Genomic DNA, 57,671 nt, shown 5'->3' with positions numbered 1-57,671 from the left:
ACATCAGAAGATCAACAAGTATTCAACGAAGCAATGCGAGGATTTGTAGGCGTAAAATATACCCCGCAGGAAGTGTCTACGCAATTGGTAAACGGTACCAACTACCGTTTCAGATGCGATGCTTCCATGTCCGGACCTCAGCCAATGAACTGGGAAGCGATTGTGGAAATCTATGCTCCTATCGAAGGCCAGCCGCATGTAGTTTCTATTCAGAGAATCTAACGGCATCAGCTTAATCATGGTAAACCGGGAGTATACTTCCGGTTTTTTCTTTATCCGATCCGGACACTCGTCATGCTCAGCGAGCCGCCGATCAGTTCGTCATTGAATAAAGACAGGCTTTCGGACTGTGCTTTCAGTCCCAGTGTATAAATCAACGGTAAATAATGGTCTGGGGTAGGGACCGCATACTGCAGGGCAGTACCTTGCTTATGATAATCGATGATGGGCCGGAAATTCCCGTCCAGCAGCCATCGGTTGGTTTTTTCACGCGCTTCAATGGCCCAGTCCCAGCCCGCGCCGGACGTATTGATGTTCCGCCAGTCGATCAGCCGCAGGTTATGCACGATATTGCCGCTGCCCACGATTAATACCCCTTTTTCACGGAGCTTACTCAGCCGCCTGGCCAGATCAAAATGGTACTGCGGAGGTTTCGTATAATCGATGCTCATCTGGATCACAGGGATATCCGCATCCGGATACAGATGTTTAATCACCGACCAGGCACCGTGATCGAGACCCCAGCTGTGGTCTTCTTCAACGGAAACCGGAGCTAATAAAGCCGCCGTTTCTGCTGCCAGCTCAGGACTGCCCGGAGCAGGATATTCCACATCAAACAAGGACTGGGGAAACCCTCCGAAATCATGGATGGTCCGTGGCATATTCATTGCCGTTACTCTGGTTCCGTCCGTAAACCAATGGGCAGAGATACATAAGATGGCATTCGGCCTAGGAATTTCAGTAGCCGCTTTCCGGAAGCCCTGGACAAAAACGTTTTCTTCAATCGCATTCATCGGCGAACCGTGCCCCAGAAAAAGAACGGGCATCTTCTGCGTAGGATTGAAATGATCACTGATATTCTGAAGATCGTTGAGGTTCATATGGTTCCCATTTAGAAAAACAAAAGGTCCAAGGCATTTAAGAAATCCCTGAACCTTTTAAAATTAGGTTTGGAAAATTACGCCTGCTTTACAAACTGTAATTCTCCGGCGATTTTTACTTCTTCGCTTACCATTACACCGCCCGCTTCAAGCGCTGCATTCCAGCTAAGTCCGAAATCTTTTCTGTTGATTTTCCCTTCAAAAGAGAATCCTGCCTTCGTATTTCCCCAAGGATCAACATTGATTCCTCCGAAATCCACATCAAGCACCACCGGTTTTGTAATCCCGTTGATGGTAAGATTACCCGTTACTTCGTTGTTCAGGGCAGTAGATTCGAAAGTGATGGTAGGGTGGGCTTCCGTGTTGAAAAACTCCGCAGACTTTAAGTGGTTATCACGGTCTGTATTATTTGTAGAAATAGAATCCGTCTGGATGGTTGCCGTTGTTTTAGCATTGGCGAAAGTATCGTCTTCCGCTTCAATTTCCGCTGTGAAATCAGTAAAATTTCCTTTGATATTGGAAATCATCATGTGTTTTACTTTAAACGTAATTTCACTGTGCGCAGGGTCTAAATTCCATTTTGTTGCCATTGTATTAATATTTTTGTTGTTAATTATAATGCAAATGTATGCCTGATTGTTCCTTCAAACCATTGACGTAGGATAAGAAATCATATTTATCATCTCTTTTGTTTTCGGAAGCTGTTTCCCGCTATCCACTGTATCTTTTTTGTCGCGGCCTCCGCTTTGCTCCACCCGCAACAAAAAAGGATGCCGTTCCTATCGGGGCTAGGGGTGCGGTCCAGGATTAGCAATTATCAATCATTACCTGTTACCAATCATTCAAGTTACGTAATATTTCCCTTCCTGCTACAGTCTTTCTTTATGGGCGTTTTGATTTAACGTTTTCTTAACGATTGATATTTATTTCTTATTTTTGGAGGATTCAATTTTATACGATGAAACTATATAAATTATCTTTATGGATGGTGGTTTTGGGAAGCAACGCATTTGCTCAGACCCAGAAATTCACGATGGCAGAGGCAGTAAACGGATTGAGAACCAACCTGGCCGTTAAAAATATTTCCCAGTTTTCATGGTCTGCGGACGGAAAATCATACATTCAGGGGGTAAAAGGCGGTTATCTGATCACCGATCTGAAAACCAACAGGCAGGATACCTTGGTGTCTTTAAACCAACTGAATAGAAACCTGGCAGACAATAAATTCAAAGCCGTTCCGCCGATGAAATTCACCGGAACGAATCAGGGATATTTCAATTCGAACGGCAAAATGGTGTGGATGGAAAAATCAGGCAGCGATTGGAAAGCCAGAACGACCGTGGCTGTAGATGAAAATGCGGAGAATATGAAAGTATTCGGCGACAACAGGACCTTTGCATTTACTGTAAAGAATAATTTGTACGTAAACAGGAACGGAAAAACCATCGCAGTGACCAACGATTCCAACGAAAATATCCTGAACGGGGCGGCGAATGTTCACCGGAACGAATTCGGGATCGATACCGGAATCTTCCCGGCCCCGAATTCTGAAAGCTTGGCCTTTTACCGGATGGATCAGAGCATGGTTGCCGATTATCCGATCATCGACTGGTCCGTAACGCCGGCGGTTAACCACAACATCAAGTATCCGATGGCTGGTAAAACCTCGCACCAGGTAACGCTGGGCGTTTTCAACATCAAAAGCCAGAAGATCACCTTCCTGAATACCGAAGGGGAGAAAGACCAGTACCTGACGGCCGTTACCTGGAGCCCGGATTCAAGATACATTTTTGTCGGTGTCCTGAACAGAGGCCAGAACCATCTTAAAATGAACCAGTATGATGCCGCTACCGGAAACCTGATAAAAACCTTGTTTGAAGAAACCAGCGATAAATATGTGGAACCTCAGCATCCGCTCACCTTCTTCCCGAATTCCAATACGGATTTTATCTGGCAGAGCCAGAGAACGGGATACAACCATCTGTTTCACTACAGTTTAGAGAAAGGCCTGGTGGCCCAGATTACTAAAGGCGACTGGCTGGTGAATGAGATCTTAGGATTTAATGAAAAGAAAAAAGAAATCTATTTTACCTCTACCAAAGAGACGCCGCTTGAAAAACACCTTTACAGAATCAATTGGGTCAACTTCAAGATGCAAAGGCTGGACAAGGCCGAAGGCGTTCATTCCGGAGTGCTGAGCAGTGACGGGAATTACCTGTACGATGTATACAGCAATGCCGATACTCCGAGAGTAGCCAATATCATCAACACCAATACGCTGAAGACAAGCAATATCCTGATTTCGGAAAACCCGTTGAAAAATTACCAGCGTCCCGAAATTAAGAACATAAACCTGAAAGCAGACGACGGTACCCCTTTATACGGAAAAATCATCCTTCCGACCAATTTCGATCCTAATAAAAAATATCCGGTAATTGTGTACCTGTACAACGGGCCGCACCTGCAATTGATTACCAATACCTTCCCCGCATCCGGAAACCTTTGGTACGAATACATGGCGCAGAACGGATATATTATTTTTACCATGGACGGAAGAGGATCGGCCAACCGCGGCCTGAAATTTGAGCAGGCGGTTTTCAGAAACCTGGGAACCAACGAAATGAACGACCAGATGAAAGGGGTAGAGTACCTGAAGTCTTTGCCTTATGTAGATGCCGACAGAATGGGAATCCACGGGTGGAGCTTCGGAGGATTTATGACCACCAGCTTTATGCTACGCAAGCCCGATGTTTTCAAAGTGGGCGTTGCAGGAGGTCCGGTGATCGACTGGAGCATGTACGAGATCATGTACGGCGAAAGATATATGGATACACCACAGGAAAACCCACAGGGTTATGCGACGGCAAATCTTCTGGATAAAGTACAGAATCTGAAAGGGAAATTCCTGATGATCCATGGCGCACAGGATGATGTGGTAGTGTGGCAGCATTCCGTTAAATTCATCAAGTCCGCAGTAGACAACGGGATTCAGATGGATTATTTCGTTTATCCCGGCCATCCGCACAACGTAATCGGAAAGGACCGCGTACACCTGATGCAGAAAGTAACGGATTATTTTGATCAGTACCTGAAAAAATAAGTCCGGAATCTGATGAATTTCATAAAAACGAACAGGGTGCACTTTCATACGTTTGATTCGTTGAGGTTTCTGTCTTTTTTATTTGTTTTCCTGCACCATTCCCCAATTTCCCCAAATAGCTGGTTACACTATTTTTCTACGGAAGGGGGGATTGGTGTTTCTTTTTTCTTTGTGCTTAGCGGATTTCTCATCACCTACATTCTGATCATTGAGAAAATTAAACATCAAGGAAAAGTCCCGTTAAAGAAGTTTTTTAAAAGAAGAATATTAAGAATCTGGCCTTTGTATTATGCGATGGTCCTTTTTGCCATGGTTACACCATTGATTCTGAATTTCCTTAATCTTCCGTATTCTGATAAAGGGTATCACCCCAATTGGGTCCTGACGCTTACCTTTCTCGAAAATTATAAAGGTATGTTCGAACATCGGCTTCCGAATATTTCACCTCTCACGGTGATCTGGTCGCTTTGTGTTGAAGAACATTTCTACATCTTCTGGGGTCTGGTTTTTTATTTTATTTCCCTGAAGAATATTCCGAAGCTGTTGATAAGTTGTATCGTTTTTTCATTTATTATGCAGACGGTCTATGAAAAATACGGCATGAACACGGCTGATCTTTTTACCAACATCCATTATTTTGCTTTCGGAGCTGTTCCGGCTTATTTTTTTGTATTCAGGAATGATCTTATTGAAAAACTTGGACGCATTCAGGCGGTTTACAAATATATGTATGCCTTATTGGTGCTGGCGTTCATTTTAATAATAGCGAATACGACGTTCATTTCCGATCTGAAAATATCTTCCCTGTTGCTCAGTATTTTATTTTCGATATTGATCTTATTTACTTTAAGCAAGAAAAACCCGTTTAAGATTACCGATAAAAACATTTTAGCGTGGCTCGGAAAACACACGTACGGGCTGTATATGTTCCATACGATCTGCCTCGTCCTGTTTTCCAGAATTGGAATTTATGTGAAGCTGGATTGGATAATGATTACTTTATTGTCATTTATTTCTTCCATACTGATTTCCATACTGTCCTACCATCTCTTTGAAAAACAGTTTCTAAAGTTTAAATAACCTAGATTCAATTATTTAATATTTAAGTAATGTAATCGGGAAAAACTTCTGTCCTCCAGCATCTTTCTTCCTTTTAACCCGTATTCTGCTTCGGGTCCACATAAATAAATATTTTCCTTCTTCCATTCTTAACAAACATCAATGTTTCTCATGTTCCGTTGCCGTACCTTTGTACCATAAAATCAACAATATGGAATTAGGAATAGGAATGTTTGGCGATTTGTCATTCGACCAGACCACCGGAAAATATAGGGATGCAGGCATTAAGATCCGTGAAATCCTGGAGCAGGTAAAATTCATGGATGAAGTGGGGATCGATGTTTTTGCTATGGGCGAGCATCACCGTCCCGATTATGCCGTTTCATCACCGGAAATTGTTTTGGCCGCAGCGGCAAGCATCACGAAAAACATCAAATTAGCCAGCGGAGTTACCGTATTAAGTTCTTCCGAGCCGGTAAAAGTCTATGAAGATTTCGCAACGCTGGATTTAATTTCTGACGGGCGTGCCGAGATTTACGTAGGCCGTGGAAGCTTCATCGAGTCTTTTCCGCTGTACGGATATTCATTAAATGATTACGAAGAGCTTTTCAATGAAAAACTAGACCTTTTGCTGAAAATAAATGCAGAGAAAAATGTAACCTGGAAGGGGAAGCTCCGTGCACCGATGCAGAACCAGACCGTTTACCCGAGGGCAAAAAATGACGGAAAACTACCGATCTGGAGAGCTGTGGGCGGAACGCCGCAGTCGGTACTTCAGGCTGCCGAGCTGGGAATGCCTCTGGTAGTAGCAATCATCGGAGGAATGCCGGTACAGTTCAGGAACCTGATCGAATTTTACAAGCAGGAATATAAGAAAGCAGGCCACGATGTATCCCGGATGCAGATCGCGATCCATTCGCATACGTTTGTCAGCGATGATCCTGCCGTGATCGACGGGTATTTCCATACCTACAAAGCACAGATGGACCGGATCGGTTCTTCCAGAGGCTGGGCTCCCTTCTCAAAAATGCAGTATGAAGGCGGAAGAAGCAAAGACGGAGCACTGTTCATCGGAAGTCCGAAAGAAGTAGCTGATAAAATCGCCTACATGAAAGAAATTTTCGGCATCACCCGGTTTATCGGGCACATGGATGTCGGGGATCCGGCACATGACATCATGATGAGATCCATCGAACTCTTCGGTAAGGAAATAAAACCTTTAATACAGCATCTATAAACAGAACCTCCGCTGAAATTCAGCGGAGGTTTTATTTTATAGGCTGTCAAATCTGTCTTTCTGCTCATTCAGAAACGTTGCCAGTTTTTGCCGGACATTCCGTATGTATCGGGAAATGCACCGGTCTTTATTTTTGTTCCGGAAGTTTCCGAAAGATGTTGATCAATATCGAAAACCACTATGGTATTCAGGAAAAAGTTTTTGGTTCTGAAACCGATCACGCCACGCCAAGGGATGAACGTCGATTTGAAGAGACTCTTCATTTCAATTCCCTGATGGTCAATTTTCAGATAAGAGGAATTGGGAATCAGGTTGATGATAAAAACAAGAAGGCATAATCCAAAGAAGACCACCGTAAAAACAGCAAAAGACGTATTGGTTTCCCACAGTGAAATACCCAGGCACACAAAACCGGTACTGATGATAAAAAGTAAAATGCTTTTGCCTTTTCCGGGTTTTAAAATAATCGGTGAATTTTTCATAGGCCTTTAAACGATTTCAATTAAGCTTCCGTGTTCCTCATCCTTTGTAATATTGAGGGCCACCGGGATTTTTTCTTTCAGTTCCTCCACATGGGAGATGATGCCGACGATCCGGTTTTCTTTCCGGAGATTCATCAGGGTTTCAAAAACAATATTGACCGATTCCGAATCCTGGGTTCCGAAACCTTCATCAATGAAAAAGAAGTTTTTCTCTGCACTCGCATTGCTTTGAACGCTCTCCGCCAATGCCAGCGCGAGGCTTAAAGAAACCTGGAAAGCCTGGCCTCCGGACAATGTTTTTACGCTCCGGCTCCGGCCTTCATTCAGGTAATCAACAATTTCAAAATCATTGGAATCATTCAGCTGCAGGCTGAGCTGGTTCCGGGTCATCCGGTGAAAACGGATGTTGGCATGGTCGCAGAGCTGACGGAGGTAAATGGAAGATACATACTGCACAAATCCGGCCCCTTTAAAAAGACTGGTCATGATCTTCAGATTATCTGCCCGTTTCTGAAGCTGCGCCAGTTCTTTTAAAAGGTCTTCTTTTTTCTTAAATTCCTTTTCCAGCCTTTCAATTTCGGTAAGGGCTTTTACAACCGCGTCATTGGCCGTCTTTAATTCCTGTTCCTTTGTTTTAAACTGATCTTCAGCTGCTGAGAACTCCTCTTCATTAAAAGCGAAATCTTTCAGCTTATGTTCCAGTTCAAGAATGCTGTTTTTCAGGGTTTCAAACCGGATCCTGAACTGCTGAATGACCGCCCTAGCTTCCGGAACATTGATTTTCTGTAAAAGAATCTGTTGAATCTCTTCGATCTTCTCAAACTGATGTTCTGCCAGGGCTGTTTCAATCAGGTTTTTATTCAAGGAAATTTCCTGTTCCAATGCGGAAATTCTTTTTTCCGATTCATCGGCCATGGTTTTTTGCCGGGCCAGAGCAGGGGAAATCTCTTTTTCTTCCGAAGCGAATTGCAGGTAAAGCTGTTCCGTTTCAAGATTTGATTTTGAAAGTTGGGAATGGATCTCTTCGACACCTGCCATTTCCTGCTCCCGGTAATCCGTCCACCGCAGCATTTTCAGATTGGCTTCATTGGTCAGGATCTGCTCTTCTTTTTTTGCTTCGTCAATCCTGAATTTTTCAAGAGCCTTGTTGTATTGGTCCAGATGGGTCCTTTCTTTTTCCAGGTCTTTCTGTTGGGAAGCAATCAGTACATTCAGTTCCTCCATCTTTTTGTCAATGGCGAAAGATTCCTGTCTTTTTTCTTCAAACGCTTGCTGGCTTTCTGCATTAAATTCTTTCCAAATGAAGCTTTTCAGATGTTGATCAATAGTAATCCGAACCTGTTTTACGCTTTCCTCTTCCAGGTTCAGCTGTTCCTCGAAAATGCTCTTCCGGTCAAGGATTTTCTCAATTTCCGCCAATTGCCTCTGCCTGTTTTCCTGTCGGGTGGCAAGATCCAGGATTTTCTTTTGAATCTCTTCGAGTTCGGCATTTACATCATCAAATTCCACAATATGCGGATGTTCCAGAGCACCGCAGAGCGGACAGGATTCGCCGTCATGCAGTGTACCCGCAAAATGGGCCAGTTTCTGCTGCACTTCAAGCTGGCTGCGTCTTTCGGAAAAAGATTTTTTCCGGTTTTCCAATGCTTCGTATTCAGTTTGAAAATCATTTTTAAAAGTTTCAGTATTGAGATTAAAGGATTTCAGCTCATCGGAAACCCTTTTGATTTCTGCCTTTTTAGCCTCTGTTTTTTCAATCTGCTTTTGCAAAGCCTCTTCCAATTTCTTTTTCTCCAGGAACCAATTGCCGACCAAGACCAGAACATTTGAATCTAATTTCCGGGATCTTAAAACTTCGGATTCTTTCTGAAGCGTTTCTATATTCTGCCGGATCAGCTTCTGTCGTGCTTCCACCTTCTGTACTTCGTCATCTCCTTTCTGCGTTCTTGCTTTTAACATCTTGATTTCTTCCGAAAACTTAAGCATCTGCAGGATCAGCAGCAGGTCATTTTCCCGGATCCTCGATTGAGGCAGCACTTCATATTGCGGCTGAAGCACGGAAAGTTTATCTTGTACCTGCCTATAGCGGATTCCCGTTTCCTGCCATATTTTAAGCTGCTGTTCTTTAAGGCTTTTCTGTTCCGAAATTTCTTTTTCAAGCTTATTTTTTTCATTGAGCAAAGGCATAAAATTCCTGGAGACCCGGTCGAAGATTTCCGTCCTGTTTTCCAAAGCATCAATTTCCTCTTTCTGGCCGGTCAGTTTTTCAAAGTCTGATTTTTTCTGATGAAGCAGTTCAAAATCGGCTTTTAGATTTTTTAATCTTGCATATTTTTCTCCCGTTTCTTTAAAAGCCTGCTGTGCCTGTTCAAACTTTTTCTGTTCATTTTCAAGGTTTTCTTTCTGAAAAGCGATCTTATCTTCACTCACTTCTTCAAAACCTTTCAGGCGGCCTTCCAGATGATCGAGCTCCGACCTGTTTTTGGTATGTAAAGCCGAAACGTTGTTCTGCAGGTCAAAACGCTGAAGCCCGAAGATTTCCTTCATCATATTCGTACGCTCTGTGGCGCCCAGTTCCAGAAACTCCTTGAACTGACCCTGCGGAATAATAATGGTCCGTTTAAAATTCGCATAGCTCAGGCCGATCAGTTGTTCCGCATTGGAATGTTCCAACGGGATCCAGTTGTCATTTTTCCATTTATAAAAAGTAACGGACGGGGTTTTTACGTCCTCAAAATTTTTGGAATTCCGCTTGAATTCACGGGTTGCACGGAATTTCTTATTCTCAAAATTGATGAAATCGAATTCAATATAAGATCTGTTGGATTTCAGGTTCATCATATTGTAGGTACGCCTGTCGCGGGAATTCAGCCGTTCCGTTTCGCCGTACAGTGCAAAAGAGATGGCTTCGAGGATGGAAGATTTTCCTGAACCTACTGCCCCGAATATTCCGAACAGCCCCGCCTCCGTCAGGTTTTCAAAATCAATTTTCTGGCGTTCCCGGTAAGAATAAAGACCTTCTAAAGTAAGCTGAACTGGAATCATTTTCTGAATTTTAAATAAAACATTGTTATTGAATGCTCTCTGAGGAGATTAAAATAGTTTTTGAAAAAGCTAAGGCTGTGTGGAAGTAATTTCATGAAACAGCCGGATCAGTTCGTCATTCACTTCCTGTCCGCCGTTTTTTGATTTAAAATAATTTTTAAACAGGGTCTCCATATCGTGGCTGAGATTAATTTCACCCGGATGGTTCTCATCGGTTTCCAGGCTTTTCACTTTCGGGATCAGGTGAACAATCCCGCTGTGCGACTGGTAAAGCCATTTTCTTTCATCCGCCTTCAGAAAAGTTTCGCTTTCCAAAGTAAGCTCTACAAAAGTATCCTGGTTTTGGGTAAGCCAGTCTACGGTTTTCTCAATACAGTCGAAGCTTTTCCGCTCCAGGCATTTTCCTTTTTTCAGGGCGGTCCTCCCATAGGAAACAGGCCGGCCGGGTTCCGCGTCGATAAGAGCGACATACTTTGCCTGTCCCGCTTCGCTGAAACTGTAGCAAAGGGGAGAGGAAGAATAAACCACCGGCTTTTCCTCCGTTCCGATATTCTGGAAACGGTGGAGGTGCCCTAAGGCCGTATATTGAATCTGCGGCGGAATAATATCGGACAAAACCAGGTCTGCATTTCCAATTCTGATGGGCTTTTCACCTTCCGGCTCTTCCAGGATGGGCGCTCCTTTCTTATTCATATACAAATGGGTCATCAGCAGATTGACTCCGTTTTCGTCACAGAAATCATCCGCATTTTTTTTCCAGTGCCCGGCGAGGACTTTATTCAGCTCGGCTTCCTTGTTTTCTCCAAAGTACTGCTTCAGCCTTACTTCATTGGCATAAGGCGTATGGAGAATTCTTACCGGATAGGGCTTGTTTTTCAGTTCCAGTTCGATAAATCCCTCCGCAGATTTTGAAATTTTAAAATGTTCCAGTTCGAAACGGCTGATGACTGCTTTGGGATGACCGATCAGAATAATGCCGCATTCCCGGGCCAAAGGATCGGGCGCATCGATCAGGCTCGGTGAATCATGGTTTCCGGAGATAGCAATTACCGGACGTTTCCCGTTTAGGGAAAGACGCTTCAGGGTTTTATAAAAAAGTTCCACCGCTTCGACCCCGGGATTGAAATTATCAAAAAGGTCTCCGGCAATCAGAATCAGATCAGCGTTTTGTTCATCGGCAATCTGAATGATCTCGTCCATTACCGAAACCTGTTCTTCCAGTCTTGAAAAGCGGTCCAGGCGTTTGCCCAGATGCCAGTCGGCAGTATGCAGAATTTTCATAAGGTAAATGTAAAGAAGATAAATGAAAGGAGAGTGAATGTAAAAACATTATTATCACTATTTTTACAAAAAATAAATACCATGAAACACATACTAATAGTACTTGTTGTCTTGCTCTCCTTTTCGGTGAAAGCTCAAAATACTGAAAAACTTTCGAAAGAAATCAACGATGAAGGAATTGCCTTGTATCGCAGTGAAATGGCAAGCTGGAACGGCACGGATATTTTCATTGAAAATTATAAAAACCGTGAAAATATTGGCGGCTACTTTTCGTATCTGGATAAGGATATCCCGAAATGTATTTTTTTTTCTAAAGATGAAAAAGTGATCGGTACTATTTCCTTTCCTGCCAATTATAATCCGAAAGATGCAAAGCTTGATCTTAACGAAAGAGATTTTACGCTTCAGGAAACTGAATATTTTACTATACGGCAGAATGCTTTAAAAAAAATAAAGAATGATACGATCTTTACAGTGTATAAAGATACCAGTTTTAATATTGTTCCGCTGATCAGAAACAAAGTTAGTAAAGTCTATGTTTTAACGGGACATTCTGACGGGAATGTTGTTGTGTTTGGAAATGATTATCTGATTACATTTGACCATAATAATGAGGTGAAAAATGTTGAGAAACTTCATAACAGTATGATCGTTCAAAAAATCAATGATGAAAAGACCGGGCAGACGGTAAGTGGAGTACATAGTCATGTTATTGAAAACTGGCAGACTATTACGCCAACCGATATTTGTACATTAATGCTGTATCAGAATTTTACAGGATGGGAAGGTTATACAACGGTGTCTAAAAAATTTGTCAGCATTTGGAATTCGAACAATAATCTCGTGATTATGAAAACGGAAAATTTCAAAAGTATGTCAGAAAACATTCTTAAAAATAAAAAGGACAAATCTCAACCGGAAAAGGGAGAGCAGTAGATTTGGGTTTTATTTCAGGATTTATTGTTAACAAATACAATTTATATCTACTTTTACAGCATGGAACAACAATCGAAAGATCCCCTTCACGGAAAAAGACTGGACGCTATTCTTGAGGAATTGGTGGCTTATTACAACGGATTTGAAAAACTCGGTGAGCAGATTAATATCCGGTGTTTTACTGATAATCCGAGTATTAATTCCTCGCTTAAATTCCTGAGAAAAACCGATTGGGCCAGAGCCAAGGTGGAAAGCCTGTACCTTTTTATGCTTCGGGAAAAGAAGCGGAATGAAGCCGGAAAACAAAAGTAAAACATTACTGCAGAGATTGCGTTTAACCTTATATTTCTTCGGTCAATGATTTCAAAAACAGTATCTTTGTGCTGTTAATCGTGAGGGAATTCACGACAAAAAGAAAAAATATGACAATCGAAAACAATCATGTTGTAGCTGTAAGTTACATACTTCACACAATCGAAGAAGATGGAAGTAAGGTTCTTGTAGAAGAAACAACAGCAGAAAATCCACTTACATTTCTGTACGGTGTGGGAATGATGATTCCAAAGTTTGAGCAGAATATCCATGGTATGAAAGCAGGTGACAAAACCGCTTTCACCATTCAGCCTGAGGAAGCTTACGGTGAAAAACAGCCGGATGCCATTGCCCAGCTGCCGATCGACATGTTCAACGAATCCGGAGTTCCACCTGTTGGGGCCATTCTGCCTTTATCCGATAACCAGGGGAATAATTTCCAGGCATTTGTGGTAGAAGTGACGCCGGAAGCGGTAATCGCAGACCTTAATCACCCGATGGCAGGGAAAGTATTGGATTTCCAGGTAGAAATTCTGAATACACGTCCTGCAACGGAAGAAGAACTGTCTCACGGTCACGCACACGGGATCGACGGAAACGAAGCTCACTAAAACAAATACAATGTCCGGTTCTGCCGGACATTTTTATTTTGTAAATCCAGAGTTTAAATTTAGCCCTGAAATTTTACCACATAAGTCACAGAAGATTTTAGTTTTCTGCTTTGCGTATATTTTATAAAACAGAAGAAAAAAATCAAAGATTTTATCAGTGTTGTTTTTAGCTACTAGCTGGTGACTGAGGTACTCATACTCAAAGCCGCGACATCATCTGTGAAAATCCGTGCTATCTATAAGATGGTCATTTGTCTTTCCATAGTCATTCAAAATCCAATATTTCCTACTCATCTTTAATACTATGTCGAGATCCCTGCGGGATGACAAACGGTGTGCTGAATGTTATAGATGCTATTCTACTATAGTTTAGAGAGCACTATCTTGTGGCTGAGCAGAGCTGAAGCCTCAATCTCACCGGTTAAAATCCATGAAATCCGAGGAAGAATTAAACCCATCCGTAAAAATCTATTCTAAAAATATTCCGCTTACATAGAACCAACGGTTCTGAACTGTCTTGAAGGCAGATAATTCATGATGGATTTGTTGTGCTCCATCTTCATCGGTATAAAACGCTTTGAATTCAACCTTATTGGCATTGGGTTTATCAACGATTTCCAGTTTTGTCCAGATATTGATTTCTCCCCATTCCTGTAAATCTTTGCGGTTGTGGTATTTTCTTTTACTGGGAAAGGTTGTTTCCATCAGATAATCACCATTCGGGATGGCAAAGGCAGAAAACCTTGAGCGCATCAGGGCTTCGGCGGTCGGCGCATTCTTCTCTCCGGTGTGGTAAGGCCGGCAGCAGTCTTCGTAAGCTTTTCCGGAACAGCAGGGACAATTCATTTTTTTATTTTAAAAGCAAAAGTCTAAAAATTTCCCGGATATTTCAAATTCACATTCGTTTTACAAAATAGGCCGGGACCTTCTATCTTAACAATTTGTTTTTTTGGATTTCAAATTCTTCATCTGTAATAACACCTTGATCATACAGTGTTTTCAATTGTGTTAACTGGTCAATATTTGAATTATTCTGATTACCTTCTTTGTTGGATAAAGCCCATATTAATGCGCCCGCCCAACCAATGAGCGACCATCCTAAAAGTAAATTTAAGGCAAAAATAGAAAGAGTGTTGGTTTTCTTTCTGCTCAATGCAATAAATGTCGGGATGAAATAAGAAGGAATAAAAATTAAAAGAATGAGTATATGTTGCCAGGAAATACTTAAAAGGGTTAAACAGCTCATGTGTACTAAAGTTTTAGGTTAAAAATCAGATGATCAAATATATTTATTTTTTAATTAAATGATAACAAAAAAGCATCCGAATAGGGATGCTCTTCAAAAATTATTTAATAAAACCTCTGTTTCTCAGTAAAGGCTTAATGTCCGGATCGTGTCCCGTAAAATCCCGGAATGCCTGATTCAGGTCTACGGAATTTCCTACGGAGAGAATGTATTTTCTGAAACGGTCGCCGTTTTCTCTCGTCAGCCCGCCATTTTTGCTGATCCATTCCCAGGCATCATTATCCAAAGTTTCAGACCACAAATAAGCGTAATATCCGGCAGAATATCCACCGCCCCAGATGTGGGCAAAATAAGGCGTATGATATCTTGGCGGAACAGTAGCTAAAGTAAATCCGTGTTTGGCCAGCGACTGCTTTTCAAAATCCAGTACAGGAATCAGCTGGCTGTCATCAGTTACGGTGTGCCAGTCCATATCGAGTTCGGCAGCGGATACCAGTTCGGTAGTCATATATCCCTGGTTAAAAGTTGCCGCTTTCTTGATTTTATCAACCAACGATTGCGGAATCGGCTGTTTGGTCTCGTAATGAAGCGCATAGTTTTTCAGGACCACCGGATCCAGTGCCCAGTGTTCGTTGATCTGTGAAGGGAATTCCACGAAATCCCGCGGTACATTGGTTCCTGAAAGGGAAGGGTATTTCTGGCTGGCAAACATCCCGTGAATGGAATGCCCGAATTCATGGAAAATCGTTGAAACATCATCATAGCTGATGAGAGAAGGCTTTCCGGGAGCCGGTTTCTGATAATTGTAGCAGTTCACGATCACAGGCTTGGTTCCCAGTAAATAGGATTGCTCCACAAAGTTGCTCATCCATGCCCCGCCGTTTTTGGAATCTCTCGTGTAGAAATCCAGATAGTAAATTGCCAAAGATTTCCCATCATGATCGAAAACTTCATACGTTACAACATCCGGATGGTAAACCGGGAGATCCGTTCTTTTTTTGAAGGTCAGGCCATAGAATTTTTCAGCAGCGAAGAAAACCCCTTTTTCCAGAACGGTGGTAATTTCAAAGTACGGTTTGATCTGGCTCTCATCCAGATCAAATTTGGCTTTTCTTACCTGTTCGGCATAAAAATTCCAGTCCCATGGCTCTATCTGGAAACCGCCTTTTTGCTGATCGATCAGATCCTGAATATCTTTGGCTTCCCGTCTTGCCGTTTCTACAGCAGGGGTTGCGATCTGGTTCATGAGTTTGGTAGCTGCTTCCGGTGTTTTAGCCATCTGATCCTGCAGTTTCCATTCCGCGAAACTTTTTTTACCCAGAACCTGTGCTTTTTTCAGCCTTAGCTTTGCCAGTTTTTCAATGGTTTCCCGAGTATCATTCGCGTCACCTTTTTCAGCCCTCATCCATGAGGCTTTGAACAGTTTTTCCCGGGTGGCTCTGTTTTTCAGGTTTTGTAAAAGCGGCTGCTGGGTTGTATTCTGTAAAGCCAGTAAATACTGACCCGGTTTCCCTGCGTTTTTCGCATCACTTGCCGCTGCTGCGATTTCATCTGCCGAAAGTCCGTCGAGCTCTTTGGCATCATTAAAGAATACACCGCCCTGTTTTCGGGCTTCCAGCAATTTATTGGAATACTGGGTAGACAAGGAAGCCAGTTCCTGATTGATCTGTTTTAATTTTTCCTTGTCTGCTGCAGAAAGATTGGCACCGGCGATTTCAAAATTCTGTTTGTAATATTGCACAAGCCTCTTGCTCTCGGCATCCAATCCGTTTTCGGAGATGGCTTTGATTCTTTTATAAAGATTCTCATTCAGGTACATTTTATCGGAATGTGCAGCGAAAACCGGAGCATATTCTTCATCCAGGGCCTGCAAAGTAGGGTTGGTATTGGCACTGGTAAGATTGGAGAATATAATCATGGCTCTTTTCAGGACCTCCCCGCTTTTTTCCAGGGCCACAATGGTGTTTTCAAAAGTAGGTGCCTGGGGATTGTTGGCTATTTGCAAAATCTCAGCGTCATGCTGTTTTAGCCCGAAATCGAAAGCCGGTTTAAAATGTTCATTTCTAATTTTATCGAATTCAGGAGCTTCATACTGAAGCTTGCTTTTCTTCATCAAAGGATTGGAAGCAAGCGATGCGTCGGGCACCGGAATTTCCTTACTGGTATCGGTGTTTTTCATTGTTGTACAGGATTGATTAAATGCTAATGCAGAAATTAATAATACTGATGAAATCTTCTTCATAAATTATTTATTAATAAAGTATAAAGATATTAAAACTTACGGTATCATAACGGCAGGAAGATTTGAATTGGACAAAATAAAATATGTGGAAAAGAATACTGTGTTATTCCGGTATTCAATTTAATTGCATTTAATAAAATAAAAAAGGCTATCCAAATTCAGGAAAGCCTTATTTACATTTACCGAGAAAATAATTATGCCTGCTTTGGCCTGTGAACAAGAGAGGTTGATTTTCTTGACATCAGGACGGCAGCCAGTTCAAAGGCTCCCAGGATAACGTGAGGAAGGTAAACCCGATCGCTGAATCCGAACAGCCACGGCGAAATCAGAAGCACTGTTCCGGCAATAAAATCAATGGTAAGATGCGCCTTATACGGGAGCATTTTGGCCAGACCATATTCATAGTCTGTAAAAAGGCTGTAAACCAAGGTTGAGGCTCCTAAGATTACAGGAACGGTAGTCGCTGCGGTATCATCGGCAAATCCTAAAAGCCATGGGGCTGCAATCAGCAGGATGCCGACTACGTAATCCAGTACGGCATGTGTTTTTGATGGAATCATACTATTTAATTTTTTGGTGATACCTTTTCAGTTCAATCCTTGTACCATTGAAAAATAAATTGTGGTATAAGGTATTGATTTTTAATGCTTTTTATTTTGAAATTTATATAAAGAATTCATCTGAAAGCTCTTTATTATGATCCTGATTATATAATTATTCAGGCAGATGTAATATTTTTTATAACTTAGTTGTTACAAAAGTAATAACGCATTAATCAAATAAATCGGTAAACATGAAATCACAAACTATTTTTATCTTTTCAGCCTTTTTATTAATGGCTTCATGTGAAAAACATGACAGAAGAGACCATGGACATGAAAACAGCACCTGGGTAGAAAAAGTGGTCAGCAAAGGCAACGGCCCAATGAAAGAAAAAACAGTAACAGGAGATTTCGACGAAATTGAAGTTTCTCAGTCCATATCTGCGGAAGTAATAAAATCAGACGTGGAAAAAGTAGTCATCTCTGCTCCTCAGAATATTATCGATGAGGTTTTGGTGGATAACAGCGGCGGCGAACTGCACATCCATTACAAACAGGGGATCAGGGTGATGAATACCCATAATGTTTCCGCAAAAATTTATACCAGAGACTTTTCTAAGCTGGATGCCAATTCTGCGGCCAGCATTACCGTTAAAGATAAATTTGTACAGGATAAAATGAAAGTGGAAGTGTCAAGTTCGGCATCGGTTTCCGGTGATCTGGAAGCCAATGACTTTGATATTTCCGTTGACAGCAGCGGAAATTTCGACGGTAAAATCTGGGCAGTGGATCTGGAGGTAGACGCTTCATCAGCCGCAAGCATCGATCTTTCCGGCAAAGCCAAGAATGCAGAAGTAAGTGCTTCTTCAGGCAGCAGTATTTCAGCGAAAAATATGGTAGTACAAAACCTGAAAGCAGAATCTTCGAGCGGAGCGAGCGTAGACCTCAGTGTCTCTTCCTCTGTTCAGGCAGAAGCCTCTTCCGGCGGCAGTCTCAGCATTTACAAGAAAGGGAATGTGACCAACATTACCAAAGAAGAAAGCAGCGGCGGAAGCGTAAGCATTCAGTAATTAGTCTTCGTTTTCCTCTTCGTCGTCCATGGAAGAGTCTTCCCATTGCTTATTGTCGAAATTCAGATTGTCGTAAGCGAGTAATTCCTCCTCTTTCTGGAGGATTTCTCTTGTGGTAAAAAGATGGATTTCATCATCATCTTCCGATTTGGCCAGCCTTCGGATGGAAGCCTTATCAATAGTCATAAACCTCTGGCCGAGACGTCTGGCCGAGTATTTCCGCATTCCGGTTTCATGAAGAACATCTACTGCCATATCGACGGCGGTTCCCAAGGTTTCGCGATAAATATTGTTGATGCCGTTATTGAGGTATTCATAAGCATCGATCCGGTTTTTGGCGCGGACAAATATTTTTACCTTGGGATAATTTTCCCGTACCACGTCGGCAACAAATTTATTATCTTCAGGATCATCCAGGCACAGGACAAGGATTTCCGCATCTTCAATCCCTGCAGCCCGGAGGGTAGGAATTTTTGTGGCATCCCCGTAGTACACTTTAAAACCATAGCTTCTCAGCAGCTTTACCCGGTCCGAATCCCGATCCAGAACCGTCGCTGAAATTTTATTGGCTTTTAAAAGCCGGCCCACTGTGCTCCCGAAATGCCCGAAACCTACAATAATAATCTTTTTCTGACGGATATTCCCATCCAGGATATTGAAATCATTATCTGCATCAGGTATTTCTTTAATAAACCTTGGGGTAATGAGTTTATCATTGATAATGAGCAGAAAAGGAGTGATGCACATGGTAATCGCCGTTACCGCCATCATTTGTGCATTCAGCTCTGAACTCAGCAGGTAAAGACTGGAAGCATAATTGATTAACACAAAAGCAAATTCCCCTACCTGCGAAAGGGCAAAGGCATAAAATAAACTTTGTGGGGTATCAATCTTGAAAAACTTCCCGATCATGTAAAGGACCATGAATTTGATCACCAATACTGCGAAAACCGTACTGAAGATAAAGATGGGATCTTCTGCGATAATATTAAAATTCATGGTAGAGCCTACACTTACAAAAAATACGGCCAGCAACAAACCTTTAAACGGATTGATCTGCGCTTCAAGCTCATGCCGGAACTCACTGTTGGCCAGCATAACTCCCGCAAGGAAAGCACCTAAAGCAGGAGAAAGACCGATGGCGATCATCAGTTCGGAAACACCGATTACCAGGAACAAGGAAGAAGCCGTAAGCAGTTCCGTCATTCCGGACTTTGAAACATATCTTAAAAAAGGCACAAAAACATACCTTCCCAACAGGATCAGAATTGCAACCCCAAGGATTACCGTGGCAAACTGCATCCACTGCGGAAGGTTCTGGATAATCACATGGATTTCATTATCGTTGCTGGTCACTTTATGATGGGCCATAAGCGGCAGGATGGCAAGGATGGGGATTACGGCAATATCCTGAAACAGCAGTGTTGAAAACGAAGCTTCACCGGCCAGCGTATTCAGATTGTTTTTTTCCTGGAGGGTCTGCAGTACGATAGCGGTAGAAGACAAGGCAAAACACATCGCCACCGCCACTGCTTTATCCACCTTCCAGCCCGCCCAGAGGAAAACCACAAAAAGAAGGGAAATGGTGAGGAGCATCTGGGTCATTCCGAGACCTATGATTTTTTTCCGCATTTCCCAGAATTTCCGCGGCTCAAGTTCGAGACCTACCAGAAACAGAAGCATAATAACTCCAAATTCGCTGGCATGCATAATGTCATCTACATTCCTGCCCGTTAATTTCAGGACATACGGTCCGATGATGATTCCGCCCGCAATATATCCGATAACGGAACTCAGCCCGAATTTTCTGGCCAGCGGAACCATAATAATGGCAACGCCGAGGAAAATCAGGGTATTCATTGCTAAGCTTGTTTCCATATTTTATTGATTGAGAAGTTCTACAAACTGCTTTTTATGCAGAATAATTTCTTTTTTTGAAAGCTTGTTGGCTTCGTAAACGATTTTTATATTTTTGATATTGGCCTTAAAAACACTCAGTGAGACAATCAGTCCGCTGATCAGTTCTTCTACCGTAAATTTGTAGGTGCCCTCCTTACTGAACGACCGTTCTTTACCACCTGTTGTTACCAGGATATAGACTTCCTTGCCTTCCAGCGGATTCTGTTCCCCTTCTTTCAGCCATTCGCGGTCGAAAACTTCATCGATCCACAACTTTAAAAGGGGAGGGGGCCCGAACCAAATCAAAGGGAACTGAAAGATAAAACGGTTGTAATTTCCGATTCTTTTTCGTTCTCTGAAAGCGGCAATGTGGAAATCGGGATATTCTTCATACAGGTCCCGAAGGGTAAAATGCTGATGACGGACATAGAAATTGATGAGTTCCGCATTCGAATTGGAATGCTCCAGATAAGGGTGTGCAAAAACTACCAATGTCTTCTTCATAACCTGTTTTTAGTAAATATAATGAAAATTTTTGAAGTAAAAACAGAATTTGACGGTGTTTATTAGTTTTTAATATTAAAATAATCCATTTATATTACCATTAATTACACTAAAGAACAAAAAAATTATTTTTAATTAAATAATTACATTTTTAAATTAATGCTGTTTTATCAATAAAAAATCGGTCATTAATTAATGACCGATTTATATTTATGTTCAGGTAGAGAACTTTTAACTTTTATTATCATTCTGCATCATGACCTTTCAAGTTAAATATCAGTTATACTATCAGGTTTATAAGTGAAGATCAACTACTTTTTTACAATGCATAAAAAGCAATTCCTTCATAAGTATAACCGGAATACGACTGGAAAGAAGTGGTATAATAATGATCTCCTCTCTTTCTTCCGTAATATTGGTAGATCGGACGACTGCCGCTAATCTGAGAAGGATAAGCGTAAAACTCTATACCTTCTGATACATAACCGGCAGGTGCTCCGGGTGCCGTTGTATAATAGTGATCCGTTCCATTCCAGTATCTATAGATCGCAACTGTACTTGGTGCCTTATAATTATATGCCCTGAAGTCTACTCCTTCATATCCGTATCCGCCGTAGGCTCCAGGAGTTTTTGTATAATAATGATCGGTAGTGCTTTGATTATAATATCTGTGGATATCAATAGGAAGATATTCCATCTGAACTTGGTTATCAATCAAATATTGATCAATATAAGCCTTTAAAGCTGCTTTTTTAGCCGGATCATCTACAAAGTCGTATAATTTCAGTACGCCATGCTCAGCAATATCTACAAATACAGAATTCTCAGGAGTACATGAATTTTGCCAGTTGGCAATATTTACACTTGGAGTGGATTGGTCCAGACTTATCGTTCCCAATAAAGATTTTGTCGGATCTCCTCCATAAGATCTATAGGATAATGTTCTGTTAAAGTTCTTGGATGAAGAAGACGTATCAACATTGTTATTCACGTTGATGTTAAATATGCTTGCTGCACTAACCTTTACACCCACCTCGGAAGCGTTTTTTCTGTTTTCATTGCTTGTTTCTGAACGAAACATCACATCAAGCTTGCCTCCTGTATAAATGTCTGTAAGAACGTGTGTCCCATAGTACTGTACGATCTCCTGCGGAGTCATAGTTTGTAGTGCCTGAGTAAACTGCGGAGTCAGGTAATTTTTTAAATTACTGGCTGTCGGGGTTGTAAATTTATATCTTTTTTGTTTAATTAAAAGATGATAGCTCCCGTAAATATACTTTCCGTCAAACTTATTACTACTGGTCAAAGATCCATTGAAAGAAGCAGTTATGGATTGCTTGAATAAAGAAAATGTTCCACCCAAATCCAATTTGCTGGTCACATTTTTTGCATATTCGTATGCATTCTCTCCATAATTTTCTTTATAATCCTGAAAAGAAATCGTTGGGCTTTCAATATCATTGATAAGCTGGTAAACATCTACTACCTGATTACCTGTGGAGCTTTCAACTGCATAATTTTTGGTAACGTCATATCCCGAACCAAGATAGCTGTATTCCGAAGTATACTTTGCTGATAAAGATTTGGCTGATTTGCCGGTATTTGAAATTTCAATGGTCTCCTCTAAAATTTCATTGGTACTACATGAAAGTACCCCTAAAAGAAGCATTGCTGCAGGAGCAAGCCTTAAAGTTTTTCTCATAAATAAAATATTTTTTAATGATTATCAGCCGCAAAAATAATGGGTCTTTTATGAAGAAAAAACTTGCGTGTTACATAATATTTTATATCACTAAAAAGTGTATTGTAAGGATTTCTTAATTATAATATTGTGGTGTGTTGAGACTTACAAACGTATTGCTGTTTACTATAAAAATTTGAAATGATAAAAATCAGGTCGGGAATTTTCTACCATCCTCCGGAAGCACCGCCGCCGCCAAAGCTTCCGCCTCCGCCAAAGCCTCCGAAACCACCGCCGCCGGAACTTCCGCCGCCAAATCCACCGCCGAAGCTGCCCGGGAAAGGGAAGAATCCGCCAGGGTAATTTCTCCGCCCTCTTCTGGAAATGATGACATCGTCATCATCACCGCCACCTTTTCCGCCACCTCTGTTTCCGAAAAGAATGGCCAGAAGGATGAAAATGACAAAAGCAATGATGATAATTTTGGTAAGGCTGCCGCTGCCGCTGTTTTCCTGGTTGTTCAGCGGCTTGAATTTCCCTTGTACCGCTTCCATAATGGCCGAAGTACCGCGGTTAATTCCGTCATACCATTCACCCTGCTTGAAATGCGGCGTCACGATATAGTCAAGGATCTGTCCTGCCACGGATGCCGTAAGGTACTGTTCAACGGCACGGCCCTGCTGGATCGACATGGTATGGTCTTCCGTAGCTATTAAAAAAACAACTCCGTTGTCCACGTTCTTTTTTCCGATGCCCCATTTTTCTCCGAACATCGTAGCCAGGAAATTCACGTCTTCCCCTTTGGTGGAGGGAATGATGATGACTTCAATTTCGGTGGAGGTAGAATCTGAAAAGGCAATCAGCTTTTTATTCAGCGCCTCTTTTTCCTGTGGTTTCAGCAGATTGGCTTCATCAAAAACAGGATAGAGGACAGCCGGTTTTGGGGGAACCGTATATTGGGCCGCTACAAGACTGTAAAAGCAAATGAATAAGAATGAAAAAACTATGTTAAGAGAACGTAATTTCATTAGGCAGTTCATTGTGGTTTTCTCCCGTTACAGGAAAATATTTTTTTAGTTCCTGGCCGGTTTCAAGGATTCCGCTTTTCAGGGCTTTGTAATAGTTTCCTTTCGAAAATTCAGAGGTAATGTAATCATGCAGATGATCCCAAAAAGACTGGCTGACCTTGTTATGAATGCCGGTATCGCCGATAATCGTCAGGTACTTCCGTTCAAAGTTGATATGGAAGAGCACCGCATTTCTTTCAGCTGTTTTGTTCAGGCACAGCTCTTCAAACACCCTGAAGGCAATTTTGGCATTGTCTTCATCCGTATTCGTATCGATATGCACCCTGATCTCACCGGTAGAATGTTCTTCCGCCGACTGGATAGCATCCACCAGGGAAGCAATCTGCTGATCTGTCAAGAAGGGAGTTGCCATTATTCTGAGAATACTTCAGGTGCTTTTTCTGCTCCTGCTGCTGCTTTAAAGTAAGGTTTTTCCTTAAAGTTAGTGAAGTTCGCCAGGATATTATTCGGGAATGTTTTAATCGAAGTATTGTAATCCTGAGCTGCTGCGTTATAGTAAACAGTTTCCGTTCTGATGCTGTTTTCGATCGCCGTATATTCTCTCTGGAAATTAATGTACTGCTGGTCGGCCTTTAGATTAGGATAAGATTCCACAACGGCCATCAAACGGCTTAGAGCCCCCGATAATTCACCCTGTGCCGCCTGGAATTTTGCCAGATCCTGCTCCGTCATGTTGGTCGGATCGATATTGATAGAGGTTGCCTTGGAGCGGGCTTCAACTACCTTCGTTAAAGTTTCCTGCTCAAATTTAGAATATGATTTTACGGTTCTTTCCAGATTCGGGATCAGGTTTGCTCTCTTCTGATATACGGTTTCTACGTTGGACCATTTGGTATTAACGTTCTGTTCTTTCGTTACGAAATTATTGTAGCCGCTTTTGCCCCAGAAAAACAGGACAGCAACAATGATAAGGAGAGCGATACCGATCGTTCCGGCGCTCAGACAACCTTTATTTTTCATAGTTTGAAATTTTTTTAATATTTTTTGTGCTAACCAAATATACAAATTATGTGCTAATTTTGTAAAAATTTATTTTAATGACAACAATTGTGGTGGCCATGGGAGAGAAGAACGAGATCGGTTTTGAGAACCAATTGCTCTGGCATCTTCCGAAAGATTTAAAACACTTTAAAGAGATCACTTCGGGACATCCGGTGATCATGGGAAGAAAAACGTATGAAAGCATAGGGAAACCGCTGCCCAACCGTACCAATATTGTTGTGTCCCGGAAAACCGATTGGTTCGAAGAAGGAATTCTGATTGTAGGAAGCATCAAAGAAGCCATGAAGTTTGCCAAGAAAATCGATGAGGAAATTTTCATCATCGGAGGCGGAAAAATCTATGAGCAGACAATGGATATTACGGACCGGCTTGAGGTAACGCTGGTGAAAACAGAATTTGAAGCGGATACCTATTTTCCTGCGATCGACCCTAAAGTCTGGAAAAAGACCGACGAAATCTGTTATGAAAAAGACGAAAAGCATCAATATGATTTCTGTTTCCATACCTATGAGAAAATTAATGTTTAAAGTTCCGGCTTCAAAGTTGAGCATTAAATCTTAAACCCTTAACATTGAACCTGAAATTTATTATCTTTGCACTTCTAAATTTTACGAATGAATAAATATATAAAAATTGCCGTTGCGGCAGTTCTTATCCTTTCAGGACTTTACCTGATGATCTTTACAAGAAGCCTGGGATGGGGAATTGTTGTTTTTCTTTTAGCAGCACTGCCTGTTCTTATTTTCTTTAAAAACGAATACATCCTTTTGGCTTTCTGGCAGTTGAGAAAGCAGAATATGGAAAAAGCCGGTGAATGGCTGAAAAATATTACAGATTACAGAGCACAGCTTCATAAAACCCAATACGGATATTATCATTATCTGATGGGATTAACCAATGCCCAGGACCATCCGACCAAAGTGGAACCTTTTATGAAAAAAGCGCTGGAATACGGGCTGAACATGAAACACGACAGAGCCATGGCTACGTTGAACCTGGCTGCAGCAGCAATCTCCAAAGGCAGACGACAGGAGGGGCAGAAGCTATTGGATGAAGCTAAAAGACTGGATAGTGCCGGAATGATGACCGATCAGATTAAAATGATGAAAGACCAGCTGAAAATGCCGACCATGCAGAAGCACATGCACAATCCGAATATGAGAAACAGAGGAAAATTCTCTTAATAAAGAACTTTATAAAAATAAAGGGCACCTGATTATTTAGGTGCTCTTTTTATTTTGTGAATTCAGGCGGGGGAGGTGGTTCCGGTGATTTGAAGAACGTATCTTCATGATAAATTTTTTGGCGAAGCAATCCAAAGCGATCCAATTTTTCAAATTTATCTTCTAAGCCGTCATCATAAAAAGATTTTGATTGAGCTTTGTTCTTGTAATAAATGACAACAAGAGGTGAGTTTGTTTCTGTTTTTGGTTTGTCTTCTTTGCTTAAGTATTTAAAATAATTCTCAAAAGACGGTCGATTTTTATTTCTTATGTTGTATACTATTTTTGGTAATGTCTGTTCTCTTTTTTCAAATGAACTTATTTCCGAATAGGTCTGTAGAAATACGGTGTCTTTGTGTTTGACAAAAGTATATAATTCATGAGATAAAAATAAACAAGCTGAATGATTTACCTTTACTTCAAGGGTATCCCCATTCTCCATTTTGTCTGAAAATTGGTACAGATCTCTTTCTAAATCAAAACTGCTTTTGTGTGTACAGGAGAAAAGTATCAAGAAGATTATCAAAGAAATGAGATTTTTCATAAGCTCAATTGGATTTGATGACATTTGTTTAAATTTCAATCAGTTACTAAAGTTTAGTCAGGATGTAAGCAGATTTTTCCAAGACTTTACTAATAATAAGATCAGATATTTAAAATGATTCATTTTGATATTGATCAGAAAAACTTCCCGCGTCCATCATCTGTCTTCCAGCCCATTAATCCGGGTTCTATTTCGGGAGTATGTAAAATTACATCTCTGCATTATTTTCGTACCCATAAAATTTCGGGATCTGCCAATGGTATTTCACAGCTAAGGTCCGGATCGAAACGATCAGCAGGATGGTAAACACCTGAACGATGGTATACGTCAGCGTTGTAAATTTGGTCAGTAATAAAAAGACTGAACCGCCCAAAATACAGGCGGTGGCGTAAATCTCTTTCCTGAAGATCAGGGGAATCCTGTTAAGCAAAATATCCCGGATGATCCCGCCAAAACAGCCGGTAATCGTTCCCAGTCCGATACAGATCAGGGGGTGAATGTCGGCATTCAGTCCTTTCTGAACACCGATGATGGTGAACAGTCCAAGCCCTAAACTGTCGAAAATAAATAAGGTCACCCTGAAGTTTTTCTCAAAGGATTTAAAAATCATTGTGAAGATACTCGTCAGGATAATCAGGGCGCAGGTCAACAGGTCATGCATCCAGAACACCGGAATATCCAGCAGGAGATCCCGCACGGTTCCGCCGCCTACCGAAGTAACGAAGGCGATAATCAGTACCCCGAACGGATCCAGGCGTTTCTGCATCGCAGCAAAACTTCCCGACATCGAAAAGGAGATCGTTCCAAGGACTTCTATGGCAAAATTGAACTGTTCGTGCATTTTTTTATGGGTAATGAGCAATAATGCTCCTCTTTATATATTTTAGAATAATTTAAATTTATACAATGTCATTATTTTTGCCAATTCATCACATTCCTGTTTTAAATGATTTTTTCAGGATTTAAATATTCAAGTTCTTCAACAGGCTCCAGCCAGAACTGGGTTTCGTCAATTTCTTCAGCGACAATACACATTTTGGCAAACTTTTCTTTTTCAGACCTTGCCCTGGAAACCGCTCTGTAACTGGCTGCGACAGAAGTTGAAGATCTGATGATTTGTTTTCTGATTACTGAAAAGATCTGATCACGGCAATAGAAAAGTGCTGGGTCCTGTCTCTAAAGAATGGATTAAAATCCATACGTTAAAATTACTAATTACCCATCACTCATTTCTCGACCCTTACAGAATCCGGTACCAGCAGCTCGTATTCTCCGCCATGGTTGATGATTTCCCGCACGATGCTGCTGCTGATGAAGGATTTTCCGGAGGAGGTCAGCAGGAATACCGTTTCCAGCTTTTTATGGGCGAGGGTTCTGTTGGTGTGGGCAATGGCTTTTTCAAATTCGAAGTCGGCGGGGTTTCTCAGGCCTCTGATGATGTACTGGGCGTTTTTCTCAAAACAGTAATCAACGGTGAGTCCTTCAAAAAAGTCGACTTCCACATTTGGGAATTCGGCCACTGAGTTCTGGATGAATTCAATTCTTTTGTCCAGCGGAAACATGTATTTTTTCTGGGAATTCTGCCCGATGGCGATTATCAGCTTATCAAAAAGCGGAGCCGCTCTTTCGATGATATCGTAATGGCCTAAAGTAATCGGATCGAATGAACCCGGGAAAACAGCAATTTTCATACGTTTTAATTTTTAGATAAAGCTTTTTCAACTTCATTTCCGCAAAGATCTGCGATAGAAATCCCGTAAATCTTAGCCTGCTGCGGAAGGATGCTGGCAGGGGAAAATCCGGGATTGGTATTCATTTCAAGCATATACGGAATACCATCCATCAGGATGAATTCACTTCTGGAAAAACCGCTCATGCCCAGAGAATTATAGGCTCTTTTGGCAATTTCTTCAATACGGATCCTGGTTTCGTCATCGATGCGGGCAGGGGTAATCTCTTCGGAAGCCCCTTCATATTTCGCTTCGTAGTCGAAAAACTCATTCTGAGGAACAATTTCCGTAATTCCCAGGACGATGGTCTCTCCTTTATAATCAATAACGCCTACTGAAACTTCCATACCGTCCAGAAAGCTCTCAATTAAAATTTCATCATCTTCTTTAAAAGCCATCTCCGTTGCTGCCAACAGTCCGGACTTTTCTTTCACTTTTGAAATCCCTAGGGAAGACCCGGATTGGTTGGGCTTAACGAAAACAGGCAACCCAAGGCTTTCTATAACTTCATCAACATTGATATCCTCTCCTTTTCTTAAATAAACACTTTTTGCAGAAGGGATTCCGTATTTTGAAAGGACGGCTAAAGTATCTTTTTTATTAAAGGTCAAGGCACTCTGGTAAAAATCGCAGCCGGTATATTTCTGCCCGATTGCATCCCAATAGGCCTGAAGGATTCCGTTTTCGCCCGGCGTTCCGTGGATGATGTTGAAGCAGACGTCAAACCGTAAAGTATCCTGATGATTCGGCGTTACGGAAAAATCTCCTTTGTTGATAGCATGTTTCTGATTATTTTCATCTAAAAAGTACCATTCGTCTTTAAGGATAACTACTTTATATACATCGTAAAGATTTCGGTCTAAAGAATCATAGATTAATTGTCCGCTTTTTAATGATACGACGTATTCGTCAGAATAGCCTCCCATTACTACGGCAACTTGTTTTTTGCTCATTTTGTCTAATATCAGTTAAGCAAATTTAATGATTTTATATAACGGATAAATGCAAATCCGGAAAAATTCAGGTCAAAAGTGAAATGTGTTAAATAAAAAGGACATTCTAAAATTATTAATTATATTTGCTGTCTAATTATAGTCATTTTGAGCATGCTTAAATCACTTTTCAATTGGAAAGTTTTACTGAACTTAATCGTAGCCATCGGTGTTTTTGTGGGGTTGGTCTGGCTTACGTTCCGTTGGCTGGAGTACCATACCCATCACGGTCAGGAAATTCCCGTTCCAAATATTGTTAATAAATCTGTACAGGAAGCCATTAAAGTATTGGATGATACAGGATTGGAATATGAAGTGGATAGTGCTGAATATAACCCTAAATACAGGCCGTTTCAGGTTTTACAGGTATATCCTATTCCGGGTTCCCGTGTAAAAGACGGAAGAGCAATTGTCCTGAAAGTAAACCCGAGAACATGGGCTAAAGTGGAAGTTCCGGATGTCATCAATAAATATTCAGGGCTTGCTTTCCAGCGATTGGAGCAGGTAGGACTAAAGGTAGGCGATACCATTTATGAACCGAGTATTCAGAAAGATGCGGTGATCCGTATTTTATATAACGGCAATGAAGTAAAACCTAAAACCAAGCTGGCGCGATTCTCCACTGTTGATGTGGTGATCGGTTCCGGGCCGCTGCGGAATATTGCCATTCCGAATGTAGTAGGATTAACGGTGAAGGAAGCGAGACAGGTCATTGCCCGAAGCATGTTTGAGGTAGGGCTTGTAGATCATGAAGACGGCAGCAAAGACGAATCGGATGTTATTTACTATCAGGATCCGGCAGCAGGGGATGTCCGTGACCAGGGGATGCAGATTGATCTCTGGGCAAGTAAAAGGACCCTGGCAGAATTAAGTGCCAAGATTGAACAGCTGAACTCCACTTACAGGATGAAAGTGGATACGGCACTTCCTCCGGTACAGTATCAGGAGATGCCGGTACGGGAAGAATCAAGCTCCGATATACCGCCGCCGGCACCGAGAAGGGAGACCACGAGACCTTCCTCTGAGGCACCGAAAACGGAAACGCCAAGAACCAATACAAGGCCGGCCGTTTCAGCAACGGAAACCAACAGGCCCAAAACCACTTCTTCGGTGAGCGGATCCGGTGCTGCTTCCGGAACAAACAGCAATAAGCCTGCAACATCGGCGGCAACGCCAAAACCTGCTGAAAAGCCAAAGGCTAAAAAACTAGTAATAGAATAATCTATAAACTATTATAAAAATACAGGCTTCAACTTTCATTATGTTGAAGCTTTTTGTATAAAAGATCAAATAAATGGCAGAAGATAACGAAGATTTTTTCGATGAAGAACTATTAGACCAGAACAGTATCGGAAACATTGATATTGATGAGGAAAATAAAGGGCTGTACGAACACCTTAAGATCACGGTGGATAAAAACCAGGAACCGCTAAGGATCGATAAGTTTTTACTGATCTTCCGCCAGAATTCTTCAAGGAATAAAATTTCGCAGACGTGCAGAGCCGGGAATGTCGTGGTTAACGGAACTGCTGTAAAACAGAATTACCGCGTCAAGCCGGGAGACCAGGTCTCCGTGCTTCTGGCCCATCCTCCGAGAGAAAATGTAATTGTCCCTCAGAACATTCCCATCAATATCGTATACGAAGATGATGATCTGATCGTGGTAGATAAAGAGCCGGGAATGGTGGTCCATCCTGGATTCGGAAACTGGGACGGAACACTGGTGAATGCTTTGGCCTATCATTTCGAACAGAACGGGCAGAAATCGGATCTGGACCGGGTAGGGCTGGTTCACCGGATCGATAAAGATACCTCCGGACTGCTGGTGATTGCAAAAACCGAATTTGCTTTAAGCTTTCTGGCCAAACAGTTCTTCGACCGGAAAACCAAAAGGCTGTACTGGGCCTTTGTCTGGGGAAATGTACAGGATAATGAAGGGACGATCCGCGGCCATATCGGACGCCATCCGAAAAACAGGATGCAGATGCATACCTATGAGGACGGAAGCCAGGGAAAGCATGCCGTAACGCATTATAAGGTGTTGGAAAGGTTCAGATACATGACCTGGGTAGAGTGCAAACTTGAAACCGGAAGGACCCACCAGATCAGGGCACACTTCAAGCATATCGGCCATACACTGTTCAATGACGAAAGGTATGAAGGCCATACGCCGCTCCGCGGAGTGAATCTTCCTAAGTATAAGCAGTTTATTAAAAACGTATTTGAAATTCTGCCCCGGCATGCGCTTCATGCCCATACTTTAGGATTTATACATCCCACTACCAGGAAAGAATTATATTTTGAAAGCCCAATGCCGAAAGATATGGCGGATGCTGTAAAAAAATGGAGAAATTATTTAGAAAACTAAAAATATATTGAGAATTTTTTTATATTTGTTGAATTGAAATCAAGATTTGTTATGAGAAAACTATATGCTATCGTATGTTTAGCTCTTTTGTCAAATGCATACAAAGCACAAGAAACTTTACCGTACTATCAACAATATCTTTTAGATGGTGAGTTTTTGTTCAACCCGGCACAATACGGAAAGACCGACTATGTGCAGCTTAATCTTAACTATCAGCAGCAATTTTCGAAGTTCAGTGAGTCTCCCAACGTACAATCGGTAGGGATCAACGCGAACATCTTTGATAGGGTAGGAGCCGGTCTGTCTGTATTCAGAGACAGCAACGGGCCTATTTCTGCGGGCGGTATTACGGCGGGTGCTTCATATTTTATTCCTCTTAGCAGCGAAGGAGACCGAAAAGACCAGTTCTCATTCGGTACCAGCGTGAGTTTCTACAACATGAATTTTGATTATTCAAAGATTAATACACAGGATGCTTCGGATCCTTTATTACAGGGAAGCGAAAGCAACATCTTCATGGCTTATGCCAATTTCGGGGCACAGGCTACTTACCGAAACATCTTTGCCGGGGTTTCTGTAAACGATATCGCGCTTACCAACGACGAAGCGATCGTGAACGGACGTGAGCCTTCTCCGATCAAGTTTTTCTTAAACTTAGGATACGACTGGCACATCGGGGATAACATCTATTTTACACCTTCTGCATTAATCAACCTTAATACGAACTCAACAAGAACGATCGATTACAACTTAATGGCAACGTTCTTCAATGATATCAACGCTTTCTCTTTCGGGGTAAGCTACCGTTCCGTTCAGAACAGATTCGACAGCCAGCAGCTGCAGATTGCACCGGTGGTAAAAGTAAGATTCAACAAATTCATGATCGGAGCTACCTATAACTTAGGATTGTCTGATATCCAGCAATACGGAGGAAACAGCTTTATGATCGGGTTAGGGTATAACTTCGACAACTTCATTAACCACAGAGGTTATAGATATTAATTGATTTAATTTAAATACATTTGAGCTCTGAATTTTTTCAGGGCTCTTTTTTTATGATCTATATTCACATTCCCTTTTGTAAGCAGAAATGCAGCTACTGCAACTTTCACTTTTCCACATCTTTGAATTTCAAGGATAACATGCTGGCTGCAATGAAGAAGGAAATTTTTCTCAGAAAAAATGAACTGCAGAATAAAAGCTTGCAATCCCTTTACTTCGGTGGCGGAACACCGTCGATCCTTTCTGCAGATGAAATAAAATCTCTGATCGACGAGGTGATGAAACATTTCAGTTTTGAAAAGGATATTGAAGTCACTTTGGAAGCCAATCCGGATGATCTGGATAAAAACTTTCTGAAAGGTTTGTCCGGTTCCCCGGTCAACCGGCTTTCCATCGGAACCCAGAGTTTCTTTGAAGCGGATCTGAAACTGATGAACCGGGCGCACACGGCGAATGAAGCAGAAGATTCCATTAAAAGGGCACAGGATTTCGGATTTGAAAATTTAAGCATCGATCTCATTTACGGCTCGCCTACTTCCAATCTGGAAATCTGGAAAGAAAATCTGCATAAAACCATTGCTCTCGAAGTTCCTCATATTTCTTCCTATGCCTTGACGGTAGAGCCTAAAACCGCCCTGGATAACTGGATCTCCAAAGGAAAGGTCGTAAGCCCTAAAGAGGAAGAGCAGAACAGGGAGTTTTATTACTTATCGGATTTCCTGAAAGACCATGGTTTTGAACATTATGAAGTCTCCAATTTTGCGAAGCCCGGCTTTTATTCAAGACATAATTCTTCATATTGGAAGTATAAGGAATACCTGGGAATCGGGCCGTCTGCCCATTCGTACAACGGAGTCGATATCAGAAGCTGGAACGTAGCCAACAACCCGCAATATATTAAAAAACTGGATGCCGGTCTTTTGGCAAAAGAAGAGGAAATCCTTTCCCGGGAAGACCAGTTCAATGAAATGATCATGATCGGCCTGCGGACGATCTGGGGCGTTGATCTCGGAAGCTTACAAGCAAAATTCGATGATCGGATCCTGGAACATTTCCAGCGTGAGATTAAACAGAAGCTGGGTGAAGAAATCCTCGTCATTGAAAACAACCATCTGAAAATTCCGGAAAAGCATTGGTTTATGGCGGACGGGATTGCTTCGGACCTGTTTATCGTTTAAATTAATTTCACGTCCTGTTTTACGTGACAAAATTCCTTATTTTTGTATAAAATTTCAGACTTACTTTGAAAACTAAAAAACAGGATTATGCTCATCTTTCACCGAAGCAGCCCATCGGAATTTTCGACAGCGGGGTGGGCGGATTAACGGTAGCCAAAGAAATCAAGCGGCTGCTCCCTCATGAAGACCTTATTTATTTCGGGGATACCAAGCACCTTCCTTACGGGGAAAAATCGCGCGAAGCCATTATCGAATATTCTACGAAGATTACCAACTTCCTGCTGGAACAGAACTGCAAAGCGATTGTTATTGCCTGCAATACGGCAACGGCAAATGCTTTAAACGAAGTGATGCAGTCGGTGGCGGGAAAAGTACCGGTTATCGACGTTATCAATCCTGTGGCGGAAAAGGTGTCTTACGAAATTCATAACAATGTGGGCGTGATTGCAACGAAAGCCACGGTAAATTCCGGGCTGTATAAGAAAAGCATCCGGAAGCATAACAAATGGATCAAAGTGGATGAGCTGGCAACCCCTTTGCTGGTTCCGGCCATTGAAGAAGGTTTCAAAAACCATCCGATCACCCACGCCATCATCTACAATTATCTCAGCAACAGCAAACTGAAGAATATTGAAACGCTGATCCTGGGCTGTACCCATTATCCTTTGTTAATTGACGAAATCAAACAGTATTACGGCAACCGGGTCCGCGTGATCGATTCGCCGAATATTGTGGCTAACCATCTGAAAATTATCCTGGATAAATACAATCTGCTAAATGATCAGAATCCCGATCCGAATTATCATTTCTATCTTTCGGATCTGACGAAAAACTTTGAAAAGATCTCGAAGAAATTTTTCGGTAAAACCATCGATCTGGAACTGAAAGTCCTATAAAAATAAAGCTGTCCCCTGAAGAGACAGCTTTATTTTTTAATTAAATTTATGTAAATCTCTATTCTTTTGCATGCTCTTTCAGATAATCCAAGCCCTTGTGGGTAATGGAAAAATACCATTCGTTTTTATCTGAATCAACTAATTTTTCCTGCTTCATCTGTCATAATCCATATTTTAAAAATGGCCTAGATCTTTAAATATTCACAGGATCAAAAAAGCCATCCTGATCTTCTTCTAATTGTAATAATTTATTTTTATCTTTTTTATATAATTCAATATTTTCCTCAATAGGAACAGCTGTTTTAAATTGATACATATTAAGAGTATCTTTTTCAATAATAATTGGGCCATTCCCAAATAAAAAATTAGAATAATCATCTTTGATATTTTTTATCTGCCAGTGAAATACCCATCCAAAAGGATATTCTTCAGTTTCATCATCATAAATAATAATGTCTGGTTCTCCCAAATTATTCCAGATTCGTAAGTTATTTTCATAATCTACAAATCGTTGCATTTTTGCTTTTGCTTGTTCTTTTGTATACATAAAATTTATTTTTTAATTTGTTGGCAAAAATTTATAATAATCATAAACTAATTTTGCTCGTTTTCCCGTCTGTCCGTCAAAATATTTAATTATTCCTTTTTCATTGAAAACATTGAAAACATGTCCTTCATTCTTTCCTTTTCTAATACCTGCGACTATACCTCTTTTCCCGGGCTTTAAATCTTTTACCAGATTATTTAAGTCCGTTGTCCATTCTGAAAACTTTGCTTCAAATTCAGTTTCCAAAACTATTGGCGCAGTTCCTTGCTCAAAAGAAGTATAGTTTTCCCATTTTCCATGTCTAAATCTTCTTTGTACAGTGTAAGGCAATGCTGAAGCCGGTCTTCCATCTAATGTAGCGTCAACTGCTATGGCACAGTTTACGCAATTATATCTCCCCTCTTTTAAATTAATCTTCCAAATTGAAAATAATTTTTTACTTGCCCCACTGAAAACTACTTCCTCCAGTTGCCTTTCCGTCTTCCAAAAATTATCTTTCAGAAAAATTCCTGCTTCACTGGCATCTGCCACCGTAACCAATTTACCATTATAATAAATCTCATACAGATTATCGCCAGCTTTTTTTACTGAGATTTTTCTTTTAGCGAGCTGTTCCAAGATATAGTTTGTATCAGCATCTTTTCCTAGAAAGGGTTTCAAAAGCTTCTTTAGTAGTCCGTTTTTCTCACCAGCCAGAACTACTTCTTCAATGACGTTCTCTGGGTTTCTAAGTTTGTATGCTTGAAGTTCTTTTATCAGTTTCTCCAGTTGCTTCGTAAAAATAAGATAATTTACTTTTACATCTTTTAATTTCTTGATTGTTTCCAAAAGAGCCGGATCGTGGATAATAATTCCTTCAATCATCACTACACTTAAAATTCCTGCTCCTACCAAAGCATATATCGTATCCCAGTTTTCCACGAACCATTTTCCGCCCGGCAAATCAGAAATCCATTTTTTTACATCCTCATTCATTAACGCCAGATCAATACTTGCCAAACCGAGATCTGCAATTGCCAATACAGAGAGATTGCCCGTAAGTCCCATCGTCATAAATCCAGGAATAATGGCAAAAATATCTCCGCCAATACGGATGTTCTCCATGACTTCAGCCCATTCTTCCTCATCGGCGATCGCCTTTATAAACAAAGCGGTTACCAGGTTTGCTTTTTCCTGTTCTTTATCTGTAAAATGAACTAAATTCATGGGGTGATATAAATAACCCGGGTCCACATTTTCAGATGACGTCTGTGTTTGTTCAACTGTACTTCCTCCTTTACCGAATTCATCTGTTTCTCTTTGTTCGATGGTTTTGGTAACTGTTTTTTTCTGTTGAAGAAAAATAGCATTCTTATAATCGAAATCCCAGTCGAAACTTATAATTCCTTTAATTGTATTAAGGGTATCATTCAATTCCAGGATATTACTTTCTATAAGATAGCCATTCCCATTGAGAAGTGCATTTTTAGTTACTTTCGTTTTGGAATTGGCATCTCTTTGGGCAAGTATATTCAGGACGGAAGCAAAAAGAATACGGTTGGATTTAGGCTGTCCCAATACTTCCGAATGCCCATCCAGATTATCATAAATTTCGGTAAGCAGTTTGGGGTTTTTCCAGAAATAATCGGCTGCCTCCTGAAATTTTCTAAACATTCCCATTACTTTTATTAAAAGTGAAGTCGTGTCTTTTGTCCAGCTAAACCATCCTGTGTCATCTTCTTGTGTTAATATTTTCAGATGATTGACAACGACATCGGTAGGAAGATGGATCTTCATTATAAAACCGATCGGCAAATCTCCATATACTTTATACAAGTCATCTGCTCTTGCAGAACTTTCTAGAAAGTGGGTAAATTCTTTGATAAAAAACAATGAGGCATCGTAATCTGTTTCTACATTTCCATATCTCAGATAAAGTAAAAGATCCTTATATTCTGCAAAAGAGTGTGTCCTCAGTTCTATGGCATCCTGCCCGGTATCTTCATATCGAAAATGTAAGGCAATAGGTAAGCTTGTCATCTTCATCAAAAAAAACTTCCATACGCGGTGTATCTGATCCTATATTTTGGGAAACTTTTACCTTTCCGTTTTTAAGATAGAGCTTCGCTGAAAGATTAATATGCTTTTCACCGTCCATGATATAGGTTTGCACTATATCCCGAAAATATTCCTTGAATACATAGGACATATATTTTCCTTTACCTTCATTATAACTTAATCTTAGATCTCCGAGTAATTGGGTAAGGTTAATATATTCATCATTTTTAATTTCAATTTTTTCTGAACTTTGCAGTCCGAAAATTCCTTGTAGCAGATTTTGATTACCTTTAAATCCTTTGTTTACCTCTTCAAAAGACAAGATTTTAAATCCTGATAAATCCCCGAATTCGTCTTCAAATTTTTCCATTTTCTTGTTTTCATTTAGTTTTTTATACTTTTTTGAAGCAAATGTAAATGGGGGGTAACGACAAAACTCGTCGTATTATTTTTTATTAAAAAAATAAGAGCTGCCTCATTTCTGAAACAGCTCTATACTTTAAATGAATAAAATTTATATTTCGAGAATTATCTCATTACAATCCAGCCGGTTTTTCGGCGTAAGAGCAGGCTGGTTCGTATCTTCTTCCGATCTTGTTCCGATGGTTACGGCAAATAAAGTCTCGTATTTTTCATTGCGGATGATCTCATCGTATTTATCGTTTTCAATCCCTTCCATGGGGGTGGAATCCAGTCCCATTTCGGCACAGGCGGAAAGCAGTACGCCCAATGACAGGTAAACCTGATGGGCCATCCAGGATTTGATGAAGCTTTCCCCTTTGGATTTTACAAAATTTTTATAGTAATTGATAGATCCTTCCGGCAGGTATGCTTCGATCTGCTTTTCAAAGTCTTCCGGGTTTTTCAGCACCTGAAATACGATCAGCAGGTTGCTGTTGGTTACTTTATCATTGTTCCAGTAGGAAGCATCGGCGAGTTTTTCCCGGTTTTCAGAAGATTCGTTGACAAAAACAAAATTCCACGGCTGGCTGTTGATGGAAGACGGGCTCAGCTGTAAAATATCTTTCAGCTGCTGTACCGTCTCATCGCTGAGGGTGCCGTTCGGATTATACTTCTTTACGGTGTATCTCGATTTCATTTTTTCTAAAAAGCTCATAATTTTAAACTATATTTTTTATAGTTGCAAAACTATTGTAAGTTTTATACATTTGCAATAACGGTAAAAAATGATAGTATAAAAATGTATACGATAGACGACAAAACATATCCATGCTGTACCAGCGTAACCATGAAATTCATCGGAGGAAAGTGGAAGGCGGTAATTCTTGTTCATCTTATGGACGGGCCGAAGCGGTACAATGAGCTCAGGAAGCTGATTCCCACCATTACGGAACGGACGCTGAGCCTGCAGCTGAAACAGCTGGAAGAAGACCATGTGATCAACAGGAAAGTATATACGGAGAAACCGCCGCTGATGGTGGAGTACACCCTCACCGATTTCGGGAAGACCCTGTCCCCGGTAATTCGTGAGATCACCAAATGGGGCATTGAAGCGGCACAGGCCTCAAAAAAAATAATCAGGAAAACGTCCTGATTATTCTTCGGTTGCTATAGCCGTTGTATCTTCTTCCTTATTCGGCCTGAAAAAACTGAAACTTACATTTCCGTATTTCCGGGTATCCATGAGGTTCGGATGGTCAAATTTCATCCGGCTTTGGTGTTCAACCACCAGAATGCCGTTTTCTTTTAAATATTTATTGTTTAGCACCAGTGAAATAATTTCCTGGTATTTCTTCTCTTCCATTTCGAAAGGCGCATCAGAAAATACAATCTCAAAAGACTTTTTGTTTCTGAATTTCTTCAGCCAGTCGAACACATCGCCCCGCTGAACATTCACCTGCAGGCTGAATCCCAGCTCTGAAGCGGTGGTATTTAGAAAAGAGGTATGCTTCGGGTTCATTTCCACGGAAGTAATGTCTCCGCAGCCCCTCGAAGCAAACTCAAAGCTGATGGAGCCGATTCCTGCAAAGAGATCCAGCACGGAAACCGACTGCATATCATAAGTGTTTTCCAGAATGCTGAACAGCGCTTCCTTCGCAAAATCCGTGGTCGGCCTTACATCAAAATTTTTCGGAGCCGCTATTTTCTTGGCTTTCCATTTGCCTGAAATGATTCTGTACATAATTGTTGGGTTATAGGTTGATGATAAAGATCCTGACGGTTAAAAAAGATCCGCGGTTTCTTTTCAGCCTAATTTAATATAAAATTTTTATTGGGAACATTATCGAATACAATTTTCATATGCTTTACGAATTTCTGCAATTCTGAAATAAAGGTTTCGTTTTCCGTGGTTTCCCCGTAAGCGAAAAAGTTGGTTTCATTAATGCCGAAACCTATTTTGCTTAACGTAAACATCACGAAATAAAGAAAATCAACCTCCGAATTAACGTCCAGGTTATTGTATAAAATAATTTTTTTATTGTCGATGGCGAAAAATTCACATTGATTGTGGTACAGGTTGATGTGGATTTCCTTGTTGTTTTTATGGTGGATTGAATTCAAAAACTTCTCACCCGAAAAATTGAAATGAACCGGTACCGCCAGTTCTTTGATCTTTTTATAAAAGCTTTTCGGAAAAGTATAATAAAACTGGATTCCGAATTTTTCATTTACCGAAAGCATCAGCTCTTCTTTTTCCTGATCTGCCGGTGCATTGAAGGCGATCAGGTCAAAACCGGCTTCGTGTTCAGAGAATCCTTTGGGCATTAGCGTAAAATGGTTCAGGGCAGAAACCACATGGATTTCATCGAACCGCTGTTTCAGCAGAACATCATCCAGCGTATCGGCTATAAAATTTTCCGGAGACTCTTCGTCTACGAAATATGATTTCTCCTCCGTAATGCTTTTATTTTTAGCAATCTGGTAGATGAGCCCGTCTTTGGTAAAAAGTAAATTGAGTATATTCATAATCTGATTCCTGCAAATTTAGTGAAATTCTACCATTACGGCACCCGATTGATGATGAAGTATTTCCTTGTTGTAAAAATCGATATTGGTCTGGCTTTCCAGGGTATCATATACCATTCTCTGCAAAACCCCGTCTCCGATGCCGTGTACGATTTCCAGTCTTTTCAGGTGGTGCTTCCGGCAGAAGTTCAGGGTTTCCACCAGTTTTTCCTTCTGAATGAAGAGCCTTTCGTAGCTGTCATAATCATTCGGGTTCTTTACCAGGTGATGGAAGTGGAGATCCAGGATCATCGGGGTCTTCTGATGTGCTTTTGAGGTCACTTTCTTCGGCTCCGCTTTTCTGATGACTTTAATGTTTTCATAAAAGTCCGAAATCTTTGGGACCAGCTTTTCTTTCGGGTATTGATAGGTAAACCCGTATCCGTCTTTAAAAACCACGATATTCCCCTTCACCGAAGTAATCACCCCGCTTAAATCCTCATCCACTACCGAAACACGATCACCGATTTTCATAATTTTTAATCTTCAGACAACTAATTTTAAACCTTAAACCTTAAACCTTGAATCTCAGAATTTCGCTCCCAGTTCAATTACTTCCAGATCCTTGATTTCGGCGCCGTCGATCACAAACCGCATCATGGTCCGCATCTTGTGCCATCCCTGTTTTCCGCAGGCTCCGGGATTCAGGTGGAGCAGGTTGTTTTTCTGGTCAAACATCACCTTTAAAATATGCGAATGCCCGGAAATAAACAATTTCGGTGCCTTTTCCGCAATTTCCTGCTTAGCCAGCGGCGTATATTTGCCGGGATAGCCACCGATGTGAATCATCAAAACTTCTACCTCTTCACAGGTAAAACGGCTTACTTCAGGAAATTCGGAACGGATTTTCGCATTGTCGATATTTCCGTACACGCCTTTCAGCGGTTTTATTTTTTCAAGCTGCTCGATCACCTCCATGCTTCCGAAATCACCGCCGTGCCAGATTTCGTCAGCCTGAGCGGCATATTTCAAAATGCGGTCGTCGATATAGGAATGGGAATCGGAAAGGAGCAGGATTTTTGTCATTCAACTGTTTTACCCTGCAAAGTTATGAAGATTTAGTTTTTTATCAGCATCATCTAATATTTAATTAAATTTGAAAAAAATTAAAAATGAAGCAGAAACTTTCTTTTTTCCTTCTTCTGTTGACAGTGGGAATTGCCCAGGCACAGGTGGAAGAGAAAAAGCTGGATGAATTAATTCAGAACACCTTAAAAACATTCGACGTGCCGGGGATGTCGGTCGGCATCATCAAAGACGGAAAAGTGATTTACTCGAAAGGATTCGGCGTCCGCTCTTTAACGACGAAACAGCCGATGAACGACAATACCCTTGTCGGGATCGCCTCCAACTCAAAAGGGTTTACCTGTACCGCACTGGCGATTTTAGCCGATGAAGGAAAACTGAATTGGGACGATAAGGTTTCCCAATACATCCCGGAATTCCAGATGTACGATCCGTACGTTTCCCAGAATATAACGATTAAGGATCTGGTAACGCACCGGGCAGGACTGGGCCTCGGACAGGGAGACCTGATGTTTTTTCCGGAAGGCGGAAATTTAACCGTTAATGATATCGTCCACAATGTACGGTACCTGAAGCCTGAAAATCAGTTCAGGACAACGCTGGACTATAACAACATCATGTTTATCGTGGCCGGGGAAGTGATCCACCGTGTTTCAGGATTAAGCTGGGCAGAATTTATCGAGCAGCGGATCATGAAACCTGTCGGGATGAATTCAAGTTTCGGAAGCTACAACAGGGCCAAAGCCGTAGCCAATAAAATCGATGCCCATGCTCCGGTAGACGGAAAAGCCGTTGCCGTACCCCACGACTGGAATGAAACGGGAAATGCCGCCGGAGGAATTATGAGCAACATCAAAGACATGACCACATGGGCCGAATTCCTGCTGAACAATTTTACCACCAAAGACGGGAAGAAACTGGTGTCGGATAAAAATGTGCAGGAACTCTGGAGTCTTCAGATTCCGGCCGGTGTAGCAGCGAAAAACCCGTACGATACCAATTTTTACGGATATGGAATGGGCTGGTTCTTAAGTGATGTAAAAGGGCATAAACAGGTTCAGCATACCGGAGGATTGATCGGAACCGTAACCCAGTTTACCTTGATTCCTGATATGAAACTGGGAATCGTGGTCTTAACCAACCAGCAGTCCGGAGCCGCTTTCAATACGGTTACCAATACGGTGAAAGATTCCTATCTTGGCATTGCCGACCGCAACTGGCTGAAAACCTATGGCGACCGGATGAAGAAGACGGAAGAAATGTTTGATAAACAGAAGAAGGAAGCATTTGCAAAATCTGAATCCTTTAAGAAAGATAAAAACCTTCAGCCGAAAGCGGAGCAATTTGTCGGAACGTACAACGACCGGTGGTTCGGCGATGTGGAAATTACCCGGCAGGGAAATACAAACCGTATCGTTTGTAAAAGTTCACCGAGATTGAAAGGGGAGCTGCTGCCGTATTCTAACAATTCATTTATTGTTAAATGGGACGACCGGAGCTATGATGCCGATGCGTACCTTATTTTTGATTATGATGAAACCGGAAAGGCGCAGTCTGCCCGATTGAAACCGATCTCCGACGTGACGGATTTCAGTTTTGATTTCGATGACCTGGATTTAAGAAGAAAATAATTCAGAATAGGTATCAACAGAAACGGGCTTCGGTCCGTTTTTTTGTTTCATCAGTTTACCAGAGGAAAAGTAACCAGAAGCTTGAAACAGTATTGTACGATCATTTTAATATTAAAGACTGTTATTGATATTGGTAGAGAAACTTCCGGCATCCAGCTCCCTGCCGGAATAAAGACTAAATTTTACCCGGTTCATAAAAGAACAGCAGCTTTTTGCGGGCTCCGTCGAATTCCGACCATGAATTGCAGTCGATTTCAAAGCCGGCCACTCCGCAGGTCGGGAAGTGGAAAATATCCTGGGAAATGGAATTGGCGAAATTGGAGATCCCGTTGTTGTGGGAGAAGAAAGCCACCGACTTATGGCCGTTGTCCAGATTGTAGATTACCGATTCGAAATTGCTTTCGGATGGATTATACAATTTCTCATTCGTAGCCATGTTGATGTGATAGGACTGGTTGAAGATTCTGCAGGTAGTCAGTGCACGAACCGCAGGGCTCGATACAAAATAATCGATCGTTACCTTATTGTCTTTCATGAATCTGGACATCTGCATGGCTTCTTCCAAACCCTTGTCTGCCAACGGTCTGTTGAAGTCGTCAGTTTCTTCCGGCCAGTCGCTTTTTGCATGTCTTACGAGAATGAGTTGCTTCATAATTTCGTTTTGAAAATTAAATTTATAAAAAAATTAGCGTAATAAAACATGATTTGCCAAAAAACGATGCAAATGCATAAAAATTCCCATTCAATCCCAATGCAGGCAGGCATTTCCTGTAGTGAGGAATTATACTGAAAGCAACGAAGGCCATTTGCACCCGCACGGAAAGTAATAAAAAACAGCATTTGGAATAAAATCATTAAAATTTACTAAATTTGCAAACCTATGGGACAGATCCTTGCAATTGATTACGGAAAGGCACGTTGTGGCATCGCTGCAACGGATGACATGCAGATTATTGCAAGCGGCCTGGATACGGTACAGACTTCATCCGTTATCGGGTTCCTGAAAAAATATTTCAGTGAAAACCGGGTTGATGAAGTGGTAATAGGTCTCCCTGTGGACCTGAAGGGGAATGTTTCCGAAGTGGAAAAGGATATTCTGAAATTCATAGAAATCTTTGAAAAAGAATTTCCGGCTGTAAAAGTTCACCGCTTCGATGAAAGGTTCACCTCCAAAATGGCTTCGTTTTTTATCTCCCAAAGCGGGAAAAGCAAAAAACAGAGACAGGAAAAAGGATTGATAGATAAAGTAAGTGCAACCATCATATTGCAGAATTTTTTAGAACAGAAAACAAGATGATTTTACCGATAAGAGCTTTTGGTGACCCGGTTTTAAGAAAAGTAGCGAAGGATATAGATAAGGATTATCCCGAGCTGCAGGAGTTGATAGGGAATATGTTCGACACGATGTACAGTGCCAACGGAATTGGCCTGGCTGCACCGCAGATCGGCCTGGACATCCGTCTCTTCGTGATCGACGTGAGCCCTCTGGCTGAAGATGAAGATTACGAGGACATCAAGGATGAGCTGGCAGAATTCAAAAAAGTATTTATCAACGCGCAGATTCTTGAAGAATCCGGGGAAGAGTGGAAATTCAATGAAGGGTGCCTTTCCATCCCCGACGTAAGGGAAGATGTAAAGCGGAAAGAAACCATCGTGATCGAATATTATGACGAAAATTTTGTAAAACATACAGAAACTTTTTCCGATATTAGAGCCCGCGTAATTCAGCATGAATATGATCATATCGAGGGAATTCTTTTTACCGACCACCTGAGTGCTTTAAAAAAGAAGCTGGTAAAAGGTAAACTGACCAAAATTACCCAGGGTGACGTAAGCATCGGTTACAAAATGAGATTCCCGAAGTAATCAGAATTAATAATAAAAACAAGAAATAAAAACGCAGAACGTTCTTACACGAAGCCCGTCGAAGTGCAGGAGCCGATTGCAGAATTACAAAAAATAAAATTATGCTGTTAGAAAAAATAATTTCAATCTCCGGAAAACCAGGACTTTTTAAATTAGTTTCCCAATTAAAAAACGGATTTATTATTGAAGATGTTACCACCAAGAAAAAAGTGAGCATCGGCAACTCAAGCCAGGTGAGCTTATTGGATAACATCGCCATGTTTACATTTGATAAAGAAGTTCCTTTGTTCGAAGTTTTTGAAAATATTGCTAAAAACTACGATTACAAAGAAGCGATTCATCATAAAGCAAATGATGCCGAGCTTAAGGAATTTATGACGGCTTCTCTTCCGGACTATGATACGGGAAGGGTATATGCTTCCGATATCAAGAAACTGGCGCAGTGGTACAACATTCTTCAGAAAGCAGGATATATTACGCCTGAGAGCTTCGTAAAGGCCGAGCCTGAAACTTTAGATGGTGAGCCGGCTCAGACAGAGGACCTGAATGTAGAGAAAGATGCCTCTAAAAAAGCAGCTCCGAAAGCGGAAAAGCCTGCCGCTCCGAAAGTAAAAGCTACTTCCGCAGCAAAAGCAGCTCCGAAAAGCACCCACAGAAAACAAGGATAATTCATTCATCTGGATTTAAAAATACAAGCCTCATCAGAAATGATGGGGTTTTTTGTTTGCTCTTAGAACAGGTACGTTTCACAGAGAAATTAGAGAGCCGGTATCATGGGGCCTGTAATTACTGAAATTATAAACATTTTATACTAAAGGGAATTTCTAAATTAGAATACATGAAATTTACAGCAGTTTTCACAGAAGCTCTGTTATTCTTATGAAACAACTTAAAATATGTATAGGTTTTGTTACCTTTTACTACTGTTTAGCTGCTCGGTTTCGGCGGAATTCTTCATTCAAAATCTTGTGTCCTCAAAGCAAACGGTAACAATTATTTTAGAAAAATGTATTAAATGATCATACCCGTCCCACACTTCAAGATTTCTATACCAATTTAATGATTCATGATTTTTACAATTGGCAAAGTACTGATTGAATTGTTGTAATAAACTGATGGGGTAGGTTTTGTATCTAATGTATCCATTGTTGCCAGAGTAAAAAAATACTGATGGCTTCAATTCTATGATCTATTCGTACACTAATTTTTTTGAGCGAATGAAGATATATGGATAATTAAAAATAAGATCAGGATTTTTTTCATTACTATTTCATTTCCTTTGATAAGTGACGCTTTAAAATATTTTGATTTTTTAAGTCGTACATTTCGATGTAATTACAATAAATACTTATGTAAAAAGACATTTCAGACAGCGATTCTATTACAGGAAAAATTACAATATGTAAAATATCCTTACAGTAAAAGATACCTGAATCTTAAAAATCAATCAAAATTAATTTTTAAATTAGTATCAAAATCGCTTTACAAAATAGATGCGTAAAGCCAAAACCCGGCAGCAATGCCGGAAAACACCAGACATCAATATTAAAATCAGTAAAAATGGTTAATTTAAGTGAATTTGAAGCAAACTTTAAAAATTTTGAAATTCCGGAAGAATTAATAGAGCTTGTGAATTTCCAGAACTCAACCGGAGATGATGAAAATTTTTCAGACAAATTTTATATCGGAAGAGATTATTCGGATAAAAGTGGGATAAAGGGCTACTCAGATGACGAAGAATTTACAAACTCGATCATTGAATTTGCGATGGCAGACGGAACCGGTTCAACTTATGCGTTCTGGCTAAGAGACAAAAATGAAAATTTAAGTGAAGCCCCGGTTTTAGTATTTGGAAGTGAGGGAGGAATCCATATTGTGGCGAAAAACATAAGGGAATTGCTGGAAATTTTAACCTTTGATGTGGAACCCGCTATCGGCTGGGACAAAATCTATTTTTACAAAGATGAAGATGATTATGAGCCTACCGAAAAAACAGAAGAATACAAAAAGTGGGTTTTGGAAAAATATGGCATTGAAGCTACAGAAGATCCGGACGGGATTGTGAAAAATGCTCAGGAAATCTATGAAGATGAATTTCAAAACTGGCTGAAAAAGTATTATAACGACTAACATGAGCTCTGTCTGCCAGCAAGGATTTGCCGAAATGTTTCAACCGGGCATGGTGTAAAATTCTGCTTGGATAGTGCAAAAATGCCAATAACAAATAAAAACGAATATGCCGATCAACCAACTGCCTCCGGACGGAGGGATGCTGTATAAGGAAACCGATATGGCCCAGCTTTTCCCTGAGCCGTTGAATGCCGTTACGGCGGTATTTTTTCTGGCCTTAGCCATTTTCTGGACGATTAAGCTGAACGGCCGTTTTAAAGAAAATCCTTTTTTAACCTACTGCCTGGCTTTATTATACATCGGGGCTATCGGCGGAACGGTTTACCATTCCTTCAGGCAGTGGCCGGTATTCATTATGATGGACTGGCTGCCCATCATGCTGCTCTGCCTGTCTGCAGGATTTTATTTTATCGCCCGGAGTACCCGGTGGTATTATGCTGCTCTGCTGGTCCTCATCTATGGGCTACTCATGTTTGCTTTGAGAAATTGGATCCTGGCCGGTCATCCTTCTCTTTTCATTAACGTCAATTACGCCATCATGGCTTCCTTTGTCCTTTTCTCCGTGTTGCGGTATCTGATGTATACCCATTGGAAAGCCGGAAAATGGGTGGGCTTTGCCCTATTGTCCTTTGTTCTGGCACTGACCTTCCGTATTGCCGACAAATGGGGATGGTTCAGTTTCGGGACCCACTTTTTATGGCACACGTTCGGGGCGGTCGCGGCTTTCTGTATGTTTCATTATATTTTTCTTACACGGGATAGTGTTAGGAAAACGTAGTTGGTTTATTTCTGCAGGTACAATTTTATCACTCAGCTGATAATCAGTATTATTTATTGTAAAAGCTTTAAACGCAAAGGTATAATGACTGCGCATAATCGAAGTGAGCAAAGGCAGATGAATCTGCTTCGCGAAGCAGCCGCACGCTTCGTCAGATCAGCCTGCTGATCCTTCTTTGCCTCCTCAAAACTTATGCGTCTGGAAAATCAAACTTTGCGTTAAAAATTAGGTTTTGGCTGAAGCCCGATGCTATTAATACCGGATAACGAAAAATCAGGATCTGGCGAACATGGATGATGATGAGATAATGAATTTTCTCTTTTCCTGCCGCAAAAAGAACGATTTAACTATATTTGCCCTGCAAAGCAAATTCACATGTTCAAAAAAGGAATCACTGTACTTCTCCTTAGTTTTTTAACGGCTTTTTGTCCGGCCCAACAGGTCCGGCCTTCCAGATCATCAGAGATTTACCGCGAACTCAAAACCCTGAAGCACCTGCCGAAAGTCCTGTACCTGGCGGCGCATCCGGATGATGAAAATACAGGCTTGCTTTCCTGGCTGGTCAATAACCAGAATCTGGAAACGGGCTATCTTTCTTTAACCAGAGGGGACGGCGGGCAGAACTTATTGGGGACCGAGCAGGGCGCTGCGTTGGGCCTGATCAGGACGCATGAGCTTTTAGAGGCAAGAAAATTAGACGGCGCCCAACAGTTTTTTACCCGGGCAATTGATTTCGGGTTTTCTAAAAATACCACCGATACCTTTAAACAGTGGGATGAAAACAGCATTACCGCGGATGTGGTCTGGGTCATCCGAAAATTCCGTCCGGAGGTGATCATCTGCCGTTTTCCTCCTACGGCTGCGGCGGGACACGGACAGCATGCGGCTTCGGCCGTGGTGGCGGAAAAAGCCTTTAAGCTGGCCGGTGATAAAAACGCTTTCCCGGATCAGCTGAAATATGTGAATGTATGGCAGCCCAAACGCTTATTGTGGAATACGTTCCGCTTCGGTTCGGTGAATACGACCGCTGAAAATCAACTGAAAGTGACGGTGGGGCAGTATGATCCGCAACTTGGAATGGGCTATGGCGAACTGGCCGGATTAAGCAGAAGTTTACACAAAAGCCAGGGCGCAGGAACCCAGTCGGTGGCCGGGATCAAAACCGAATATTTTTCCCATGTAGCCGGTGAACCTGCCAAAACAACCCTTTTTGATGGACTTGTTACGACCTGGACGTCAAAAGGAAACGCGGATATCGACCAATCTTTAGATAAAATCATTTCAGCTTTCAATTTCAACAATCCGGACCGTAGTTTGCCTGCTCTGTTGGCTTTACGAAAAAAGGTAATGGCACTAAAGGATGCAGAACTGAAAAAAGATAAAATCAAATCGCTGGACCAGATCATTCTGAGCTGTGCCGGGTTTATGGGAGAGGCGGTGACCAACCAATCGGAAGCCGTTGCCGGAGATCGGTATAATTTCAAATTAAACCTGATTTCAAGAGCGGAAAATCCGGTCGTTGTGGAAAATGTAAAATGGCTGAACCAGTCGGAAAGCCTAAACAGGAAACTGGCTAAAGATTCTTTAATCACCATTCAGCACGACATTCAGATTCCGGCTGATGCTGCGCTTACGGAACCGTACTGGCTGGCCAGACCGGCGGTGGACGCAGCTACTTTTTCTGTTCCGAATGATACGCTGGTCGGTTTGCCGGAGGCGGAATCCCCGTTGAATGTATTGCTGGATTTAAGAATCGGTGCGGAAAAATTTCAAGTGAAGCTTCCTTTATCGTTTAAGAAATTAGATCCGGTGCGCGGTGATGTGGTGGAAGCCCTCCGCATTGTTCCGGCCCTGGAACTGAAGTTCACCCAACCGCTTTACCTGGTGAAAGAAAATGAAGATTTACATTTAAGCTTAAATATTAAAGTCAATTCCAGCAAAACCTTCGGCAACGGTAAGCTAAACCTGATGTACAACGGGGAACGTTTAGGCGGCGCGGAGGTTAGTTCGCTCAACGGAAAAGATATGACTGTCGACTGTATTATTCCGAAAGCCAGGCTTACTTCAATACCATCCAACCGTTTGCAGCTGGATGCTGACTTTGTAGCAGATGGAATTACCTATAACAAAAAACAGGTACTGATCCAATATCCGCATCTGCCTTCCCTACAGTATTTTGCGCCCGCAACGGTCGCTGTCATGAAAGGCGATATCCGGACGACGGTTAAAAAAATAGGGTACATCCAGGGAGCAGGCGATTTTATTCCCGAGTTCCTGCGCATCGCCGGAATTCAGGTGGAGGTTCTGAAAGACGAAGATTTTTACGGCAACATCGATGCAGCGGGCGGCAGTCAGAACAAATTATCGCAGTACGATGCCATCGTTCTGGGAATCCGTGCCAACAATACGGAGAAGAAGCTGGGCCGCTGGATGCCTTTTTTATGGGCTTACGTAAAAGCCGGAGGAAACCTGGTGATGCAGTATAACACGAACCAGGACGCCACGGTGAGCCAGTTGGGCATGTACAAATTCAACATTGCCAATAAAAGGGTGACCGAAGAAAATGCTGCAGTAACATTTTTAAATCCCAACCATAAATTGCTGAACTTCCCGAATAAAATAACGGCCGATGATTTCAAAGGCTGGGTACAGGAGCGCGGGGCCTACTTCCCGGACCAATGGGATGCGGCTTACGAACCGCTTTTCGAAATGCACGATACCGGTGAAGAGCCTTTGCAGGGATCCACGCTGTATGCCAAGTATGGGAAAGGGAATTTTATTTACACCCCGCTGGCTTTTTTCAGGCAGCTGCCGGCAGGAAATGCCGGGGCGGCCCGTTTGTTCCTTAACTTTTTATCGGCACAGAAAAACTGATGGATCAGGATAAACAATTTAAGAACTGGAAGATCTGGTACCTGTTATTGGCCGTTGCGCTGATTGCCCAGATTCTATTTTATTACTTATTTACTAAATTCTGGGCATGAGCAGTATCGATTGGGCCGTTCTTATTTTTACCCTGGCTGCTGTAGTGGTGTACGGCGTATGGATCGGCCGCGGCCAGAAAAGCAACGAATCCTACCTGAAAGCCGACAGCAAAATGCCGTGGTACATCGTGCTGTTGGGGATTATGGCGACGCAGGCCAGTGCCATCACTTTCCTTTCGGCACCGGGGCAGGCGTATACCGACGGGATGCGCTTCGTCCAGTATTACTTCGGATTGCCTTTGGCGATGATCGTGATCTGCATCACCTTCATCCCGATTTTCCAGCGCCTGAATGTCTACACGGCTTATGAATACCTGGAAAACCGTTTCAATAAAAAAACAAGGGTGCTCACCTCGCTGCTGTTTCTTTTTTCCAGGGGCTTATCCACGGGAATCAGCATTTATGCGCCGAGCATCATCCTGTCCAGCATGCTGAACTGGAATATTTACCTGACCAATGTTTTAACGGGCGGCATCCTGCTGATTTATACCTACGTCGGCGGAGCCAAAGCGATTGCCCACACCCAAAAACTGCAGTTCCTGATTATCCTGGGAACCATGGCTTTTGCCGGGTATCTGCTGATTCAGGATATGCCGGGCGGCATCGGTTTTAAGGATGCGCTCTATTTGGCGGGGAAATCCGGAAAGCTCAATGTCATCACCACGGAATTCGACTGGAAAGACAAGTACAACATCTGGAGCGGACTGATCGGCGGGTTTTTCCTGGCGCTTTCGTACTTCGGGACGGACCAGAGCCAGGTCGGAAGGTATATTACCGCGAAAGACAACACCAACGCCAAAATGGGCCTGCTGCTGAACGGGCTGGTGAAGATCCCGATGCAGTTTGCCATTCTCCTGATCGGGGCTTTGCTTTTCGCCTTCTTTTCCCTGAAACCGGCTCCGGTGTATTTCAACGAACGTTCTTACCAGAACCTGAAGGACACCCAGCCTCAACAGGCGTCGGCGTTTGAAAAGGAACACCGGGATTTACAGGCAAAATTCAATGCAGAATCGAAAGAGATTTTAAAGCTGAAAGAAGCCAACTCTCCACAGCTTACAAAAACGATTGAGGATTTCAAAGATACCCAGACCCGGGTAAAAGCGCTTCACGGCAGGGTAGAGGAGGCCATCAACCAGTCAAACTCCAATGCGGAAAAAACCGATACCAATTATATTTTCCTGTATTTCGTAAAGAATACCCTGCCGATCGGGATGATCGGTCTTCTGTTTGCCGTCATTTTCCTGGCCAGCTGGGGCTCCATTTCGGCCGCGCTGAATTCCCTGGCCGCCTGTTCCCTAAAAGACGTTCATCTGATCTTCAGCAAAGAAACGCCTGATGCGCAGACCGAACTGAAGTACAGCCGTCTGCATACCTTAGCGTGGGGGATTTTCTCCATCGGCATCGCGATGTTTGCCACGCAGATGGGTTCCCTCATCGAAGCGGTGAATGTCCTGGGCTCCCTGTTCTACGGCCCGATCCTGGGGATTTTCCTGGTCGCTTTTTACTTTAAAAAGATCAACGGCGCCAATGTATTTGTTTCGGCCATCTTATCGGAAATAGCGGTGATTGCCATCTACCAGTTCGATATCGTTTCCTTCCTTTGGCTGAACGTCATCGGGGCAGCGGCGGTCATCCTATTTTCTGCCGTCGGGTTATTGTTTTATAAGCCGAAAGCAGTACATTCGTAAACGATTAACAAAATAACAAACAAGTAAATAAAAATAGTATGAAATCCATCCTAAAATCGGCGACCGTTCTTGTGGCGGCCATGACGATCTCTGTAAATGCCTTCGCGCAGGAAACCAAAAAACCGGCCAGTCCACCGATGACGGCGACGGGAAAAATCAAAGATGCCAATATCACCATCGCTTACAGCAGCCCATCTGTGAAAGACCGTAAAGTCTGGGGTGATCTGGTGCCTTACGACAAAGTTTGGCGTGCCGGTGCAAACGAAGCCACGACTTTTGAAACGGATAAAGACGTTACCGTTCAGGGTAAAAAACTCCCGGCCGGGAAATACAGCTTCTTCCTGATCCCTAAAGCCAGCGGAACCTGGACCGCCGTTTTCAACAAAGAGCCAAAACAATGGGGCGCCTACAAATACGAAGAATCCAAAGACGCCTTACGTGTAGACGTAAAAACAAAAGCGTTACCGGCAAAACAGGAAGCTTTGGTCTACAAAATCAACAAAAACGGTTTCACCATGGATTGGGATAAAATCTCCGTTCCTGTGGAGGTGAAGTAAGTTTGAATTTTAAAAGTTAAATCCCGGTTTGGCCGGGATTTTTTTTGGTTGACATTTAGCTATTTAGTTTAAACATTTGCTGCGAAATCTATGAAATTAGACGATTTTGAAGATTTATATTTACTAAGATTTTAAACTATTTTTTGCTCTATTAGAACTAAAAATAATAACACTCTCTCTTAAATGAGTTATATCTGGGCTATGTTTTGTTTTTCTTCTTTTAATCTCACGTAAGACACTTATTTCTCTCAAAAACCATCCTGCTTTTGTTCCTATATCACCTATAATTAAATCAACTGGAATTTCTTTATTTGCATAGGCAGAATTTGAGACTACAAGCCATATTTGAGCATCAGTATCTGCTCGTTTTTTTAGTAAACATAAAATATTAAACATATCCTCAAAATATGCTTGGACCATTATAGGAATAGATTTATGCATTAAAGAATCTTGATTCTTTATAATATGATTAATTGTTTCAGTATATAATAATCCAAAATCCGTTACTTGAGGTAAAGCCCATTTTGCCTGAATATGAGATCTAACTGTCTGTAGTCTTAAATCATATAATTCTTTTGGAGAATTGACAAATTTTCCTAAGAAAAGTTCTGGTCTATAAATATCTGTATAATCAAATGTATTTAAGTATGGTGGTGAAGTTATACAAAGTTTAAATTTTTTAAAATCATGGGATTTTTCAAGTATTGTTCTACAATCACCATTAAGTATTTTAGGCTTTTTATCTATGACTGTTGTTTCTATATCATTTGAAAGACGATCTAAATTTTCTTCAAAAGACTTTAAAAAGGAATTTTCATCGAAATTTTTCTGTTCCCAATTTGGTCGATATCGTAAACACTTACCATCTTTCCTAGCATTGCAGTTAGTCATTGCAGATGATAGAAGTGAAAGTTTATATAATGATTTAAGACCAGGATTAGAAATTTGATTAACTGCTACCTGCCAACCACCCTCAAATGCTGATAAAACATTATTATTAAAAAGCCATTTTTTATTTGTTAAAGTTTGTGAAAATGTAGAAAAACCTACTAAATTAGATTTAAATCCAGTTTTTATTCCTCCGACTACATCTTCTTTATGTCTTTCTAAATTTGATACAGTAGTATTTTCGTTTTTAACCTGGGATAAGAATGCTGTAAAAGGATTAACTTCAATTCCTAATGAATTGTAGCCATTTATGCTCGCAGTTAAACTTGTGGTTCCACTTCCATTAAAAGGATCAATTATTAAATCATCCTTTTTAATATCTCCTGATTCTATAGCTTTTTCTACTAAAAATGGAGAAAAGCCTTCTTTATAATAATACCATCTATGTCTTGGTAAATCTACTGTATTTTCGGCATTTGAGTAACCTAAATTCCTTAAGTTTGATGTTTGATTAATTGACATTAATTAATATATTTGGGTTCCATGAAGAATCTAAAAGGACTTGCAAAATCTGATCTCACTATATGATACTGAGGATTATAAACGATTTCTTTATTTAAGTATCTCATTGCATCATTATTTTTCAGGACAATTGTATTTGTATTACACTTTGCCCGTCTTGCATCAAATATAACAAGATACCCTTTAGAAACATATGTCGGAGCTTGACGAATATTTTCATCGAGATAATTTGCTAATTGTGATGCGCCAGATAAAGCCCTTGCTTCAGTATATATTTGTGTAAACTGTTTTTTTCTTGTTTTTAGTGATTTACCTAACCATTTTATTTCAATAAGTGCTAATCTATTGACCAATGCCCACGTAATTTTTATGTCAACTGGATGCGAACGGTCTACTACTTGTTCTGGACGAGCTTCTGTATTACGCAAACTAATTTTAAGGTATTGAGTCAATGAATCTCTTAGTTTATGTTCCGGTGCCTTTTTAAAAAATATTTGATTTTCGTCAAACCAAACATTTTTTAGGATTTCGCAATCTGAATACCTAGCAATCTTCGATTTATAATAATCAAGTGCTTCTTCTAATTTCTTAAAAGTTTGTATAGCGAAATAGCTATCAGCACCTGGAACTGGAATTAATTTTTTAAAGTCATTTTTACCATATATTTTTTCACTTTCATTATGGTTTTCAAAAGTATAAATGATTCCGTTCTGTCTGACTGTATTTATATCTATTTCAAAATCAATAGCAAAATCAATAGATCCATTTCCTTTAACTTCTAAAATTATTTTTTCTCCTCGCAATGTAGCTAAGTTTTCTATCGCATAAATAGTTGTTGATAAAGCGCTTAGATTAGAAAGATGATTAGATTCATCTAAAGATAAATATATTGTTACATTTTTAAAACTATTATAATTTAGATACTTATATATATTTGAAATAGAATCCGTGAGAAAAATAAGATCATCCTCTGAGTCATAATCATCTAGAATCATTGTTGCAAACTGTGATTTTGCAATTTTTTTAAAAAAATCAATTTGTGTTTGATCAGTTATCATGGTTCAAAAGTGTATGATTTGTATTCAATGATTCGATCCAAACGACAGCAGGACCAATTAAACTTCTGTATTGTCCATCTAATGCACTTTTCAATGATGCAAATTGAATATATAACGCTTTAGTAGCAGGGTTGGCATCTTCAAGTAAATTTTTATTTATGTGGGAGTTTCGTGCCGATGATACTACTGGTTCATTAATTAAGGCTTCCTTAATAACACCATGCGGTAAAATTGATAAACTTTTACATGATGTCTCTAAATATACGCATCGCCAACTTAATTGTTTTTGTGTTCTGAAAAAATTTAAATTTTTTAGTCCCTTCTCTGTTATTTTAAAAAAATCTTTTTCTGTTTCTACTATAGATGCATTTGATAGTAATAAGGTCATAGAAGAATCAATATCTGCACTATAAGGGCTACCTAAATCACTTTTTATAAACTGACAGTTCCAGTCAAAAACAGTATGGCCATCATACAAAGAAAGCAGGCAACTTAAATATGCGAAAAATTGGATTTCCGAACGAGAAAAATCACCAATTTTCGCTTGAAGTTTGCTTGCCAACAGTAAAGTATCTAATATTGACTCAGGCTTGCTCATCTATTCCACTTAGTTTTGTTTCGATATATGTATATGCTTTTTCAATTCGTTCACTTTCTTTTTGCTGTACATCGGAAAGAAGTGTCCAATTAGTCATACGCTCTAATTTCATTTTTTCATTCTTACATATAGATGCTAATTCTATTAAAAGCTGGGAACTATTTATGTTAGCTGTCATAATAATTCTATGACTCTTCCGAGCAAAATCTGCTAACATTTTACCAGCTCTACTTTCATAAGCTATATCTAAAGAACCCTCAGGAGTATCAATCAAAAGAGTTGCAGATTGTGTACTAAGATCAATTAAAGCCATTCTTAGAGCTATATCTATAAAGTATCTTTGACTTTCTGATAATTGAAATGCATCTTTTCTTTTCGAATTTTGAATATGCAGAGATAAATTAGCACCTTTCACTGATGTTGAAAGCTCAATGCTAATTTCTAATCCTAAAAAGCTTTTCGCATAATCATTAAATATGGGGATAAAATCAGATTCAGCACTGACATATCCTTGATTCAAAACTTTTTCTAATTTATGAAGTTCCTCTTTAACAATACTACGTTTATTTGCACTATCTTCCTTTTGAGCTGAATATCTTAAAATTTGATCTTCATAACTCTTGATCAAGCTTGAATAATTATTTTCTTGTTTAAACTTATGAATTCTACGAAGTACCTCTTCATTTTCTTTTTCTATTTCGAAGATTTTATTGTTTAAGTTTTTTTGATCTAATAATAATAACTCATATTCCTGCAATAGCCTATCTTTTCTTGACTGAAAATTTGATATTTGATGGCCTAAGTCCGAAAGTTTGTTATCCAAATTTGTTAGTTGTATGAAATAGCTATCGCTTTCCTTTTCTTGCTCTTCTTTTTTCTGTTTTTCAATAATGTTAACTAACAACGTAATTAAATCGTCATATGAATTGGCAGAGTAAATTCTTAATTTTAAATCGTTGAGTATTTTTATAACCTCTTCATTTCTTTCAATTGGCGTGTCCTCTTTAAGTGATTTATTAAAGATACTTTCATATTCACTTCTTAGAGCTGAAGACTTTAAAGAATAATCTGCTATATGAAGATCACAGTCTTTCAAATCAATATTTTTTTTGTCAATTTTAATATTAATTTCTTCAGTTTTTTCTAATAATAGTTTATGTTGCTCATACAGTTCAATATTTGCACTATCATCTAATGTATTTGCATTGACAGTCTTTATTATACCATTTAGTTCATTACGCGTTTTTGTAATTTGCCATTGTAAGTTTCGAAAATCTGAATCGTGTTTATTGTAATCTTTTCGATACTTATCAGCAAGTTTAGCTTTATCAGCATCGACTCCAAAGAATAAGTATAGAACTCTTTCCATAACGCTTTCATCCCAAAATAGCAATTGATGAGTTTCATCAAAAGTAAAAACAAATGACTGTAGAAATACAAATTGATCAAAATGAGAAAGTTTTACATCTTTAGTAAATGTGGTCTTATATAAGTCATTTAATTCTGAGTTATTTAATTCACTTGAAGTGTTTAGTTGATCGCTTGAATTAGAACGAGAAAAAAAACGTAATTCGTCGGGTTCAAAGAAACCTCGAGTAATAACATATTTTATATCATCTAGAGAAAACTCAATTGTTATTTCTGCTAATTCATAATCATCTTCACTTACCCTACCATCAAAATATGTTGAAGCAAACCCTTTACTTTGATTATAAAATTTTGTAATTTCATTATACCAAGTAAACCGTCTTTCTGGATTTTTAACAATTCCAGTAAGTCCAAAATTGATTATAGTAATAAAGGTTGATTTACCAAGTCCATTAGCTCCAGCAAGACAGAAAACGTCTTTTGTTAAGTCTATGTCCAAAAAGTCCACTCTCTTATATAGACTAAAATGACTAATCCGGACTTTTTCAATAGTAGGAAAAATAAATCGTTTCACGGTCTAGTTTTTCGTGTTAATGTAAATATAAATTTATAAATATACTAAATTAAAGTTATTTAGCGCAAGATAATATATTTTT

At 40.7% G+C, this 57,671-nt stretch carries 58 protein-coding genes (1 of these 58 running past the window's edge); 25 read left to right on the top strand and 33 right to left on the bottom strand.

The window, feature by feature from the left end:
- Positions 1–222, top strand: partial view of a hypothetical protein gene (locus FY557_RS16305; RefSeq protein ID WP_149248307.1) — the 3' portion only. 48 nt of this gene lie to the left of the window's left edge; only the last 222 of its 270 coding nucleotides appear in the window; its start codon lies off the left edge, out of view; its stop codon occupies positions 220–222.
- A gap of 50 nt (positions 223–272) precedes the next feature.
- On the opposite strand, the gene ygiD is transcribed toward FY557_RS16305, so the two are convergent.
- Positions 273–1,100 (bottom strand): 4,5-DOPA dioxygenase extradiol, encoded by an 828-nt coding sequence (gene ygiD / locus FY557_RS16300; RefSeq protein WP_149248306.1) that lies wholly within the window; start codon positions 1,098–1,100, stop codon positions 273–275.
- Positions 1,101–1,177: 77 nt separating this feature from the next.
- Entirely contained in the window at positions 1,178–1,690 is a 513-nt protein-coding gene (locus tag FY557_RS16295; RefSeq protein WP_149248305.1) for a YceI family protein, read from the bottom strand.
- A gap of 368 nt (positions 1,691–2,058) precedes the next feature.
- Here FY557_RS16295 and FY557_RS16290 point away from each other — a divergent pair, with 368 nt between their 5' ends.
- The 3 genes from FY557_RS16290 (at position 2,059) to FY557_RS16280 (ending at position 6,496) form a co-directional block, all read left to right on the top strand.
- Positions 2,059–4,200, top strand: coding sequence for a S9 family peptidase (locus FY557_RS16290; RefSeq protein WP_149248304.1), 2,142 nt, complete (start codon positions 2,059–2,061; stop codon positions 4,198–4,200).
- 12 nt (positions 4,201–4,212) lie between these two features.
- Complete coding sequence (locus tag FY557_RS16285) at positions 4,213–5,280, top strand: acyltransferase family protein (RefSeq protein ID WP_149248303.1); 1,068 nt, start codon at positions 4,213–4,215, stop codon at positions 5,278–5,280.
- A 190-nt stretch (positions 5,281–5,470) separates the two neighbouring features.
- On the top strand, positions 5,471–6,496 hold the full coding sequence (locus FY557_RS16280) for an LLM class flavin-dependent oxidoreductase (RefSeq protein WP_149248302.1): 1,026 nt from the start codon (positions 5,471–5,473) through the stop codon (positions 6,494–6,496).
- A 68-nt stretch (positions 6,497–6,564) separates the two neighbouring features.
- On the opposite strand, the gene FY557_RS16275 is transcribed toward FY557_RS16280, so the two are convergent.
- From FY557_RS16275 to FY557_RS16265, 3 genes are all read right to left on the bottom strand, one after another.
- Entirely contained in the window at positions 6,565–6,978 is a 414-nt protein-coding gene (locus tag FY557_RS16275; protein WP_149248301.1) for an STM3941 family protein, read from the bottom strand.
- Positions 6,979–6,984: 6 nt separating this feature from the next.
- Positions 6,985–10,023 (bottom strand): AAA family ATPase, encoded by a 3,039-nt coding sequence (locus FY557_RS16270; RefSeq protein ID WP_149248300.1) that lies wholly within the window; start codon positions 10,021–10,023, stop codon positions 6,985–6,987.
- A 69-nt stretch (positions 10,024–10,092) separates the two neighbouring features.
- Positions 10,093–11,304 (bottom strand): exonuclease SbcCD subunit D, encoded by a 1,212-nt coding sequence (locus FY557_RS16265; RefSeq protein ID WP_149248299.1) that lies wholly within the window; start codon positions 11,302–11,304, stop codon positions 10,093–10,095.
- 81 nt (positions 11,305–11,385) lie between these two features.
- Between FY557_RS16265 and FY557_RS16260 the strand changes: the two genes are divergently transcribed.
- From FY557_RS16260 to FY557_RS16250, 3 genes are all read left to right on the top strand, one after another.
- Positions 11,386–12,240, top strand: coding sequence for a hypothetical protein (locus FY557_RS16260; RefSeq protein ID WP_149248298.1), 855 nt, complete (start codon positions 11,386–11,388; stop codon positions 12,238–12,240).
- A gap of 60 nt (positions 12,241–12,300) precedes the next feature.
- Positions 12,301–12,552, top strand: coding sequence for a VF530 family DNA-binding protein (locus FY557_RS16255; protein WP_149248297.1), 252 nt, complete (start codon positions 12,301–12,303; stop codon positions 12,550–12,552).
- 110 nt (positions 12,553–12,662) lie between these two features.
- On the top strand, positions 12,663–13,163 hold the full coding sequence (locus FY557_RS16250) for a peptidylprolyl isomerase (protein WP_146943015.1): 501 nt from the start codon (positions 12,663–12,665) through the stop codon (positions 13,161–13,163).
- Between the two features lie 468 nt (positions 13,164–13,631).
- Here the strand turns inward: FY557_RS16250 and FY557_RS16245 are convergent, their stop codons facing one another.
- The 4 genes from FY557_RS16245 to FY557_RS16230 form a co-directional block, all read right to left on the bottom strand.
- A complete protein-coding gene (locus FY557_RS16245) occupies positions 13,632–14,009 on the bottom strand; it encodes a YchJ family protein (RefSeq protein ID WP_149248296.1) in 378 nt (125 codons plus the stop codon).
- An 82-nt stretch (positions 14,010–14,091) separates the two neighbouring features.
- A complete protein-coding gene (locus FY557_RS16240; protein WP_149248295.1) occupies positions 14,092–14,409 on the bottom strand; it encodes a superinfection immunity protein in 318 nt (105 codons plus the stop codon).
- Between the two features lie 100 nt (positions 14,410–14,509).
- Positions 14,510–16,651 carry a M3 family metallopeptidase gene (locus tag FY557_RS16235; protein ID WP_149248294.1) on the bottom strand — a complete coding sequence of 714 codons (2,142 nt, stop codon included), beginning with the start codon at positions 16,649–16,651 and terminating at the stop codon, positions 14,510–14,512.
- Positions 16,652–16,845: 194 nt separating this feature from the next.
- Entirely contained in the window at positions 16,846–17,211 is a 366-nt protein-coding gene (locus tag FY557_RS16230) for an SPW repeat protein (RefSeq protein WP_149248293.1), read from the bottom strand.
- Positions 17,212–17,444: 233 nt separating this feature from the next.
- Here FY557_RS16230 and FY557_RS16225 point away from each other — a divergent pair, with 233 nt between their 5' ends.
- Positions 17,445–18,263, top strand: coding sequence for a head GIN domain-containing protein (locus FY557_RS16225; protein WP_149248292.1), 819 nt, complete (start codon positions 17,445–17,447; stop codon positions 18,261–18,263).
- Here the strand turns inward: FY557_RS16225 and FY557_RS16220 are convergent, their stop codons facing one another.
- The 6 genes from FY557_RS16220 to FY557_RS16195 form a co-directional block, all read right to left on the bottom strand.
- Positions 18,264–20,141 (bottom strand): monovalent cation:proton antiporter-2 (CPA2) family protein, encoded by a 1,878-nt coding sequence (locus FY557_RS16220; RefSeq protein WP_149248291.1) that lies wholly within the window; start codon positions 20,139–20,141, stop codon positions 18,264–18,266. It lies immediately after the preceding gene.
- A gap of 3 nt (positions 20,142–20,144) precedes the next feature.
- Entirely contained in the window at positions 20,145–20,666 is a 522-nt protein-coding gene (locus FY557_RS16215) for an NAD(P)H-dependent oxidoreductase (RefSeq protein WP_149248290.1), read from the bottom strand.
- Positions 20,667–20,985: 319 nt separating this feature from the next.
- Positions 20,986–22,368: an MAC/perforin domain-containing protein gene (locus tag FY557_RS16210; RefSeq protein ID WP_149248289.1), complete on the bottom strand. Its 1,383-nt coding sequence runs from the start codon at positions 22,366–22,368 to the stop codon at positions 20,986–20,988.
- Between the two features lie 206 nt (positions 22,369–22,574).
- Positions 22,575–23,375, bottom strand: coding sequence for a TPM domain-containing protein (locus FY557_RS16205; protein ID WP_149248288.1), 801 nt, complete (start codon positions 23,373–23,375; stop codon positions 22,575–22,577).
- Positions 23,356–23,787 (bottom strand): TPM domain-containing protein, encoded by a 432-nt coding sequence (locus FY557_RS16200; protein WP_149248287.1) that lies wholly within the window; start codon positions 23,785–23,787, stop codon positions 23,356–23,358. Before FY557_RS16200 ends, FY557_RS16205 begins: the two co-directional genes overlap by 20 nt.
- A complete protein-coding gene (locus tag FY557_RS16195; protein WP_149248286.1) occupies positions 23,787–24,395 on the bottom strand; it encodes a LemA family protein in 609 nt (202 codons plus the stop codon). Before FY557_RS16195 ends, FY557_RS16200 begins: the two co-directional genes overlap by 1 nt.
- 77 nt (positions 24,396–24,472) lie before the next feature.
- Between FY557_RS16195 and FY557_RS16190 the strand changes: the two genes are divergently transcribed.
- Entirely contained in the window at positions 24,473–24,964 is a 492-nt protein-coding gene (locus FY557_RS16190; RefSeq protein WP_149248285.1) for a dihydrofolate reductase, read from the top strand.
- 87 nt (positions 24,965–25,051) lie between these two features.
- Positions 25,052–25,621: a DUF2892 domain-containing protein gene (locus FY557_RS16185; RefSeq protein WP_149248284.1), complete on the top strand. Its 570-nt coding sequence runs from the start codon at positions 25,052–25,054 to the stop codon at positions 25,619–25,621.
- 49 nt (positions 25,622–25,670) lie between these two features.
- Here the strand turns inward: FY557_RS16185 and FY557_RS16180 are convergent, their stop codons facing one another.
- The 5 genes from FY557_RS16180 to FY557_RS16160 form a co-directional block, all read right to left on the bottom strand.
- Entirely contained in the window at positions 25,671–26,228 is a 558-nt protein-coding gene (locus FY557_RS16180) for a hypothetical protein (RefSeq protein WP_149248283.1), read from the bottom strand.
- Between the two features lie 184 nt (positions 26,229–26,412).
- Positions 26,413–27,045, bottom strand: coding sequence for a trimeric intracellular cation channel family protein (locus tag FY557_RS16175; RefSeq protein WP_149248282.1), 633 nt, complete (start codon positions 27,043–27,045; stop codon positions 26,413–26,415).
- A 101-nt stretch (positions 27,046–27,146) separates the two neighbouring features.
- The gene (locus FY557_RS20400) at positions 27,147–27,317 is read right to left on the bottom strand and encodes a four helix bundle protein (RefSeq protein ID WP_262713551.1); all 171 of its coding nucleotides are present in this window, start codon (positions 27,315–27,317) and stop codon (positions 27,147–27,149) included.
- A 113-nt stretch (positions 27,318–27,430) separates the two neighbouring features.
- Entirely contained in the window at positions 27,431–27,895 is a 465-nt protein-coding gene (gene coaD / locus FY557_RS16165; protein WP_149248281.1) for a pantetheine-phosphate adenylyltransferase, read from the bottom strand.
- A gap of 5 nt (positions 27,896–27,900) precedes the next feature.
- Positions 27,901–28,887 carry a D-alanine--D-alanine ligase gene (locus FY557_RS16160; protein WP_149248280.1) on the bottom strand — a complete coding sequence of 329 codons (987 nt, stop codon included), beginning with the start codon at positions 28,885–28,887 and terminating at the stop codon, positions 27,901–27,903.
- A gap of 153 nt (positions 28,888–29,040) precedes the next feature.
- Here FY557_RS16160 and FY557_RS16155 point away from each other — a divergent pair, with 153 nt between their 5' ends.
- The 5 genes from FY557_RS16155 (at position 29,041) to murI (ending at position 34,370) form a co-directional block, all read left to right on the top strand.
- Positions 29,041–30,147, top strand: coding sequence for a PASTA domain-containing protein (locus FY557_RS16155; protein WP_149248279.1), 1,107 nt, complete (start codon positions 29,041–29,043; stop codon positions 30,145–30,147).
- Between the two features lie 73 nt (positions 30,148–30,220).
- A complete protein-coding gene (locus FY557_RS16150) occupies positions 30,221–31,294 on the top strand; it encodes an RluA family pseudouridine synthase (protein ID WP_185151751.1) in 1,074 nt (357 codons plus the stop codon).
- A gap of 51 nt (positions 31,295–31,345) precedes the next feature.
- Entirely contained in the window at positions 31,346–32,296 is a 951-nt protein-coding gene (locus tag FY557_RS16145) for a type IX secretion system membrane protein PorP/SprF (RefSeq protein ID WP_146942975.1), read from the top strand.
- Between the two features lie 53 nt (positions 32,297–32,349).
- Complete coding sequence (hemW, locus tag FY557_RS16140; protein ID WP_149248278.1) at positions 32,350–33,474, top strand: radical SAM family heme chaperone HemW; 1,125 nt, start codon at positions 32,350–32,352, stop codon at positions 33,472–33,474.
- A 65-nt stretch (positions 33,475–33,539) separates the two neighbouring features.
- Entirely contained in the window at positions 33,540–34,370 is an 831-nt protein-coding gene (gene murI, locus FY557_RS16135) for a glutamate racemase (RefSeq protein WP_149248277.1), read from the top strand.
- A 193-nt stretch (positions 34,371–34,563) separates the two neighbouring features.
- Here murI and FY557_RS16130 read toward each other — a convergent pair whose 3' ends face one another.
- The 4 genes from FY557_RS16130 to FY557_RS16115 form a co-directional block, all read right to left on the bottom strand.
- Positions 34,564–34,917 carry a hypothetical protein gene (locus FY557_RS16130; protein WP_149248276.1) on the bottom strand — a complete coding sequence of 118 codons (354 nt, stop codon included), beginning with the start codon at positions 34,915–34,917 and terminating at the stop codon, positions 34,564–34,566.
- Positions 34,918–34,929: 12 nt separating this feature from the next.
- On the bottom strand, positions 34,930–36,942 hold the full coding sequence (locus FY557_RS16125; RefSeq protein ID WP_149248275.1) for a toxin glutamine deamidase domain-containing protein: 2,013 nt from the start codon (positions 36,940–36,942) through the stop codon (positions 34,930–34,932).
- Positions 36,899–37,324, bottom strand: coding sequence for a hypothetical protein (locus FY557_RS16120; RefSeq protein WP_149248274.1), 426 nt, complete (start codon positions 37,322–37,324; stop codon positions 36,899–36,901). The genes FY557_RS16125 and FY557_RS16120 overlap by 44 nt, the downstream gene beginning before the upstream one ends.
- A 144-nt stretch (positions 37,325–37,468) precedes the next feature.
- Positions 37,469–38,071 (bottom strand): nitroreductase family protein, encoded by a 603-nt coding sequence (locus tag FY557_RS16115; RefSeq protein ID WP_149248273.1) that lies wholly within the window; start codon positions 38,069–38,071, stop codon positions 37,469–37,471.
- 84 nt (positions 38,072–38,155) lie between these two features.
- Here FY557_RS16115 and FY557_RS16110 point away from each other — a divergent pair, with 84 nt between their 5' ends.
- Entirely contained in the window at positions 38,156–38,509 is a 354-nt protein-coding gene (locus FY557_RS16110; RefSeq protein WP_149248272.1) for a winged helix-turn-helix transcriptional regulator, read from the top strand.
- Here FY557_RS16110 and FY557_RS16105 read toward each other — a convergent pair whose 3' ends face one another.
- The 4 genes from FY557_RS16105 to FY557_RS16090 form a co-directional block, all read right to left on the bottom strand.
- Positions 38,510–39,097, bottom strand: a complete 588-nt coding sequence (locus FY557_RS16105) for an RsmD family RNA methyltransferase (RefSeq protein ID WP_149248271.1) — start codon at positions 39,095–39,097, stop codon at positions 38,510–38,512.
- A 68-nt stretch (positions 39,098–39,165) separates the two neighbouring features.
- Positions 39,166–39,882 (bottom strand): DUF3822 family protein, encoded by a 717-nt coding sequence (locus FY557_RS16100; RefSeq protein WP_149248270.1) that lies wholly within the window; start codon positions 39,880–39,882, stop codon positions 39,166–39,168.
- Positions 39,883–39,900: 18 nt separating this feature from the next.
- Positions 39,901–40,395, bottom strand: coding sequence for a Smr/MutS family protein (locus FY557_RS16095; RefSeq protein WP_149248269.1), 495 nt, complete (start codon positions 40,393–40,395; stop codon positions 39,901–39,903).
- 54 nt (positions 40,396–40,449) lie between these two features.
- Entirely contained in the window at positions 40,450–40,947 is a 498-nt protein-coding gene (locus tag FY557_RS16090) for a metallophosphoesterase family protein (protein ID WP_149248268.1), read from the bottom strand.
- Between the two features lie 86 nt (positions 40,948–41,033).
- On the opposite strand from FY557_RS16090, the gene FY557_RS16085 reads away from it, so the two are divergent.
- Complete coding sequence (locus tag FY557_RS16085) at positions 41,034–42,578, top strand: serine hydrolase (protein WP_149248267.1); 1,545 nt, start codon at positions 41,034–41,036, stop codon at positions 42,576–42,578.
- A 175-nt stretch (positions 42,579–42,753) separates the two neighbouring features.
- Here FY557_RS16085 and FY557_RS16080 read toward each other — a convergent pair whose 3' ends face one another.
- Entirely contained in the window at positions 42,754–43,230 is a 477-nt protein-coding gene (locus FY557_RS16080) for a SixA phosphatase family protein (RefSeq protein ID WP_149248266.1), read from the bottom strand.
- Positions 43,231–43,458: 228 nt separating this feature from the next.
- Between FY557_RS16080 and ruvX the strand changes: the two genes are divergently transcribed.
- The 8 genes from ruvX to FY557_RS16040 all read left to right on the top strand — a co-directional run bounded on the left by ruvX (position 43,459) and on the right by FY557_RS16040 (position 52,581).
- A complete protein-coding gene (gene ruvX, locus FY557_RS16075; protein WP_149248265.1) occupies positions 43,459–43,875 on the top strand; it encodes a Holliday junction resolvase RuvX in 417 nt (138 codons plus the stop codon).
- Positions 43,872–44,444 carry a peptide deformylase gene (gene def / locus FY557_RS16070; RefSeq protein ID WP_149248264.1) on the top strand — a complete coding sequence of 191 codons (573 nt, stop codon included), beginning with the start codon at positions 43,872–43,874 and terminating at the stop codon, positions 44,442–44,444. Before ruvX ends, def begins: the two co-directional genes overlap by 4 nt.
- 101 nt (positions 44,445–44,545) lie before the next feature.
- Positions 44,546–45,112 carry a DUF5606 domain-containing protein gene (locus FY557_RS16065; RefSeq protein ID WP_149248263.1) on the top strand — a complete coding sequence of 189 codons (567 nt, stop codon included), beginning with the start codon at positions 44,546–44,548 and terminating at the stop codon, positions 45,110–45,112.
- An 892-nt stretch (positions 45,113–46,004) separates the two neighbouring features.
- Complete coding sequence (locus FY557_RS16060; protein WP_149248262.1) at positions 46,005–46,574, top strand: hypothetical protein; 570 nt, start codon at positions 46,005–46,007, stop codon at positions 46,572–46,574.
- A 106-nt stretch (positions 46,575–46,680) separates the two neighbouring features.
- On the top strand, positions 46,681–47,352 hold the full coding sequence (locus FY557_RS16055) for a hypothetical protein (RefSeq protein ID WP_149248261.1): 672 nt from the start codon (positions 46,681–46,683) through the stop codon (positions 47,350–47,352).
- Positions 47,353–47,727: 375 nt separating this feature from the next.
- Complete coding sequence (locus FY557_RS16050; protein ID WP_149248260.1) at positions 47,728–50,226, top strand: PIG-L family deacetylase; 2,499 nt, start codon at positions 47,728–47,730, stop codon at positions 50,224–50,226.
- A 106-nt stretch (positions 50,227–50,332) separates the two neighbouring features.
- A complete protein-coding gene (locus tag FY557_RS16045; protein WP_149248259.1) occupies positions 50,333–52,024 on the top strand; it encodes a sodium:solute symporter in 1,692 nt (563 codons plus the stop codon).
- A 38-nt stretch (positions 52,025–52,062) separates the two neighbouring features.
- Positions 52,063–52,581, top strand: coding sequence for a DUF2911 domain-containing protein (locus tag FY557_RS16040; protein ID WP_149248258.1), 519 nt, complete (start codon positions 52,063–52,065; stop codon positions 52,579–52,581).
- A 123-nt stretch (positions 52,582–52,704) separates the two neighbouring features.
- Here FY557_RS16040 and FY557_RS16035 read toward each other — a convergent pair whose 3' ends face one another.
- From FY557_RS16035 to FY557_RS16020, 4 genes are read right to left on the bottom strand one after another with little or no spacing between them, the layout of a single operon-like run.
- A complete protein-coding gene (locus FY557_RS16035) occupies positions 52,705–53,991 on the bottom strand; it encodes a DNA methyltransferase (protein WP_149248257.1) in 1,287 nt (428 codons plus the stop codon).
- Positions 53,991–55,049 carry a hypothetical protein gene (locus FY557_RS16030; protein WP_149248256.1) on the bottom strand — a complete coding sequence of 353 codons (1,059 nt, stop codon included), beginning with the start codon at positions 55,047–55,049 and terminating at the stop codon, positions 53,991–53,993. Before FY557_RS16030 ends, FY557_RS16035 begins: the two co-directional genes overlap by 1 nt.
- On the bottom strand, positions 55,039–55,647 hold the full coding sequence (locus FY557_RS16025) for a hypothetical protein (RefSeq protein WP_149248255.1): 609 nt from the start codon (positions 55,645–55,647) through the stop codon (positions 55,039–55,041). The genes FY557_RS16030 and FY557_RS16025 overlap by 11 nt, the downstream gene beginning before the upstream one ends.
- The gene (locus tag FY557_RS16020; protein ID WP_149248254.1) at positions 55,634–57,589 is read right to left on the bottom strand and encodes an AAA family ATPase; all 1,956 of its coding nucleotides are present in this window, start codon (positions 57,587–57,589) and stop codon (positions 55,634–55,636) included. Before FY557_RS16020 ends, FY557_RS16025 begins: the two co-directional genes overlap by 14 nt.
- Between the last annotated feature and the right edge of the window lie 82 nt (positions 57,590–57,671).

This window comes from Chryseobacterium sp. SN22 (assembly GCF_008329705.1).
Lineage (GTDB): Bacteria > Bacteroidota > Bacteroidia > Flavobacteriales > Weeksellaceae > Chryseobacterium.
The sequence above is the reverse complement of the archived record's forward strand: the minus strand, read 5'-3'. Positions and strand labels throughout refer to the sequence as shown.

Bases quoted from the DNA above. Each gene is read 5' to 3' on its own strand.
- FY557_RS16255 (WP_149248297.1), top strand. From the start codon at position 12,301: ATGGAACAACAATCGAAAGATCCCCTTCACGGAAAAAGACTGGACGCT.
- FY557_RS16065 (WP_149248263.1), top strand. From the start codon at position 44,546: ATGCTGTTAGAAAAAATAATTTCAATCTCCGGAAAACCAGGACTTTTT.
- FY557_RS16245 (WP_149248296.1), bottom strand. From the start codon at position 14,009: ATGAATTGTCCCTGCTGTTCCGGAAAAGCTTACGAAGACTGCTGCCGG.
- FY557_RS16290 (WP_149248304.1), top strand. From the start codon at position 2,059: ATGAAACTATATAAATTATCTTTATGGATGGTGGTTTTGGGAAGCAAC.
- ygiD (WP_149248306.1), bottom strand. From the start codon at position 1,100: ATGAACCTCAACGATCTTCAGAATATCAGTGATCATTTCAATCCTACG.
- FY557_RS16110 (WP_149248272.1), top strand. From the start codon at position 38,156: ATGTATACGATAGACGACAAAACATATCCATGCTGTACCAGCGTAACC.
- FY557_RS16175 (WP_149248282.1), bottom strand. From the start codon at position 27,045: ATGCACGAACAGTTCAATTTTGCCATAGAAGTCCTTGGAACGATCTCC.
- FY557_RS16030 (WP_149248256.1), bottom strand. From the start codon at position 55,049: ATGATAACTGATCAAACACAAATTGATTTTTTTAAAAAAATTGCAAAA.
- ruvX (WP_149248265.1), top strand. From the start codon at position 43,459: ATGGGACAGATCCTTGCAATTGATTACGGAAAGGCACGTTGTGGCATC.
- FY557_RS16040 (WP_149248258.1), top strand. From the start codon at position 52,063: ATGAAATCCATCCTAAAATCGGCGACCGTTCTTGTGGCGGCCATGACG.
- FY557_RS16050 (WP_149248260.1), top strand. From the start codon at position 47,728: ATGTTCAAAAAAGGAATCACTGTACTTCTCCTTAGTTTTTTAACGGCT.
- FY557_RS16155 (WP_149248279.1), top strand. From the start codon at position 29,041: ATGCTTAAATCACTTTTCAATTGGAAAGTTTTACTGAACTTAATCGTA.
- FY557_RS16275 (WP_149248301.1), bottom strand. From the start codon at position 6,978: ATGAAAAATTCACCGATTATTTTAAAACCCGGAAAAGGCAAAAGCATT.
- FY557_RS16130 (WP_149248276.1), bottom strand. From the start codon at position 34,917: ATGTATACAAAAGAACAAGCAAAAGCAAAAATGCAACGATTTGTAGAT.
- FY557_RS16220 (WP_149248291.1), bottom strand. From the start codon at position 20,141: ATGGAAACAAGCTTAGCAATGAATACCCTGATTTTCCTCGGCGTTGCC.
- FY557_RS16060 (WP_149248262.1), top strand. From the start codon at position 46,005: ATGGTTAATTTAAGTGAATTTGAAGCAAACTTTAAAAATTTTGAAATT.
- def (WP_149248264.1), top strand. From the start codon at position 43,872: ATGATTTTACCGATAAGAGCTTTTGGTGACCCGGTTTTAAGAAAAGTA.
- FY557_RS16270 (WP_149248300.1), bottom strand. From the start codon at position 10,023: ATGATTCCAGTTCAGCTTACTTTAGAAGGTCTTTATTCTTACCGGGAA.
- FY557_RS16100 (WP_149248270.1), bottom strand. From the start codon at position 39,882: ATGAATATACTCAATTTACTTTTTACCAAAGACGGGCTCATCTACCAG.
- FY557_RS16230 (WP_149248293.1), bottom strand. From the start codon at position 17,211: ATGATTCCATCAAAAACACATGCCGTACTGGATTACGTAGTCGGCATC.
- FY557_RS16200 (WP_149248287.1), bottom strand. From the start codon at position 23,787: ATGGCAACTCCCTTCTTGACAGATCAGCAGATTGCTTCCCTGGTGGAT.
- FY557_RS16095 (WP_149248269.1), bottom strand. From the start codon at position 40,395: ATGAAAATCGGTGATCGTGTTTCGGTAGTGGATGAGGATTTAAGCGGG.
- FY557_RS16035 (WP_149248257.1), bottom strand. From the start codon at position 53,991: ATGTCAATTAATCAAACATCAAACTTAAGGAATTTAGGTTACTCAAAT.
- hemW (WP_149248278.1), top strand. From the start codon at position 32,350: ATGATCTATATTCACATTCCCTTTTGTAAGCAGAAATGCAGCTACTGC.
- FY557_RS16235 (WP_149248294.1), bottom strand. From the start codon at position 16,651: ATGAAGAAGATTTCATCAGTATTATTAATTTCTGCATTAGCATTTAAT.
- FY557_RS16205 (WP_149248288.1), bottom strand. From the start codon at position 23,375: ATGAAATTACGTTCTCTTAACATAGTTTTTTCATTCTTATTCATTTGC.
- FY557_RS16085 (WP_149248267.1), top strand. From the start codon at position 41,034: ATGAAGCAGAAACTTTCTTTTTTCCTTCTTCTGTTGACAGTGGGAATT.
- FY557_RS16295 (WP_149248305.1), bottom strand. From the start codon at position 1,690: ATGGCAACAAAATGGAATTTAGACCCTGCGCACAGTGAAATTACGTTT.
- FY557_RS16250 (WP_146943015.1), top strand. From the start codon at position 12,663: ATGACAATCGAAAACAATCATGTTGTAGCTGTAAGTTACATACTTCAC.
- FY557_RS16055 (WP_149248261.1), top strand. From the start codon at position 46,681: ATGCCGATCAACCAACTGCCTCCGGACGGAGGGATGCTGTATAAGGAA.
- FY557_RS16045 (WP_149248259.1), top strand. From the start codon at position 50,333: ATGAGCAGTATCGATTGGGCCGTTCTTATTTTTACCCTGGCTGCTGTA.
- FY557_RS16080 (WP_149248266.1), bottom strand. From the start codon at position 43,230: ATGAAGCAACTCATTCTCGTAAGACATGCAAAAAGCGACTGGCCGGAA.
- FY557_RS16280 (WP_149248302.1), top strand. From the start codon at position 5,471: ATGGAATTAGGAATAGGAATGTTTGGCGATTTGTCATTCGACCAGACC.
- FY557_RS16125 (WP_149248275.1), bottom strand. From the start codon at position 36,942: ATGAAGATGACAAGCTTACCTATTGCCTTACATTTTCGATATGAAGAT.
- coaD (WP_149248281.1), bottom strand. From the start codon at position 27,895: ATGAAAATTGCTGTTTTCCCGGGTTCATTCGATCCGATTACTTTAGGC.
- FY557_RS16210 (WP_149248289.1), bottom strand. From the start codon at position 22,368: ATGAGAAAAACTTTAAGGCTTGCTCCTGCAGCAATGCTTCTTTTAGGG.
- FY557_RS16190 (WP_149248285.1), top strand. From the start codon at position 24,473: ATGACAACAATTGTGGTGGCCATGGGAGAGAAGAACGAGATCGGTTTT.
- FY557_RS16115 (WP_149248273.1), bottom strand. From the start codon at position 38,071: ATGAGCTTTTTAGAAAAAATGAAATCGAGATACACCGTAAAGAAGTAT.
- FY557_RS16090 (WP_149248268.1), bottom strand. From the start codon at position 40,947: ATGACAAAAATCCTGCTCCTTTCCGATTCCCATTCCTATATCGACGAC.
- FY557_RS16215 (WP_149248290.1), bottom strand. From the start codon at position 20,666: ATGAAGAAGACATTGGTAGTTTTTGCACACCCTTATCTGGAGCATTCC.
- FY557_RS16025 (WP_149248255.1), bottom strand. From the start codon at position 55,647: ATGAGCAAGCCTGAGTCAATATTAGATACTTTACTGTTGGCAAGCAAA.
- FY557_RS16195 (WP_149248286.1), bottom strand. From the start codon at position 24,395: ATGAAAAATAAAGGTTGTCTGAGCGCCGGAACGATCGGTATCGCTCTC.
- FY557_RS16285 (WP_149248303.1), top strand. From the start codon at position 4,213: ATGAATTTCATAAAAACGAACAGGGTGCACTTTCATACGTTTGATTCG.
- FY557_RS16145 (WP_146942975.1), top strand. From the start codon at position 31,346: ATGAGAAAACTATATGCTATCGTATGTTTAGCTCTTTTGTCAAATGCA.
- FY557_RS16260 (WP_149248298.1), top strand. From the start codon at position 11,386: ATGAAACACATACTAATAGTACTTGTTGTCTTGCTCTCCTTTTCGGTG.
- FY557_RS16265 (WP_149248299.1), bottom strand. From the start codon at position 11,304: ATGAAAATTCTGCATACTGCCGACTGGCATCTGGGCAAACGCCTGGAC.
- FY557_RS16180 (WP_149248283.1), bottom strand. From the start codon at position 26,228: ATGTCATCAAATCCAATTGAGCTTATGAAAAATCTCATTTCTTTGATA.
- FY557_RS16185 (WP_149248284.1), top strand. From the start codon at position 25,052: ATGAATAAATATATAAAAATTGCCGTTGCGGCAGTTCTTATCCTTTCA.
- FY557_RS16160 (WP_149248280.1), bottom strand. From the start codon at position 28,887: ATGAGCAAAAAACAAGTTGCCGTAGTAATGGGAGGCTATTCTGACGAA.
- FY557_RS16150 (WP_185151751.1), top strand. From the start codon at position 30,221: ATGGCAGAAGATAACGAAGATTTTTTCGATGAAGAACTATTAGACCAG.
- FY557_RS16105 (WP_149248271.1), bottom strand. From the start codon at position 39,097: ATGTACAGAATCATTTCAGGCAAATGGAAAGCCAAGAAAATAGCGGCT.
- FY557_RS16225 (WP_149248292.1), top strand. From the start codon at position 17,445: ATGAAATCACAAACTATTTTTATCTTTTCAGCCTTTTTATTAATGGCT.
- FY557_RS16240 (WP_149248295.1), bottom strand. From the start codon at position 14,409: ATGAGCTGTTTAACCCTTTTAAGTATTTCCTGGCAACATATACTCATT.
- FY557_RS16120 (WP_149248274.1), bottom strand. From the start codon at position 37,324: ATGGAAAAATTTGAAGACGAATTCGGGGATTTATCAGGATTTAAAATC.